General features: G+C 62.2%; 60 protein-coding genes and 1 pseudogene (1 of these 61 running past the window's edge). 22 read left to right on the top strand and 39 right to left on the bottom strand.

The features are described 5' to 3' along the window. The 9 genes from acuI to sppA all read right to left on the bottom strand — a co-directional run. Nucleotides 1–302, bottom strand: partial view of an acrylyl-CoA reductase (NADPH) gene (acuI, locus tag AC0L2A_RS17640; RefSeq protein ID WP_473609842.1) — the start only. It extends 688 nt beyond the left edge of the window; 302 of the gene's 990 nt are visible here — the first part of the coding sequence; its start codon is at nt 300–302; its stop codon lies beyond the left edge, outside the window. Nucleotides 303–355: 53 nt separating this feature from the next. Beyond that, nucleotides 356–868: a signal peptidase II gene (lspA, locus tag AC0L2A_RS17635; protein WP_473609841.1), complete on the bottom strand. Its 513-nt coding sequence runs from the start codon at nt 866–868 to the stop codon at nt 356–358. A gap of 2 nt (nt 869–870) precedes the next feature. Continuing rightward, nucleotides 871–1722: a TrmH family RNA methyltransferase gene (locus AC0L2A_RS17630; RefSeq protein WP_473609839.1), complete on the bottom strand. Its 852-nt coding sequence runs from the start codon at nt 1720–1722 to the stop codon at nt 871–873. After that, nucleotides 1723–2760: an RsmD family RNA methyltransferase gene (locus tag AC0L2A_RS17625; protein ID WP_473609838.1), complete on the bottom strand. Its 1038-nt coding sequence runs from the start codon at nt 2758–2760 to the stop codon at nt 1723–1725. An 89-nt stretch (nt 2761–2849) separates the two neighbouring features. Beyond that, entirely contained in the window at nt 2850–3335 is a 486-nt protein-coding gene (locus AC0L2A_RS17620; RefSeq protein ID WP_473510754.1) for a DUF1772 domain-containing protein, read from the bottom strand. Between the two features lie 144 nt (nt 3336–3479). Then, nucleotides 3480–4454, bottom strand: coding sequence for a bifunctional Delta(1)-pyrroline-2-carboxylate/Delta(1)-piperideine-2-carboxylate reductase (gene lhpI / locus AC0L2A_RS17615; protein ID WP_473609837.1), 975 nt, complete (start codon nt 4452–4454; stop codon nt 3480–3482). A gap of 134 nt (nt 4455–4588) precedes the next feature. Beyond that, entirely contained in the window at nt 4589–4921 is a 333-nt protein-coding gene (locus AC0L2A_RS17610; RefSeq protein ID WP_091595569.1) for a LapA family protein, read from the bottom strand. An 81-nt stretch (nt 4922–5002) separates the two neighbouring features. Then, entirely contained in the window at nt 5003–5287 is a 285-nt protein-coding gene (locus AC0L2A_RS17605) for an integration host factor subunit beta (RefSeq protein ID WP_473609835.1), read from the bottom strand. Nucleotides 5288–5356: 69 nt separating this feature from the next. Further along, a complete protein-coding gene (gene sppA, locus AC0L2A_RS17600) occupies nt 5357–6310 on the bottom strand; it encodes a signal peptide peptidase SppA (RefSeq protein ID WP_473609834.1) in 954 nt (317 codons plus the stop codon). A 321-nt stretch (nt 6311–6631) separates the two neighbouring features. Here sppA and lptC point away from each other — a divergent pair, with 321 nt between their 5' ends. From lptC to ptsN, 6 genes are all read left to right on the top strand, one after another. Then, nucleotides 6632–7345, top strand: coding sequence for an LPS export ABC transporter periplasmic protein LptC (gene lptC / locus AC0L2A_RS17595; protein WP_091595571.1), 714 nt, complete (start codon nt 6632–6634; stop codon nt 7343–7345). Beyond that, the gene (locus tag AC0L2A_RS17590; RefSeq protein ID WP_473609833.1) at nt 7332–7946 is read left to right on the top strand and encodes an LptA/OstA family protein; all 615 of its coding nucleotides are present in this window, start codon (nt 7332–7334) and stop codon (nt 7944–7946) included. Before lptC ends, AC0L2A_RS17590 begins: the two co-directional genes overlap by 14 nt. Next, entirely contained in the window at nt 7946–8764 is an 819-nt protein-coding gene (gene lptB / locus AC0L2A_RS17585) for an LPS export ABC transporter ATP-binding protein (RefSeq protein ID WP_027153062.1), read from the top strand. The genes AC0L2A_RS17590 and lptB overlap by 1 nt, the downstream gene beginning before the upstream one ends. 189 nt (nt 8765–8953) lie before the next feature. Continuing rightward, nucleotides 8954–10480 carry an RNA polymerase factor sigma-54 gene (gene rpoN, locus AC0L2A_RS17580; protein ID WP_473609831.1) on the top strand — a complete coding sequence of 509 codons (1527 nt, stop codon included), beginning with the start codon at nt 8954–8956 and terminating at the stop codon, nt 10478–10480. Nucleotides 10481–10749: 269 nt separating this feature from the next. Beyond that, nucleotides 10750–11334 carry a ribosome hibernation-promoting factor, HPF/YfiA family gene (hpf, locus tag AC0L2A_RS17575; RefSeq protein WP_023797447.1) on the top strand — a complete coding sequence of 195 codons (585 nt, stop codon included), beginning with the start codon at nt 10750–10752 and terminating at the stop codon, nt 11332–11334. A 129-nt stretch (nt 11335–11463) separates the two neighbouring features. Further along, nucleotides 11464–11928 carry a PTS IIA-like nitrogen regulatory protein PtsN gene (ptsN, locus tag AC0L2A_RS17570; RefSeq protein ID WP_023797448.1) on the top strand — a complete coding sequence of 155 codons (465 nt, stop codon included), beginning with the start codon at nt 11464–11466 and terminating at the stop codon, nt 11926–11928. A 90-nt stretch (nt 11929–12018) separates the two neighbouring features. On the opposite strand, the gene AC0L2A_RS17565 is transcribed toward ptsN, so the two are convergent. Further along, nucleotides 12019–12276, bottom strand: coding sequence for a BQ00720 family protein (locus tag AC0L2A_RS17565; RefSeq protein ID WP_023797449.1), 258 nt, complete (start codon nt 12274–12276; stop codon nt 12019–12021). Between the two features lie 63 nt (nt 12277–12339). Continuing rightward, nucleotides 12340–12765, bottom strand: coding sequence for an Hsp20 family protein (locus AC0L2A_RS17560; RefSeq protein ID WP_023797450.1), 426 nt, complete (start codon nt 12763–12765; stop codon nt 12340–12342). Between the two features lie 142 nt (nt 12766–12907). Between AC0L2A_RS17560 and AC0L2A_RS17555 the strand changes: the two genes are divergently transcribed. Further along, entirely contained in the window at nt 12908–13849 is a 942-nt protein-coding gene (locus AC0L2A_RS17555; protein WP_473609830.1) for a nucleoside hydrolase, read from the top strand. A gap of 240 nt (nt 13850–14089) precedes the next feature. Here the strand turns inward: AC0L2A_RS17555 and AC0L2A_RS17550 are convergent, their stop codons facing one another. The 5 genes from AC0L2A_RS17550 to AC0L2A_RS17530 all read right to left on the bottom strand — a co-directional run bounded on the left by AC0L2A_RS17550 (nt 14090) and on the right by AC0L2A_RS17530 (nt 18923). Further along, nucleotides 14090–14704, bottom strand: coding sequence for a LysE family translocator (locus AC0L2A_RS17550; protein ID WP_023797453.1), 615 nt, complete (start codon nt 14702–14704; stop codon nt 14090–14092). Nucleotides 14705–14816: 112 nt separating this feature from the next. After that, nucleotides 14817–16265 (bottom strand): amidase, encoded by a 1449-nt coding sequence (locus tag AC0L2A_RS17545; RefSeq protein WP_473609829.1) that lies wholly within the window; start codon nt 16263–16265, stop codon nt 14817–14819. 5 nt (nt 16266–16270) lie between these two features. Continuing rightward, entirely contained in the window at nt 16271–17182 is a 912-nt protein-coding gene (locus AC0L2A_RS17540; RefSeq protein ID WP_091595584.1) for a ribokinase, read from the bottom strand. Nucleotides 17183–17328: 146 nt separating this feature from the next. Then, nucleotides 17329–18207, bottom strand: coding sequence for a methylated-DNA--[protein]-cysteine S-methyltransferase (locus tag AC0L2A_RS17535; protein WP_091595685.1), 879 nt, complete (start codon nt 18205–18207; stop codon nt 17329–17331). A gap of 221 nt (nt 18208–18428) precedes the next feature. Further along, a complete protein-coding gene (locus tag AC0L2A_RS17530; RefSeq protein ID WP_091595586.1) occupies nt 18429–18923 on the bottom strand; it encodes a DUF2244 domain-containing protein in 495 nt (164 codons plus the stop codon). 22 nt (nt 18924–18945) lie between these two features. Here AC0L2A_RS17530 and nth point away from each other — a divergent pair, with 22 nt between their 5' ends. Then, nucleotides 18946–19749: an endonuclease III gene (nth, locus tag AC0L2A_RS17525; protein ID WP_473609827.1), complete on the top strand. Its 804-nt coding sequence runs from the start codon at nt 18946–18948 to the stop codon at nt 19747–19749. Here the strand turns inward: nth and AC0L2A_RS17520 are convergent. Continuing rightward, a complete protein-coding gene (locus tag AC0L2A_RS17520) occupies nt 19743–20198 on the bottom strand; it encodes a DUF2214 family protein (RefSeq protein ID WP_091595590.1) in 456 nt (151 codons plus the stop codon). The genes nth and AC0L2A_RS17520 overlap by 7 nt on opposite strands. A gap of 140 nt (nt 20199–20338) precedes the next feature. On the opposite strand from AC0L2A_RS17520, the gene AC0L2A_RS17515 reads away from it, so the two are divergent. After that, nucleotides 20339–20569 (top strand): YdeI/OmpD-associated family protein, encoded by a 231-nt coding sequence (locus AC0L2A_RS17515; protein ID WP_091595592.1) that lies wholly within the window; start codon nt 20339–20341, stop codon nt 20567–20569. Between the two features lie 201 nt (nt 20570–20770). Next, nucleotides 20771–21310 carry a GNAT family N-acetyltransferase gene (locus tag AC0L2A_RS17510; protein WP_091595594.1) on the top strand — a complete coding sequence of 180 codons (540 nt, stop codon included), beginning with the start codon at nt 20771–20773 and terminating at the stop codon, nt 21308–21310. 45 nt (nt 21311–21355) lie between these two features. Here the strand turns inward: AC0L2A_RS17510 and AC0L2A_RS17505 are convergent, their stop codons facing one another. Further along, the gene (locus AC0L2A_RS17505; RefSeq protein WP_091595687.1) at nt 21356–22141 is read right to left on the bottom strand and encodes an IclR family transcriptional regulator; all 786 of its coding nucleotides are present in this window, start codon (nt 22139–22141) and stop codon (nt 21356–21358) included. Between the two features lie 192 nt (nt 22142–22333). On the opposite strand from AC0L2A_RS17505, the gene AC0L2A_RS17500 reads away from it, so the two are divergent. From AC0L2A_RS17500 to AC0L2A_RS17480, 5 genes are all read left to right on the top strand, one after another. Beyond that, nucleotides 22334–23311, top strand: coding sequence for a Bug family tripartite tricarboxylate transporter substrate binding protein (locus AC0L2A_RS17500; RefSeq protein ID WP_091595596.1), 978 nt, complete (start codon nt 22334–22336; stop codon nt 23309–23311). A gap of 129 nt (nt 23312–23440) precedes the next feature. Continuing rightward, entirely contained in the window at nt 23441–23977 is a 537-nt protein-coding gene (locus AC0L2A_RS17495) for a tripartite tricarboxylate transporter TctB family protein (RefSeq protein WP_077379464.1), read from the top strand. 4 nt (nt 23978–23981) lie between these two features. Then, the gene (locus AC0L2A_RS17490; RefSeq protein WP_091595598.1) at nt 23982–25505 is read left to right on the top strand and encodes a tripartite tricarboxylate transporter permease; all 1524 of its coding nucleotides are present in this window, start codon (nt 23982–23984) and stop codon (nt 25503–25505) included. A 15-nt stretch (nt 25506–25520) separates the two neighbouring features. Then, nucleotides 25521–26705 carry a CaiB/BaiF CoA transferase family protein gene (locus AC0L2A_RS17485; RefSeq protein ID WP_091595600.1) on the top strand — a complete coding sequence of 395 codons (1185 nt, stop codon included), beginning with the start codon at nt 25521–25523 and terminating at the stop codon, nt 26703–26705. Between the two features lie 13 nt (nt 26706–26718). Further along, on the top strand, nt 26719–27570 hold the full coding sequence (locus AC0L2A_RS17480; protein ID WP_023797466.1) for a citryl-CoA lyase: 852 nt from the start codon (nt 26719–26721) through the stop codon (nt 27568–27570). On the opposite strand, the gene AC0L2A_RS17475 is transcribed toward AC0L2A_RS17480, so the two are convergent. The 5 genes from AC0L2A_RS17475 to AC0L2A_RS17455 form a co-directional block, all read right to left on the bottom strand. Continuing rightward, the gene (locus tag AC0L2A_RS17475; RefSeq protein WP_091595602.1) at nt 27546–28055 is read right to left on the bottom strand and encodes an NUDIX hydrolase; all 510 of its coding nucleotides are present in this window, start codon (nt 28053–28055) and stop codon (nt 27546–27548) included. The two genes, AC0L2A_RS17480 and AC0L2A_RS17475, sit on opposite strands and share 25 nt — an antisense overlap. Nucleotides 28056–28184: 129 nt before the next feature. Continuing rightward, on the bottom strand, nt 28185–28481 hold the full coding sequence (locus AC0L2A_RS17470; RefSeq protein WP_167366475.1) for a hypothetical protein: 297 nt from the start codon (nt 28479–28481) through the stop codon (nt 28185–28187). Nucleotides 28482–28823: 342 nt separating this feature from the next. Further along, nucleotides 28824–30083 (bottom strand): HlyD family type I secretion periplasmic adaptor subunit, encoded by a 1260-nt coding sequence (locus AC0L2A_RS17465; protein WP_473609889.1) that lies wholly within the window; start codon nt 30081–30083, stop codon nt 28824–28826. A 191-nt stretch (nt 30084–30274) separates the two neighbouring features. After that, the gene (locus AC0L2A_RS17460; RefSeq protein ID WP_236473442.1) at nt 30275–32035 is read right to left on the bottom strand and encodes a type I secretion system permease/ATPase; all 1761 of its coding nucleotides are present in this window, start codon (nt 32033–32035) and stop codon (nt 30275–30277) included. A gap of 78 nt (nt 32036–32113) precedes the next feature. After that, nucleotides 32114–33352: a CAP domain-containing protein gene (locus tag AC0L2A_RS17455; protein WP_091595606.1), complete on the bottom strand. Its 1239-nt coding sequence runs from the start codon at nt 33350–33352 to the stop codon at nt 32114–32116. 230 nt (nt 33353–33582) lie between these two features. Between AC0L2A_RS17455 and AC0L2A_RS17450 the strand changes: the two are divergent. Continuing rightward, a pseudogene (locus tag AC0L2A_RS17450) lies at nt 33583–33891 on the top strand (IS5/IS1182 family transposase); the annotation flags it as partial. 56 nt (nt 33892–33947) lie between these two features. Here the strand turns inward: AC0L2A_RS17450 and AC0L2A_RS17445 are convergent. The 14 genes from AC0L2A_RS17445 to AC0L2A_RS17380 all read right to left on the bottom strand — a co-directional run bounded on the left by AC0L2A_RS17445 (nt 33948) and on the right by AC0L2A_RS17380 (nt 46249). Further along, nucleotides 33948–34640, bottom strand: a complete 693-nt coding sequence (locus tag AC0L2A_RS17445; RefSeq protein ID WP_091595608.1) for a response regulator transcription factor — start codon at nt 34638–34640, stop codon at nt 33948–33950. After that, complete coding sequence (locus tag AC0L2A_RS17440) at nt 34637–37351, bottom strand: sensor histidine kinase (protein ID WP_091595610.1); 2715 nt, start codon at nt 37349–37351, stop codon at nt 34637–34639. Before AC0L2A_RS17440 ends, AC0L2A_RS17445 begins: the two co-directional genes overlap by 4 nt. A 69-nt stretch (nt 37352–37420) precedes the next feature. Next, complete coding sequence (gene kdpC / locus AC0L2A_RS17435) at nt 37421–37990, bottom strand: potassium-transporting ATPase subunit KdpC (RefSeq protein ID WP_473609825.1); 570 nt, start codon at nt 37988–37990, stop codon at nt 37421–37423. Nucleotides 37991–38022: 32 nt separating this feature from the next. Next, nucleotides 38023–40116, bottom strand: a complete 2094-nt coding sequence (gene kdpB / locus AC0L2A_RS17430) for a potassium-transporting ATPase subunit KdpB (protein WP_473609823.1) — start codon at nt 40114–40116, stop codon at nt 38023–38025. Continuing rightward, nucleotides 40113–40337 carry a hypothetical protein gene (locus AC0L2A_RS17425; RefSeq protein ID WP_473609822.1) on the bottom strand — a complete coding sequence of 75 codons (225 nt, stop codon included), beginning with the start codon at nt 40335–40337 and terminating at the stop codon, nt 40113–40115. Before AC0L2A_RS17425 ends, kdpB begins: the two co-directional genes overlap by 4 nt. Nucleotides 40338–40361: 24 nt before the next feature. Beyond that, nucleotides 40362–42065: a potassium-transporting ATPase subunit KdpA gene (kdpA, locus tag AC0L2A_RS17420; protein ID WP_473609820.1), complete on the bottom strand. Its 1704-nt coding sequence runs from the start codon at nt 42063–42065 to the stop codon at nt 40362–40364. A gap of 33 nt (nt 42066–42098) precedes the next feature. Next, complete coding sequence (locus AC0L2A_RS17415) at nt 42099–42188, bottom strand: K(+)-transporting ATPase subunit F (protein ID WP_023797479.1); 90 nt, start codon at nt 42186–42188, stop codon at nt 42099–42101. A gap of 515 nt (nt 42189–42703) precedes the next feature. Continuing rightward, entirely contained in the window at nt 42704–42886 is a 183-nt protein-coding gene (locus AC0L2A_RS17410) for a hypothetical protein (RefSeq protein ID WP_036262205.1), read from the bottom strand. Then, nucleotides 42886–43074: a DUF3606 domain-containing protein gene (locus AC0L2A_RS17405; RefSeq protein WP_023797481.1), complete on the bottom strand. Its 189-nt coding sequence runs from the start codon at nt 43072–43074 to the stop codon at nt 42886–42888. The genes AC0L2A_RS17410 and AC0L2A_RS17405 overlap by 1 nt, the downstream gene beginning before the upstream one ends. Nucleotides 43075–43500: 426 nt before the next feature. Beyond that, complete coding sequence (locus AC0L2A_RS17400) at nt 43501–43761, bottom strand: DUF982 domain-containing protein (protein WP_473609819.1); 261 nt, start codon at nt 43759–43761, stop codon at nt 43501–43503. A 167-nt stretch (nt 43762–43928) separates the two neighbouring features. Further along, the gene (locus tag AC0L2A_RS17395; RefSeq protein WP_027153036.1) at nt 43929–44159 is read right to left on the bottom strand and encodes a hypothetical protein; all 231 of its coding nucleotides are present in this window, start codon (nt 44157–44159) and stop codon (nt 43929–43931) included. A 132-nt stretch (nt 44160–44291) separates the two neighbouring features. After that, complete coding sequence (locus AC0L2A_RS17390; protein ID WP_287329956.1) at nt 44292–45053, bottom strand: NYN domain-containing protein; 762 nt, start codon at nt 45051–45053, stop codon at nt 44292–44294. A 112-nt stretch (nt 45054–45165) separates the two neighbouring features. Further along, nucleotides 45166–45438, bottom strand: coding sequence for an Atu4866 domain-containing protein (locus tag AC0L2A_RS17385; RefSeq protein WP_473609887.1), 273 nt, complete (start codon nt 45436–45438; stop codon nt 45166–45168). Between the two features lie 85 nt (nt 45439–45523). Then, nucleotides 45524–46249: an SDR family oxidoreductase gene (locus tag AC0L2A_RS17380; protein WP_473609818.1), complete on the bottom strand. Its 726-nt coding sequence runs from the start codon at nt 46247–46249 to the stop codon at nt 45524–45526. Nucleotides 46250–46369: 120 nt separating this feature from the next. On the opposite strand from AC0L2A_RS17380, the gene AC0L2A_RS17375 reads away from it, so the two are divergent. After that, complete coding sequence (locus tag AC0L2A_RS17375; RefSeq protein WP_473517566.1) at nt 46370–47260, top strand: LysR family transcriptional regulator; 891 nt, start codon at nt 46370–46372, stop codon at nt 47258–47260. A 226-nt stretch (nt 47261–47486) separates the two neighbouring features. After that, nucleotides 47487–47894, top strand: a complete 408-nt coding sequence (locus AC0L2A_RS17370) for a hypothetical protein (protein WP_091595630.1) — start codon at nt 47487–47489, stop codon at nt 47892–47894. A 60-nt stretch (nt 47895–47954) separates the two neighbouring features. On the opposite strand, the gene AC0L2A_RS17365 is transcribed toward AC0L2A_RS17370, so the two are convergent. Next, nucleotides 47955–48143, bottom strand: coding sequence for a DUF3606 domain-containing protein (locus AC0L2A_RS17365; protein WP_091595632.1), 189 nt, complete (start codon nt 48141–48143; stop codon nt 47955–47957). A gap of 122 nt (nt 48144–48265) precedes the next feature. On the opposite strand from AC0L2A_RS17365, the gene AC0L2A_RS17360 reads away from it, so the two are divergent. The 4 genes from AC0L2A_RS17360 (at nt 48266) to AC0L2A_RS17345 (ending at nt 52818) form a co-directional block, all read left to right on the top strand. After that, nucleotides 48266–49111, top strand: coding sequence for an ATP-dependent DNA ligase (locus AC0L2A_RS17360; protein ID WP_473517567.1), 846 nt, complete (start codon nt 48266–48268; stop codon nt 49109–49111). A gap of 360 nt (nt 49112–49471) precedes the next feature. Then, complete coding sequence (locus AC0L2A_RS17355) at nt 49472–50188, top strand: hypothetical protein (protein ID WP_473609817.1); 717 nt, start codon at nt 49472–49474, stop codon at nt 50186–50188. A gap of 532 nt (nt 50189–50720) precedes the next feature. After that, complete coding sequence (locus AC0L2A_RS17350) at nt 50721–51077, top strand: hypothetical protein (protein ID WP_473609815.1); 357 nt, start codon at nt 50721–50723, stop codon at nt 51075–51077. A gap of 1264 nt (nt 51078–52341) precedes the next feature. Beyond that, complete coding sequence (locus AC0L2A_RS17345; protein ID WP_473609891.1) at nt 52342–52818, top strand: DUF1127 domain-containing protein; 477 nt, start codon at nt 52342–52344, stop codon at nt 52816–52818. Between the two features lie 417 nt (nt 52819–53235). On the opposite strand, the gene AC0L2A_RS17340 is transcribed toward AC0L2A_RS17345, so the two are convergent. Further along, nucleotides 53236–53808: a hypothetical protein gene (locus AC0L2A_RS17340; RefSeq protein ID WP_473609814.1), complete on the bottom strand. Its 573-nt coding sequence runs from the start codon at nt 53806–53808 to the stop codon at nt 53236–53238. Nucleotides 53809–54464 lie beyond the last annotated feature (656 nt).

The following is a 54464-nucleotide window of genomic DNA, read 5'->3' as shown; positions in this document are numbered from 1 at the left end:
CCAAAATGCGTCTCGCCGACGCCCCAGCCGTTCAATATGACCTTGTCCCCCGTGCGCCAGTCGGCATGGGAGGACGAGATGACGGTGCCGGCGAAATCGATGCCCGGTACCAGCGGCCAGCGGCGGATCACCGGCGCCTTGCCGGATATGGCGAGGCCGTCCTTGTAGTTCACCGTCGTCGCCTCGACGGCGACGGTGACATCGCCTTCCATCAGGTCGGCTTCAGTAAGGTCGGTGATCGCGACCGACTGCTTCTTCTCGGCGTCGCGCGAAACGAGGATGGCTTTGAAGGTTTCGGGCATGTCTTCTCCTCGGGCTTCTTGAATGGGACACTGTATGGCGGCAGAAGGCCAGGTCAATCGCTTGAGGGCTTGGCCTCACGCCGCCAACCAATGAGTTCGTCGAGGACGACCACCACCGCGCCGACCGCGATGAAGGCGTCGGCGAGGTTGAAGATGGCGAAGGACCATACCGGGGTGTGAAACAGGATGTAGTCGATCACGTGACCATAGGTAACGCGGTCGAACAGATTGCCGAGCGCGCCGCCGACGATTAGCGCAAAGCCGATGCGGGTAAGCACGTGGCTGGGCGGAGTGCGGGCCGCAAGATAGAGCACGAAAGCGACGACGAAAGCGGCGATGACCACCAGGCCGGTGTCACCGAAGGACGAAAACATCGAGAAGGCGATGCCGGTGTTGTAGGTGCGATACAATGCCAGGAACGGGACAAGATCGACCTTTTCCTGAAAAGGGAGGCCGGTCTCGACCAGATATTTCACCCACTGGTCGAGCGTCACCGCGGCGGCGACCAGCACGACGTAGGGCAACCAGGATTTTGCCGTTGGGGATTTCACCGTTCGGGATGTCACGGTCAGGCGCCCTCCGGGGCAAGTTTCAGCGCGCCGCGCCGGATCTCGAACAGCATGATGCCGGTGGCCACCGCGAGATTGAGCGAATCGGCCCGACCAGACTGTGGAATCCGCAGCAATCTGTCGCAGCTTTCGGCCAGGCTTTCGGGCAGGCCCTGCTGTTCGTTGCCCATCACCAGCAGCACCGGGCCTTTGGAAAAGTCGACCGAACGGTAATCGACCGCACCTTTCAAATGTGTGCCGGCAACCAGGCCAGGAAAGCTTTTTCGCCAGGCAAGGAAGGCTTCCGGCGTCGCTTTGGCCACCGGCACGGCGAAGATCGAGCCCATCGTGGCGCGCACGGTCTCGACGGAAAAAGGATCGGTGGTCTCGCCGACCAGGATGATGCCCTTGGCGCCAACGGCATCGACGGTGCGGATGACGGTACCGAGATTCCCGGGGTCGCGCACGCGGTCCAGCGCCACCCAGACATCGCCGTCTTGAGCGCGGATGCCCTTCAGCGGCAGGAACTTTTGCGAAAAGACGCCGACCACCATTTGCGGGTTGTCGCGGCGCGTGATGGCGACGAGCACTTTTTCCGAAACTTCGAGCACGGTGCCGCCGGCGGCAACCGTGCGCGCCGCGACCTTTTCGACCGCCGCGTTGCCGCGTCCGGCCTTGGCGAAGACCAGCGTCCGGATCGACCAGCCGAGGTCGAGCGCGTCGATGACCAGCTTCAGCCCCTCGGCCATGAATGCGTTCTGCTGGTCGCGGTATTTCTTCAGCGAGAGCGCCTTGATGTCCTTGATCAACGGATTGGCAAGGCTGGTGACTTCCTTCACCTGACCTGGCGCGCCGGCGTGCCGCTCGCTCATTCAGGCCACCCAGCGCGAAAACAGCGAGGTGGACAGCGCCCGGCCGGCGGATTTCTCGCGGATAATCAGTTCGCCGGATTCGACCGTGCCGCCCATGCCGGCAAAAGTGTCGCGCATCAAGGCATGGATGGCGAAGAAGGAAGCGCGGATCGAATAGGCGGTCAGCACGACAGCGAGCGGCTTCGGCGTCAGGACCGAGCGGCAGAGGTCGGTCAGAGCCGGCAGATCCTCGAACAATTGCCAGACCTCGCCCTTGGGGCCACGGCCATAGGCGGGCGGATCGAACAGGACGATGTCGTAACGGCTGCCTCGGCGCTCCTCGCGCTCGGCGAATTTTAGGGCGTCGTCGACGATCCAACGGATCGGCTTTTGCGACAGGCCCGCCATCTCCTGGTTCTCCCTGGCCCAGCCGATCGCCTTCTTGGAAGCATCGACATGGGTGACCTCGGCGCCGGCGCGCGCCGCCACCAGCGAGGCAAGGCCGGTATAGCCGAACAGATTCAGCACTTTGACCGGCCGCTTCGCCGCCGCGATCAGCCCGGCCATGTGATCCCAGTGCGAGGCCTGCTCGGGGAACACGCCGACATGGCGAAACGAGGTGAAGCGGCCGAGATAATCGATGCCGTCATGCTTCATTGGCCAGGTTTCGCCGAGCGGCGTCCTGGGGAAACGCCAGCGGCCGATGCCTTCCTCGTCGGTGTCGCCGGTGAAAATGGCGTCGGCGCGGTCCCAGTCTTTGGCCGGCAACGCTTTTTGCCAGATCGCCTGGCCTTCAGGCCGAACGATGCGATAGGGGCCGTACTGCTCGAGCTTCTGTCCGGTACCGCTGTCGAGCAACGCGTAGTCGGCGTTGGGCGCGACTTCGAGGATCAGCGGCAGGTGTTCGGCGGGCAGGGCGCCGTCGCGGCGGGAAAGGACGCGCGGCGCGGCTATCGGCTCGGTGCGGTTGCCCGATGCGCCGGTTGCGCGCGGTTCCGCCCCGCCCTTTGCGAGCTGATGCGAGCGGCTGTCGCGGCGTTTGTCGCGAAAAGGTTTCAAGAAGAGCATCTCCTGGGCGACGTGGCCCGCTTCTGCCACAGCACATTCACCGGCGCAACAAACGCAGTCGCCGGACATTTCCGATCCGGTCAGCCGCGCTTGATGAAGAGCAGGGCAGCAACCAGCGATACGAAACCGACGGCCTTGAAGCCGGCGACGATCATATGGCCTGTTTCCCAGCGCAGCCGGATCGCTTCGAAATTCTCCGGAATCGGGCCAGGCACCCAAGTGGCCAGAATATCGTTCGCCGGCTTGACGAGAGCAAACCACATCGCAAGAGACACCGCATAGATCACGGCAGCGGCCAACGCATACCAGAACGCTGGACGGTCATTGCGCAGCATCCAAGCGAGCAGTCCCGGACAGCCGATCGCGGCCAGGTCCAGTGGCGCGCCAATGACGGCAAACAGCTGGAACTGGGCGTTGAAGACAGTCGTCTCGCGCCAGAGAGAAGGCGACCATTTCGTCAGCCGAGGAGCTGATTCCAGGACATGGGCGAAGGATGGTCCAAGGCTGAGCGCCGCGACAACGGCGGCCAAGATGGACCAGAACAACAGGAACCCGCGTATCTCCATAACGCCCGAACAACGGGGTGACGCCGGAGACGTTCCCCGTCGGAAGGGAGTAAGGGAGTAGGGGAGTAGGGGATAAAGCAGCAAGTGAATAGGGAAAGTATGGCTTGCACGAAGCCGATCCAATGGTACGACCCCCCTACTCCCCTACTCCCCTAACTTCCCCATCGCCTTGTACACCGCAATGCCGGCGGCGAGGTCTTCGAGGGCTGCGCCGACCGATTTGAACAGCGTGATCTCACCGGGGCTCTGCCGGCCCTTCTTCTGGTCGCGTGCCAATTCATGCAGATCGGCGACGATGGCTTGCGCCTCCAGCACGCCCGAGGCCAGCGGCTGGACGATGTCGCCCGCTTCCTTGGTGGCGCCGGCCCGGGTGTCGACGTAGACGCGGGCGCGCGCAATCGCATCGTCGTCGCTTTCGCGCATGGCCGGCGTGAAGCCGCCGACCAGATCGACATGGGTCCCCGGCTTCAACAGCGCGCCCTTGATCAGCGGCGTGGTCGTGATCGTCGCCGACGAAACGATGTCGGCCTGGCCGAGTTCGGCGTCGAGATCGCTCGCGGCGGTGGCCGCAAAGCCCTCGGCGCGCAATTCCGCCGCAACCTTTTCGGCATTGGCCGGCGTGCGGTTCCAGATGCGGATGACGGTGATCGGCCGCACCGCGCAATGCGCCCTGGCGAGGAACGGCGACAGCGCGCCGGCGCCGACCACCAGCAACCGCGAAGCGTCCTCGCGGGCCAGATAGGAGGCTGCCAGCGCCGAGGCGCAGGCCGTGCGCCACTGCGTCAGCCGCTGGCCGTCGATCATGGCTTCAGGCTCGCCGGTCGCACCGTCGAGCAGGAGGTAAAGCCCCATCACAGCGGGTTTGCCCACGACATTGTTGTCGGGCGACACGGTGACGATCTTGACGCCGATATGGCCGCCTGCCGACGAGCCGGCGGCATTGAAGTCGGTCCAGGCCGGCATCAGGAGCAGGGTCGAGGCCGCGCCGTCGGGCCGTTCGACCGTATGGTGGTGCCTGACCGGCTGTACCGCGCCATCGCGAAAAGCCGCGCGCAGCGTTTCGACCAGGCCGGGAAAGGTCAGCGCCTGATCGACCTCGGCCGCCGAAATGCTCAACATAAGAAACTCCGTCGAGAGAAATACGCCTGACGCATGACCGCGAAATCAGAAGCGATTTTCTGCAAAGATCATGCGCAATCAAAAATGGTACAGCGTCCTTTGCGCGCCCAAAAAGGACGCGCGGCGGTTCCGGCTCAGCCCGTCGGCTTCGGCAAGGAGGGGCCTTGTTGCGCGGCCGGTGCCCGGCTGACCGCCTGGCGCAAGTTCTCGGCCTCGACGCCGCGCTGGCGCGCCAGCTTGCGATAGCGGCCCTGCTTGATCCAGGTCGCCAGGCTGCCGACGATCATGCCGATGGCGAGGGCCACGAACAGGAAGATGAAAAGCGGCAGCGTCATCGTCAGCGCCGGATTGCCGGGGTTGAATGGGTCCAGGGTGAAGGCAACCGGATCGCGGTTGGCCACCGCCAGCGCAATCAGAATGACGGCCAGCGGCACGAAGACCACGATGAGCATGAAACGATTGAACATAGAATTTCCTGTCGAAGGCGCGCTCTACCAAAGGCCGGGCCTCCTGAAAAGGCCGGCATGGCGCATGAGCCCGCGCGGCGCTTATCTGCCGCTGTTCAGCCTTTCACGCAATTCCTTGCCGGTCTTGAAGAACGGCACCCATTTCTCCTCGACCTCGACGGATTCGCCGGTACGCGGATTGCGGCCGGTGCGGGCGGGGCGGTTTTTCACCGAGAAAGCGCCGAAACCGCGCAGCTCGACCCGGTTGCCTTCGGCGAGCGCGTCGGTGATCTCGTCGAAAATCGCGCCGACAATGTTTTCGACGTCACGCAGGAAAAGGTGCGGGTTGCGTGTGGCGATGATCTGCACAAGTTCGGATTTGATCATGAGAAGGCTCCCCGTGAAAACACTGCGGTCAAATTATGAGGATGATTTTATTTGCTTTTTTCACTCGTCTCAAGGGTGCCAGACGGAAACCAGACCGTCAAGAAACAAGCGATCGGCACCAAGTTCGTGAATGATGTCGCCGCCATAGTCGGGCAGGCCGAGCGCACTGCCGATGGTTCGTGCCATCGCCTTCGAGAACAGGAAGCCGCCGCTTTCCGCGTCCTTCCACTCCACCACCTTGAGCTTGGCGTCGATGCCCTTGGTTGCGAGCCAGTCGATCGCTTCGGTCTCGCCGCCGACCGCGTCGACCAATTTGTTGGCAACGGCCTGCCGGCCGGTGAAGATCGATCCGTCGGCCAGCGCCAGCGCCTCCGGTTTGGTCATCTTGCGGCGTTCGGCGACGATGCCGACGAACCAGTCGTAGCTGTCGAGGATGAGCTTGCGGACCATGGTGCGCTCGTCGTCATTGGTCGGCTTGAAAGGCGATGGCGAAGCTTTCAACGGCGAGGATTTCACTTCCTCGAGCTTGACGCCGAGTTTGTTCATAAGGCCGCTGACGTCCGGATACTGGATCAGCACGCCTATCGAGCCGACAATCGACGATTTGCGCGCGACGATATGATCGGTCGCGGTAGCGATCATATAGCCCGCCGATGCGGCCAGCGTGCCGACCTGGGCCACCACCGGCTTCTCGGCGGCCAGCTTGCGCACTGCCTCGTAGATCGATTCGCCGCCGACGGTGGTGCCGCCAGGTGAATCGATCGACAGGATCACAGCTTTCACCCTCGAGGATTGACGGATGACGTCCAGTTGCTTGATCAGGTCGTCGTCTTCGGTGATGGTGCCCTCGATCTTGACCTTGGCGATATGGTCGATCGCCGCGCCAGTGAAGTCATCGCCGTAAATCCAGGTCGAAAAGGCAATCAGCCCGGCTGCTGCGACAACAAGCGCTGCAACGCGCCAGAATGTCAGCTTGCGGCGCAAGCGGCGGCGGTCGATCAGGTCGTCGGCTCTCAGTACCATGGTCAGCCTCATAGTCGGTGGGAGCAGATGCTTTTAAAGCAACCGCCCGCGCCCGGCTACCGATTCCTGACGAGCTTGCGCCAAAGACAAGGTCTCGACGTTGGCGAGACGGCGTTTCGAGAGAACATAAAAGACCAATCCACAGCCCCTAACGCTGTCGGCCCGTATCTGGTATGACGTGCAAGTTGTGCCGGTTTCATTTTCGTTTGTGCAACAGCAATCGTCACACTTTTGCGGTTTTCCTCCGCTTGTGCTTGCTTGAGGGCGCCGGCATCCCACCTATAGGGGTGCTTGGCGGCAGGGGCTTAGAAGAAAGCAGTTATGTTAGCGCGACCGATCGAACCGACCAACACCGAGACGGAGTTGGCTTCCCCGGACGTAGGCCCGGCGCGAGTCGACGCCTTCGGCATCGCCCAGCGCCATTCGCGCCGCGTGCGTATCTTGAAGCTGGCGGTGCCGCTGGCCGCTGCCGCGATCGCGGTCGCCGTCCCGGTCTATTCCTATCTCATGGCACCTGGCTCAATCCAGGTCCAGGCCGACGCCAGCGCGTTCGCCAATGGCAAGCTGGTGATGGCCAACCCCAAGCTCAACGGGTTCACCAAGCAGAAACTGCCCTATTCCATGACGGCTTTGCGCGCCATACAGGACGTGAGCCAGCAAGGTATCATCAATCTGGAAGGCATCGACGCCAAGCTGCCGATATCAACCGACAATGTGGCGGCCATCAATGCCCCGCACGGTAGCTTCAATCGCGATGGCAACACGATGAGCCTGACCAGCGATGTCACCATAACCACCACAGATGGCCTGGCGGCAAAGTTCAAATCGGTCTTTCTCGACATGGGCAAAGGCACTATGAAGACGAACGATCCGGTCGACGTCAGCCGTGGCGGGTCGCGGATTACCGCGGATTCGATGTCTGTCCAGGACAACGGCAAGATCGTGGTTTTCGAGAACAGAGTGCGTGTCAACATCGATCCCGCCAGCTTGAAGGCGGCAGAGGCAATGAGCGGAGAATCCAATGCGGTTCAGTAGTTCGACACGGCTCGTGGCCGCGGCTTCGGCGTTGCCGGCCGTAGGGCTCGCCGCCCTGGGGCTGGCTTTGGCGGCGGCGCCGGCTCTGGCGCAGTCCAGGGCCACCAGCCAGCTGTCGGGCCTCAAACTGTCCGGCGACAAGCCCATCCAGATCGAAAGCGACAAGCTCGAGGTCCGTCAGGCGGACAGCGTCGCGGTGTTCACCGGCAATGTAAACGTCGTCCAGGGTCCGACCTTGCTCAAGGCCGGCAAGATGACCGTCTATTACGTCAAGGACCCGGACGCTGCCGCCAAGGGTGAGCAGGCCTCGGGTGCCGCGATGACCGGCTCGGCCGACATCGACCGTCTGGAGGTCGCCAACAAGGTCTATATCAAATCGGACGACCAGGTCGCCACGGGCGACAGCGGCACCTTCGACATGAAGACGGAAGTGCTGGTGCTTTCAGGCAGCAAAGTCGTGCTCTCGCAAGGCGACAATGTACTGGTCGGCTGCAAGCTGACCGTGCAGATGAAGAGCGGTCTGGCCCAGGTCGACCCCTGCGGCGGTGGACGCGTCATGATGTCGATCACGCCGCCGAAGTCGGGAGCGGCGAACCCCTGATGGTCGACGTAGCATCGCTGTTGGCGCGTCTTCCAGGACGCGCCGCCAGCAAACTTGCGGCACCGGCCGCGGTTAACCTCGATCAGGTAAAATTCAAGGGAACCCTGATCGCCAAAGGGCTGACCAAAAGCTACAAGGGCCGCAAAGTCGTCAGTGGCGTGACGATCGGCGTGCGCGCCGGTGAGGCGGTCGGGCTGCTCGGCCCCAACGGCGCCGGCAAGACCACCTGCTTCTACATGGTCACCGGCCTGGTGCCGGTCGACGAAGGCACGATCGAAATCGACGGCTTCGATGTCACCTCTATGCCGATGTACCGCCGCGCCCGCCTTGGCATCGGCTACCTTCCGCAGGAGGCGTCGATCTTTCGCGGCTTGAGCGTCGAGCAAAACATCCGTGCCGTGCTCGAAGTGGTCGAGAAGAGCCGCAAGGAGCGCGAACGCATTCTCGACGAACTGCTCGAGGAGTTTCACATCAGCCATCTGCGCAAGGCCCCGTCGCTGTCGCTTTCCGGCGGCGAGCGGCGGCGCCTTGAAATCGCGCGCGCCCTGGCGACCCGCCCCGCATACATGCTGCTCGACGAGCCTTTCGCCGGCATCGATCCGATCGCCGTCGCCGACATCCAGCAACTCGTGCGCCATCTGACGGCGCGCGGCATCGGCGTGCTCATCACCGATCACAATGTCCGCGAGACGCTCGGCCTGATCGACCGCGCCTACATCATCCATGCCGGCCAGGTGTTGACCCATGGCCGGGCCGACGAAGTGGTCGCAAACCCGGATGTGCGGCGGCTTTATCTCGGTGAGGGTTTTACACTCTAAGCGTGAAAATTTCTGTCCAGACGCGGTTTTTGACGCGAGACAGAGCTTTTTCTTCGATTTCTCGTCGGAATACGCACGGACAGGCGAGTTTTGATCGCCGTCGCCTTGACAAGCAAAAGCCGGGCCAGTTTCTATGCCGAACTCCTTCCGGCAGTCCGGATGCGTAGACAGGGCGTTTGAAACCGAACCATGGCGTTGGCGGCAAAACTACAGCTACGACAGTCCCAGTCGCTGGTGATGACGCCGCAACTCATGCAGTCGATACGGCTGCTGCAGTTCACCCACATCGAGCTGGAACGCTTCATCGACGACGAGATCGAGCGCAATCCTTTGCTCGAGCGCGCCGAGCCGCAAGACGATGCCGTCAGCGACCAGGCGCAGAAGATCGATGCCGCGCCGGAAACGGCCACCGCCGGCGACTGGTTCGAGAAGGACACGGCGTGGAGCGCCGAGGCGATCTCGGAAAAGCTCGATACTTCGCTGGAAAACCTGTTTCCCGACGACCCCGGCACCAGCGAGCGACTCGGTCCCGACCTGACGGCCCAGTGGAAATCGGCATCCGGCAACGGTTCCGCATCCGCTTCCGACGGTTTTGACGTCGGAGACATGGCGGCCGGAGCCATCACGCTGCGCGAGCATGTCGCCGAGCAGGTCGCGCTTGCCTTCGCCGACCCGGCAGCACGCCTGATCGCCAGCGAACTGGCCGATGGCCTCGACGAGGCCGGCTACATGCGCGCCGACATGGCTGAGATCGCCACCCGTCTCGGCACCGACAGAGCGGCGGTGGCAAATGCGCTCGCGGTCTGCCAGACATTCGAGCCCACCGGCCTCTTTGCCCGCGACCTTGCCGAATGCCTGTCGCTGCAGCTTGCCGTCCGCGACCGTCTCGACCCTGCGATGAAGGCTTTGATTGCCAATCTCGAACTCCTGGCCCGGCGCGATTTCCAGACCCTGAAACGGATTTGTGGGGTCGATGAGGAGGATCTGCTCGACATGCTGGCCGAGATACGTGCGCTCGATCCGCGCCCGGGGATGGCGTTTTCGGGCGGCGCCAGCGACGCGATCATCGCCGATGTCGAAGTGCGTGCGGCCAATGACGGGAGCTGGGTGATCGAACTCAACCCCGAAACGCTGCCGCGCGTGCTGGTCGACCATATCTATTTCGCCCGGGTTTCGCCGCATGCGAAAAATCAGACGGAAAAGGATTTCCTGGCGGAGTGCCTGCAAAACGCCAATTGGCTGACGCGCAGCCTCGATCAGCGGGCGAAGACTATCCTCAAGGTTGCCTCAGAAATCGTGCGCCAGCAGGACGCCTTCCTCGTCCATGGCGTGCGTCACCTGAGGCCGCTCAACCTGCGCACGGTGGCCGACGCCATCGGCATGCACGAATCGACCGTCAGCCGGGTCACCGCCAACAAATACATGCTGACGCCGCGCGGCGTGTTCGAACTGCGCTATTTCTTCACCGCCTCGATCGCTTCGTCGGGTGGCGGTGACGCGCATTCGTCTGAAGCGGTGCGCGACCGCATCAAGCAGTTGATCGACGAGGAGAAACCTGCCGACGTGCTTTCCGACGACGCGATTGTGGATATGTTGCGGGAAAGCGGCGTCGATATCGCCAGGCGCACGGTCGCCAAGTATCGGGAGGGCATGAATATTCCCTCGTCGGTGCAGCGGCGGCGTGAAAAACGCGCTTTGGCCAGCGCCGGACGTTGATCTCCGACTGAATTTTCGACAGCTTTCGCACTTCATTGACAAGCCGCAATGAAGTGGCTAGAAGCCCGCCCGCATGGGACGGGCTACTGCCCGCATGCGGATGGTCCGTCACGACGTTGGCCACGGGACGGTCAAGAAGGCGGCTTGTGATCAATCGGAAAAGTTCGGATTTAAAATCGGCGCAAGTGACGCCGCAAAGCTTGTGCGCTCAGACCACGGGTATAAACTCGGGACAGTTTGAAGCCTGAGCAAGGAAGGTCAGTATTCAGATGACGCTGCGCATATCAGGAAAACACATGGATATCGGCGATGCGTTCCGTACGCGCATCAACGACCGTGTCGGAGAGGTGATCGGGAAATATTTCGATCGGGGCTTTTCAGGGCAAATTGTCGTCGTCAAATCGGGGTCGCGCTACACGGCCGATTGCATGATCCGGCTGGATTCCGGCGCTTCGCTGCAGGCGACCGGTGAAGCGCAGGACCCGACGCTCGCTTTCGAGGCGGCGGCGGATCGCCTCGAGACCCGCCTTCGCCGCTACAAGCGTCGGCTGAAGTCGCATAATTCAGGCAACGCCAATGGCGAACCCACCGACGTCGCCTATACGGTGATGGCGCCGCTTGCCGACGATGACGAGGAAATGCCGGAGAATTTCGCGCCAGCCATCGTCGCCGAATCAACCATGACGCTGCGGACCATGTCGGTGGCGTCAGCCGTGATCGAACTCGACACCAAGGACAGCCCGGTCCTCGTCTTCCGCAACGCCGGAAACGAGCATCTCAATATCGTCTATCGTCGGCCGGACGGAAACATCGGCTGGATCGACCCGTCTACGACCAAGGTCGCGCAGGGCTAACGGCCAAGGCCGCACTGGGCTGACGGCCAAGGCCGCAGCGGGCTGACGGCCAAGGCCGCACTGGGATAAGGCACCAGCCGCACGCGAGAGTGAGGGCTGGCGACGGCAGGCGAACAAGGGATTTCAAGTATGGACCTGAGCGATCTTATCAACGTTCCGGCAATCTTGCCGGCGTTGAAGGCGAACTCCAAGAAGCAACTGCTGCAAATGCTGTCCGAAAGGGCGGCGGCGATTGCCGGCATTCCGGAACGGGAGGTGTTCGACACCATCCTGCAGCGTGAACGGCTGGGCTCGACCGGTGTCGGCAACGGCATTGCCATTCCGCATGGCAAGCTGGCCGGGGTGAAGCGGATCGCCGGGGTTTTCGCCCGGCTGGAGACGCCGGTCGATTTCGAGGCGCTGGACGACCAGCCGGTCGATCTGGTGTTCCTGCTTTTGGCGCCCGAAGGCGCCGGCGCCGACCATCTCAAGGCGCTGTCGCGCATTGCGCGGGTGCTGCGCGACGCCGACACGGTGGCCAAGATCAGGGGCACCCGCGACGCCGCCGCGATCCATGCGCTTTTATCGGATACACAAGCCTCGCACGCGGCCTGAGTTTTTTCGATCAGTTCGGTTAAAGGGCCGCCCCGAGCGGCCCTGTCCGTTCTAACCAGATCGCTGCGCCGTCTTGTTAGTGGATGGCGCTTAGTGGATCGCGACGGGGGTCAGGTCGTTTTCCAGGGCGCCGGCCAGCGCCCGCTCGCGAGCGTCGGAAAGCAGGATCGGCTGGCCGTTGGCGGCAAACAGGGCCCACAGTTCCAGCCCGGGCGCGATTTCGCCGAGGCCCGGGAAACGGCCGCGCAGATCGTCGCTCGAGATTTTCCTGAGATAGGCGACCGAGCCTTCGCCGAGATGGGCGAACTCGCCGCTGGTCATGATAAGATTTTCGTCAGTTCTGGTCATTTAAGCCTCCGTGCTGCGAGGACCCCGTTCAAGGCCGCCTCGCATGAGAGCAATCGGTAAAAATCAGTCTTTCACCGATATGTTTATTTTCCGTACCAGCCGTTCGGACTCGGGCCGATCGAGATCGATCGACAAAAGACCGTTCTTCAGCTCCGCCGCGATCACCCGCATGCCGTCGGCCAGCACGAAACAGCGCTGGAACTGGCGCGCGGCAATGCCGCGGTGCAGAAATTCGCGCTCGGTGTCATCGTTCTGACGGCCGCGCACGACCAACTGGTTCTCCTCCGTGGTCACATCGAGATCGTTTTCGGCGAAACCGGCGACAGCGAGCGTGATACGCAGCCTTTCGGCCTTGCCGTCGGCACCGCTGAGGCGCTCGATGTTGTAGGGAGGGTAGCTGTCACCCGACTTCGCCAGACGCTCCAGGGTCTTTTCCATGGCGTCGAAACCCAGGAGAAGCGGGCTGGAAAAAGGCGTCATTCGGCTCATGTTACACTGTCCTCTCAAGAGCGACATAAACTGGAAAAACCCGTATGGCATTTTTCCCGATGGTCTTGATATGGTCCGCCCGGCGGTCGAGTTCAAGCCGTCAAAATCCCCGCCCAAAAAGACTCCCTAAAAAGGAATTGAAATGCCCCAATCCCGCAAGATCATCATCGACACGGATCCCGGCCAGGATGATGCCGTCGCCATATTGCTGGCGCTCGGCAGCGCCGAGCTGGAGATCGTCGGCATGACCGCCGTCGCCGGCAACGTGCCGCTGAGACTCACCGAAAAGAATGCACGCAAGATCTGCGAGCTGGCCGGCCGGCCTGACATCAAGGTCTATGCCGGCGCCATCCGGCCGCTGGCGCGCGAACTGGTAACCGCCGAGGAGGTGCACGGCGAGACCGGGCTCAACGGACCGCAATTGCCCGAACCAACCATGGAGCTGCAGGCCCAGTACGCAGTCGATTTCATCGTCGAGACGCTGATGAAGGAAGAGAGCGGCACGATCACCCTGTGCGCACTCGGCCCGCTCACCAACATAGCGCTGGCGCTGATCCGCGAGCCGAACATTGCGCCGCGCATCAAGGAAATCGTGCTGATGGGCGGCGGCTTCTTCGAAGGCGGCAACGTCACCCCGACCTCCGAATTCAACATCTATGTCGACCCGCATGCCGCCGATGTCGTATTCAAATCCGGCATTCCGATCGTCATGATGCCGCTCGACGTCACCCACAAGGCGCTGACCACGGCCAAGCGCACCCAAGCCTACCGCAAGCTCGGCACCAGGGTCGGCACGGCCACGGCGGAGATGCTGGAATTCTTCGAACGATTCGACGAAGCGAAATACGGCACCGACGGCGGTCCGCTGCATGACCCTTGCGTCATCGCCTATCTGTTGAAACCCGAGCTGTTCAGGGGCCGCAACTGCAACGTCGCTGTGGAAACCGCCTCGGAACTCACCATGGGCATGACCGTGATCGACTGGTGGGGCGTGACCAAACGGCCGAGCAACGCCATGGTGATGCGCGACATCGACCACGATGCGTTGTTCGCGCTGCTGCTGGAAAGGCTGGGCCGGCTTTAGGGCTGCTTCCCTCTCCCCTCGTGGGGCCTTGTGGCCCGAAGGGCGGGCGAGGCCCGTGACTCGCCCCGGGCGGGGGACCTGCGTGCAACGCCGAGACGGTTGAGGGTGTTGGCCGGAGCGCTGTTGGTGCCAAGCTGGAACACCCCTCATCCGGCCGCGGAGCCTGTCCTCGGGCTTGCCGGCAGCAAGACCCGTGGGCGGCCACCTTCTCCCACGAGGGGAGAAGGAAAAGAGTGCCGCTCACTTCGCTTTTGAAAATGCCAGCCACAGGCCGCCGCCGACCAGAAAACTGCCGCTTATCCGCGACAGCAGCTTGACGCGGCCGGCCGAAAGCAGGCGTCCGGCGCGGCCGGCGGCCAGCGCGTAGGTCGAATCCGATACGGCGGCAAAGATCATGGCGGTGAGACCCATAACGCCGATCTGCAACCCATGGTTGCCGTCAGGAGCGATGAACTGCGGAAAGAAGGCGCCGAAGAACACCAGCGTCTTGGGATTGCTGATCGCCACCAGCAGGCCCTGCAGGAAGAAGCCGCCGCGCGGTGTCTTCGCCGATCCGTCGGCGTTCAGCTTGCCCTTGGAGCGGAACATCTGCACACCCATCCAGATCAGATAGGCGGCACCGATCAGCCTGACCCATTCGAACCAATGGCCCATTCCCGCGATCAGCGAGGTCAATCCGATGCCGACAATGGCGATCATGATCGCCAGTCCGGCCTGTGTGCCGGCGACGTTGGCGAGGCCGGCGCGAGAGCCATGGCGGATGCTGTTGGCGATGATCAGCGTGACCGTCGGTCCGGGTACCAGGATGATGACAAGGCAGGCGACGAGATAGGTGGCATAGAGTTCCAGCGACATGGTTTCCTCAACAGTATGCGGCTTGCGACACGGCTGACCGCGATCAATGCATGACAGTAACGCGGCTGCAAGCCGGAAGGAGATGTCGCCGGCAACCTTGACCTGGATTATTTTAGGCTCCAGCCAGCCACGGCAGCGTCGTCTCGTAGGCTGCCGCCGCTCTCAGCACGGCCATGTCGCCGCGCGGCCGCCCGATCAATTGCATGCCCATCGGCCTGCCGCTGCCATCGAAGCCGGCCGGTACACTGACCGCCGGGCAGCCGCCCAGCGTGGCGAGCGCTGACACCTGCATCCAGCGGTGATAGCTGTCCATGGCACGCCCGGCCACCTCCCTGGGCCAAGGAGTACCGACATCGAAGGGAAAAACCTGGGCGGTTGGCAGCGCGATCAGGTCGAAGCGGTCGAAGTGTGACAGCAACGTTTGATGCCACGACGAGCGCCTCACCGTGGCGGCGTGGATCTGCGGTGCCGTGAGTTGCAGCGCCTGTTCCACCTCCCACACGGCCTCCGGCTTCAGAAGAGCGCGTTTCAAGGGATCGTCGTAATGCGCCTTGAGCGCACAACCGCTGCTCGCCTGGCGCAGCGTCACGAAGGCCTGCCACAGCGCTTCGAAATCGAAATCCGGCACCAGGGCTTCGGTCTGAAAGGATGCCGCGGCGAACCGGCCGAGAGCGGCCTCGCAAAGACTAAGGATGCCGGGTTCGACCGGCAGATGACCACCGAGATCGCCGAGCCAGGCGATGCGGCCGCCGGCCGTCGGCGTTTGCAGCCCCTGCAGGAAGCAGCCCTGTTTGTGATGCGAGAGCGGCGCGCGCGGGTCGTAGCCAGCCTGCTCGTCGAGCAGCAACGCCATGTCGCGCACGCTGCGGCCCATCGGTCCTTCGACGCCCATCTGGGCGTGGAAGACGTCAAGCTCGGGGCCGGCCGGGACAAGTCCCTGCGACGGACGGAAGCCATAGACGTTGTTGTAGGCGGCCGGGTTGCGCAGCGAGCCGCCAAAGTCGCTGCCGTCGGCGACAGGCACCATGTCGAGCGCCAGTGCGACCGCCGCGCCGCCGCTCGAGCCGCCGGCGGTCAAGGCCGGGTCGAAAGCATTGAGTGTCGGGCCGAACACCGTGTTGTAGGTATTGGAGCCCAGGCCGAATTCGGGAACGTTGGTCTTGCCGATGATGATGGCGCCGGCCTTGCGGATGCGCTCGACGAAGAAATCGTCTTCCTGCGGCACGAAATCGGCGAAGATCGGCGAGCCGAAGCTGGTCCTGAGGCCCTTGGTCTGCGCGAGATCCTTGATGGCGATCGGCAGACCGAACAGCGGTCCGGCATGCCCTGCATGCGCCAGATGGGCGTCCGCCCCGTCCGCCTCGCGCAGGATGTCGGCGCGGTCGCGCAACGAGACGATGGCGTTGACCAGCGGGTTTACGGCGTCGATCCGGTCGAGGAATGCCGTCGCCACCTCGCGTACCGACGACCGGCGGCGCCGGATCGCGTCGGCGAGATCCATGGCGGACAGGCGGCAGATATCGCCGGCAGGCGGCACGGCATGTTTTGTGGCCGGACGCATGGCTCTCACCTGGCCTCCGGGTCTTGGAGCGCCGCCTCGACTTCCTTCGCCAGCGGGATTGCCGGCTGGGCACCGGGCTTCAGGCAAGCGAGCGAACCAGCGGCTGCAGCACGGGCGAGCGCCTGGTCGAGCGGCAGGCCCGATGACAGCCCGGCGGCGAAATAGCCGCAGAACGTGTCGCCGGCGCCGACCGTATCGACCGGAGTGACGTTCAACGCCGGAACCATCAGGAGATCGGCTGGCGTGGCGGCCAGAACGCCGTCACCGCCGAGCGTGACGACGATTGTGCGACCGGTCGTCCCCGCGAAATCGCGCATCCGCGCCGGGCGATCGCGGCCGCTCAGCGACAGCGCCTCGCCATAGAGGTCGAATTCGGTTTCGTTTGCGACGACATAGTCGGCCTTGCCGAGGAAGGCGGCCGCCTCTGCGCGGAACGGTGCCGTGTTGAGCACGGTAACCGCGCCTGCCGCCCGTGCTGCGTCCAGTGCTGCATCGACAGTCTGCAGCGGGATTTCCTGCTGCAGGAGCACGACATCGCCCTTCTTCATGAAAGCCTTGGAGAGGTCGCCTGTGACGACCGAATCATTGGCGCCCGGCACCACGGCAATGACATTCTCGCCGTCGTCGGCGACCATGATCAAGGCCGTGCCGGTCGAGGCGAAGGTTTCACCGACACCGGACAGGTCGATCTTGCCGTCCCGCAACAGCGCCAACGCTTCGGTGGCGAAATTGTCCTTGCCGACCGCGCCGACCATGCGCACCTTGGCGCCGGCACGCGCGGCGGCCAGCGCCTGGTTGGCGCCCTTGCCGCCGGGTGCGGTGGCGAAACCGGAGCCACGGACCGTCTCGCCCGGTGCGGGCAAGCGGTCGACATTGGCGATAAGGTCGAGGTTGATCGAGCCGACAACGATGATCAAGTGGTGCCTCCCTGCTGACTGCGGGAAGCTACTCCGTAAGGCCGCCGCTTGCCAGACCGCGCGATCTAATCGCGTCAGGTTTGAACGCGCTTCTCAGCGCAACTCCAGGCGTCGGCGGTGCCGACATCGACAATTGGCGCGCGATTTCAGGATCCGACCTGTCCCGCTTCCCAGCCAAGGATGGCGCGTTTGCGCGTCAGGCCCCAGTGGTAGCCTGTGAGCGCGCCGGACTTGCCGAGAGCCCGGTGGCATGGCACCACGAAGGACATCGGATTGGCGCCAACCGCGGCACCCACCGCCCGGCTGGCGCTCGGTGCGCCGATGCCGGCAGCGATCGAGGAATAGGTGCAGGCCTTGCCCATCGGGATGCGCAGCAGGGCTTCCCAGACGCGGACCTGGAAGTCGGTGCCGATCAAGACGACGCGCAGCGGCTGGTCGGCGCGCCACAGCGCCGGATCGAAGATGCGCGCCGCATAGGGCGCCGTCGCGGCCATGTCCTCGACATAGTTTGCGTTCGGCCAGCGGCCGGACATGTCGGCAAAGGCTGCGCGCTCGTCGCCGGCATCGCTGAAGGCGAGGCCGGCAAGCCCACGATCTGTGACCATGATCAGGGCGATGCCGAAAGGCGAGATATGATAGCCGTAGCGGATCGTCAGCCCGGCGCCGCGCGTCTTGTAGTCGCCCGGCGACATCGCCTCGTGGGTGACGAAAAGGTCGTGCAACCGGCCGGGGCCTGACATGCCGACCTCGAAAGAAGCCTCGAGCAGCGGCATGCCGGAATCGAGCAGTTTGCGCGCATGGTCGAGCGTGACCGCCTGCAGAAACGCCTTGGGCGACAGGCCGGCCCAGCGAGTGAAGAGCTTCTGCAACCCGGTCGGCGTCTCGCCGACTTCCTCCGCCAATATTTCGAGCGACGGCTGGTCACGATAGTCAAGGCTGATCTTCTCGATCGCGCGCCGAACAACTTCGTAGTCACCGCCTTCGGGTGTGATGTCTTTCTTCAGAATAGCTGTCTGTGCGTTCATCGGGCCATCTCCTTGATCGTGAATATCGTCCTTCGCGGCTCCGATCACCACCCGAAACTTGCCTTCTCGTCATGTGCATCCAGATAGATTTGGCTTCGAGCAAGGAGCCGACGATGGCTGGCGAAAACGTGCATCCCACCAAGGAGAAGTAGACGCTGCCGATTGCCGTTTATGGCAAGGCACCGCAGAACCGGTTCGCGAACGAGGCGGTTCGCTCACATTCAGCGCGCTTTCGCGGTCGCCAGGGCGCGCGAAAAGGCTGACGCAAAGCTCTCGCGGTCATCGGGATTGAGGAAGCCGCCGATCGGCACATTCTGGCCTTGTGCTTCCACCGCCATCCTGGTGATGCCGATTTCGGCGTGGCGGGCGACCGAAAAACGCGCCCAGAACGGATTGAAGCGATGGGCTTCCGATTTGCCTGATGGCGCGGTCTTGCGGATGTCGAGGCTGGTGCGCGAGACCGACACCTCCTCACGGGCGCGGGCGGCACGATAATTGGCGCGAAAGGCGATGTAGACGGCGATGACGTCGAGACCCAGGAAGCCGAACACCGGCCAGGCGCCGCGCGACAGGAAAAACGCTCCGGTGACCAACGAGCCGAACAGCAGAGCGCCCATCAGGATGGCAAAGCCGGTTTTGCCCAGCGACCGATGCGGTATCAGCAACGCCTGGAAGAATGGCTCGTCGGCCTGAAATGAGGCGTTTGTGTCGCTCATGCCGGGATATTATAGGAAGGGGATGACGAGGCCCAAGTCCAAAAATTCCTCTACACCCAAAAATGAACTGCTCCCCGGCCGACGCGACGGTGCGAACGCCAAACCGCGTGCCCGGCCGGTGCGGTCCGATTCGCGCTACAGCCCGGCCGAAGTGCACGAGATTTTCCGACGCTTTTCCGTTCAGCGGCCCGAGCCGAAGGGCGAGCTCGAACACATCAACGCCTTCACGCTGCTGGTGGCGGTGGTGCTTTCGGCACAGGCGACCGATGTCGGGGTCAACAAGGCGACGCGGGCGCTTTTCAAGGTCGCCGACACGCCGCAAAAGATGTTGGCTCTCGGCGAAGCCAAGGTAGGCGACTATATCCGCACCGTTGGGCTCTGGCGCAACAAGGCCAAGAACGTCATCGCGCTGTCGCAGGCGCTGATCCGCTACTATGGCGGCGAAGTGCCCGACGACCGCGACCAACTGATCAAGCTGCCGGGCGTCGGGCGCAAGACCGCCAATGTCGTGCTCAACATGGCCTTCGGCCAGCACACCATGGCCGTCGACACGCATATCTTTCGCATAGGCAACCGGCTGCGGCTGGCGCCCGGCAAGACGCCGGAACAGGTCGAGCAGGGGCTGTTGAGGATCATTCCGGACGAATACATGCGCCATGCGCATCACTGGCTGATCCTGCATGGCCGCTATGTCTGCAAGGCGCGCAAACCGGATTGCCCGGTCTGTGTCATCGCTGACATCTGCAAGGCCGAGGAGAAGACGAATGATGTTCCGGCGCCGCTGGTCGAAATTGCGCCGCTCGAACCCGTAGGCGAAATTCAGTAGCCGTAGCCGCGCGCCATCGCCGCGGCGAAGACCGGGATCAGCAGGAAGATCAAGGCTTCGGCGCGGACATAAGTTCGAACGGATGCAAGTTGTGCCGCCGGCACTTGAAAGCCGGGGCTGGCCGAGGCCTGCCTGCTCCAGGACGCAAAGCGGACCGTCGGGATGATCGACAGCAGCCCGACTGTGACGAAGGCCGCCATCTTTGCCCAGAATACCCAGTTGTAGACGTAGAATTCCCAACCTTTCAGGCCGTAGATGACGCGTCCGATGCCGACAACGATGATCAGCATGGCGATGATGCCGTAATGGCGATCGATGCCGACAAGCCGCCGAATCGTCGCGGCGGGCAGATCGCCGCGGATCAGGACAAATTCGGCGCCGATGATGCCGGCCAGTGAAAACACCAGCAGATGATGAAAGATGGCAAGCAGAAGATCGGTGGTATCCATGCCCTTTTCCCTCCGTCGGACGGCACAGCGGACGCTGAATCAGTTCATGCGAAGGGTAGCATCGTTCGGCAAGATTCCCATGCCGGAGCTGGAGTTCGCGACTACGTTGACGCCAAATCCTGACAGCCTAAATTTTGACGATGACCAGACTGAAACGCGCCTTGAACCCGATGCCGGACTACATTCGAACCGCTTTGACAAAGCAGGGTTTGATGGCGGCCTATGATGACAGACCGGATTATCAGAAGAACGACTATCTCGGCTGGATCGCTCGTGCCAAACGCCCCGAGACAAGACACAAGCGGCTCGACCAGATGCTGGACGAATTGAAGCGTGGAGGCGTCTACATGAACATGCCCTGGCGCGGCTGAAACCGCGCTTTTCGGGTCACAGTTTCCCGCGGTCGAAGCGCCTCGACCTCGTTTCTCGCGCTGGAGGATGATCTGCGCTGTCCTGGCTCTTGTTGGACATTTGGGCGACATGCATGAGGCACCGGCAAAGAAACACTTTGAATTTGCGCATGATCGTTTCGGAGGAGGTTTTTCGGCGATCATGCGTGGCGGGGCAGAGTTATGGGAAATCCAGGAGCAGCCAGTGCACCGGTCATCGAGACGAAGCGAACCATCTTGCGGCCACACCAGCTCGATGATTTCGATACCTATGTCGCCATGTGGGCCGATCCGGACGTCACCCGCTTCATCGGCGGCAAGCCGCGCACGCGCGAGGAAAGCTGGATGCGCTTCCTGCGTCATGCCGGCCTGTGGTCGCTGCTGGGCTACGGCTTCTGGGCGATCGAGGACAAGGCATCCGGCCGCTTCATCGGCGAGGCCGGTTTCCACGATCTGAAGCGCGACATGGTGCCGTCGATCGAAGGCGTTCCGGAAGCCGGTTGGGCGCTGGCCCCGGGCGCACATGGCCAAGGGTTCGCCAGCGAAGTCGTCGGACGGGCTCTCGCCTGGGGCGACGAGGCATTCGGGCGTGCAAGGACTGTCTGCATCATCGATCCGGAAAACTCCGCTTCGCTGAGCGTCGCGGCCAAATGCGGCTACAGCGAAGTGTTGCGGACCACCTATCACGACAATGCGACGATCCTGCTGGAACGGCAGCCCTAGCGGTTGCGGCCTGGCATCCTGTGGTTCTGGTCGAATCGAGGCTTTCTAGGCCTGCCGCTTCAGCACCGGGCCTTCCGCTTCGGCCTTTAGGGCCGCCTGTTCGAGCATCGAGGCGTCTTCGCCGAAAGCGCGGGTGGCGCGCGCGGCCGCCTCGATCAGCGGATTTTTCATGCGCTGCAGAAAGGCCGCGTCGACGCGCGTGCTCGGGCCGGACAGCGTCAACGCACCGAGCAGGATGTGCCCCGGCCCGAACACTGGTGCCGAGACGCCCGCCGTCTCGGGGTCGCGATCGCCGACCGACAAACAATGGTAGGTTTTGCGGATCGTCTCGTATGGTTCGCCCTGCTGACCGGAAAACGCCGCAAGCACGCGGCCGCCTGTGCCGGCCAGCAGGGGCAGCACGTCGCCTTCCCGGATGGTGTAGCGGATGGGATGCTTGGACTCGACGCGGTAAAGACAAGTGCGCACGTCGCCCGAACGGACATAGAAAGCGACGCTTTCCCAGCTTCGCTCGGCCAGATCGCGCATGATCGGCAGCAGGATGTCGATCGCCACCACCGAACGCTGGTATAGGGCGCCCAGCCGAAAGGTGGCAGGGCCGACACGGTAGCGGCCGTCGTCGAGACGCTCCAGCAATTGCCCGCGCAGCAACGAGTTCGCCAGCCTCAGGATCGTGCTCTTGTAGAGGCCGGTGCGCGCCGCGATTTCGGCCAGGCTGAGCGAACGGTCGGCAGCAGCGAAAGCATCGAGGATGGCGATGGCTCGGTCGAGCGCGGCAACGCCGTTGGTCGACGCAGGCTTGGATTGTGTTACGGTTGTCCGCTTGACCACGTCGTTCCGTTCCCAGTTGGACAGAAGGGCCGATCGGAACAATTGTGCCGCATCCGGACAGTTCTGTCCAGCAGAATGCCATTCCGGTTGACAGAACGATGCAAAGACTGCATGAATTTTTGTCGAGCGGGTCTGAATTCAGGCTACGTTGCTGGCAGGCACCGGAGGAGGTGTCGTGATTGGAGGAACCCCATGCTGAACAGACGCAGATTTTTAACGAGCACCGCCGCTGCCGGCGCCGCCGGTTTCGCAGCGTTGCATCTCTCGCCCGCTTTCGCGCAGGACGCACCGCAGATCCAGATTTTTGTGCCGGCAGCGCCCGGCGGCGGCTGGGACCAGACGGCGCGCACGATGGACCAGGTGCTGCGCAGTGAGAAGCTGATCTCCGGTTCGCAGATCACCAATGTCGGCGGCGCCGGCGGCACAGTCGGCCTGCCGCAATTCATCAGCCAGTGGAACGGCAAGGGCAATTCGCTGATGGTTGCCGGCATGGTCATGGTTGGCGCCATCATCGCCAACAAATCGGCCAACAATCTCACCGAGGTCACGCCGATCGCCCGCCTCACCGGCGAATTCGAGGCGCTGGTGGTGCCTGCGGCCTCGCCGTTCAAGACAGCAGCGGATTTCGTCGCCGCCCTCAAGGCCGATCCGACCAAAGTGCCGGTGGCTGGCGGTTCGGCCGGCGGCTCGGACCACATATTGTTCGGCCTTATCGCCAAGACGGCCGGTGTTCCGGCAGCCAACCTCTCCTACGTGCCGTTCGCCGGCGGCGGCGAGGCATTGTCGGCGCTTCTCGGCAACCAGGTCGCGGCCGGCATCTCCGGCTACGGCGAGTTCTCCGAACAGGTCAAGGCAGGCGCGCTTCGGCTGCTTGCCATTTCCGCGGACAAGCGCCAGGAAGGCATCGACGCACCGACGATGAAGGAAGCCGGCATCGATGTCGAACTGTTCAACTGGCGCGGCGTCTTCGCACCGCCGGGCGTTTCCGACGCCGACAAGGCGGCGATGATCACGCTGGTCGAGACGATGGCCAAAAGCGAAGCCTGGGCCACCGAATGCAAAAACCGCAACTGGACGCAGATCCTGCTCACCGGCGACGACTACGCGAAATTTCTCACCGAAGACACGGCTCGGATCGCAGCCATCCTCAAGGACCTCGGCCTTGCCTGATGTCCCCGGAGAGGGGCGGTCTGCACTGCCCCTTTCCGATGTTCGCCAGCCGCATGGACATACGATCCGGCGCGAGTGAAACTGCGGTGAGGTCGGCCGTGGGAGACCGGCTATCCAGGGAGGACGATCATGAGCACCAGCGACCAGCAGGCGGCGCGGCCGCGCCTTGCCGTGCCCGAATTGCTGATCGGCATCGGGCTTCTTGCCTGCGCCGGCGCAGTGGCCTGGCAGACTCTGTCGATTCCGGTGTCGCCGCTCTACTCCAAGGTCGGCCCGACCGTCTTCCCCTACATCACCATGGTCGGCATGACGGTCCTTTCCCTGCTGCTGATCGTCGCCGCTCTGCGGGGCGGCTGGCAGCCGGAGGAAGAAAAGGAAACCCCGACCGACTGGAAGGCGATGGGCATCGTCGCCGTCGGACTGGTTGCGAATCTTGTTCTGATCCAGCCGCTTGGCTTCACCGCAGCCTCGGTGATCATGTTCGTTCTCATCTGCCACGGATTCGGCAGCAGACATCCGCTGCGTGACGTGCTGCTTGGCCTGATCCTGGCGCTTGCCGCCTATTTCGGCTTCGCCAGGGCGCTCGGCGTCAACATCGGCGCCGGCTTCATCGAGAACCAGCTGAACACGGGCCTCGATTCCATTATCCGTATGTTGAGAGGCTGAAGCCATGGAAACGCTTGGCCATCTCGCGCACGGATTTTCGGTCGCCTTTACGCCGGTCAATCTCATGTGGTGCCTGCTCGGCACGACACTGGGGACAGCGATCGGCGTGCTGCCAGGCCTGGGACCTGCGCTGACCATCGCCCTGCTTTTGCCGATCACCTACCAGGTGGCGCCGGAAGCGTCCTTCATCCTGTTTGCCGGCATCTATTACGGCGCCATGTATGGCGGTTCGACGACATCGATCCTGCTCAACACGCCGGGTGAAAGCGCGACCATCGTCACTGCGCTGGAAGGCAACAGGATGGCCCGTTCCGGCCGCGGCGGCGCGGCACTTGCCACTTCGGCGATCGGCTCCTTCGTCGCCGGCACACTCGGCACGCTGGGCGTCGCCTTCCTGGCCCCGGTCGTCGTCAAATTCGCGCTGTCCTTCGGCCCGGCCGAATATTTCTCGCTGATGGTGCTGGCCTTCATCACGGTTTCGGCGGTGCTCGGCTCGTCGTCGGTTCGTGGCCTGACCAGCCTGTTCATCGGCTTCGTCATCGGCATGATCGGCGTCGACCTGCAGACCGGGCAACCGCGCTTCACCTTCGGCATGAGCCAATTGCTCGATGGCGTCGACGTGATCGTCGTCGCCGTCGGCCTCTTTGCGGTCGGCGAGACGTTCTACATGGCATCGCGCCGCTATGCCGGCAAGGACGAGATCGTGCCGCTGAAGGGCTCGCTCTACATGACGGCGGCCGAATGGGCACGCTCGTGGAAGGCTTGGCTGCGCGGCGCCCTGCTCGGCTTCCCGATCGGCGCGTTGCCGGCCGGCGGCGCCGAAATCCCGACCTTTCTGTCCTATGCAATCGAGAAAAAGCTCTCCAAACACAAGGAGGAGTTCGGCACGGTCGGCGCCATCGAAGGCGTTGCCGGGCCGGAAGCCGCCAACAACGCATCGGCCGCCGGTGTGCTGGTGCCGATGCTGACGCTTGGGTTGCCGACCTCGGCGACGGCCGCGATCATGCTGTCGGCCTTCCAAAGCTATGGCATCAATCCCGGGCCGATGCTGTTCATGACGCAGGCCAATCTGGTCTGGGGGCTGATCGCCAGCCTGTTCATCGCCAACATCATTCTCGTCATCCTCAACCTGCCGCTGATCGGGTTATGGGTGCGGCTGCTGAAAATCCCGGCGCCGCAGCTCTATGCCGGCATCCTGGTGTTCGCCACGGTCGGCACCTACGGTATTTCTCAGTCGCCGACCGACCTCGTCATCCTCTATCTGCTCGGCGGGGCCGGGTTCCTGATGCGGCGCTTCGATTTCCCAACGGCGCCGGTCATCATCGGCATGATCCTGTGGCCGCTCGCCGAAACGCAGTTCCGCCGCGCGATGACCATCTCGAACGGCGACTGGTCGGTGTTCTACAAACATCCCCTGTCGCTGACACTGCTGACGCTGGCGTTCATCGGGCTGATCGGGCCGCATGTCTACGCTTACATCGAACGCCGCCGCATGCGTGGACCGGAACACGTGCCGGGCGATGCCTGACCTGTTTGTGACATCATGACCGATCTGCTGTCCGGCATCCGCGTCCTCGACCTGACCAATGTTCTGGCTGGCCCCTACTGTGCCTATCAGCTGGCGCTGCTCGGGGCCGATGTGATCAAGGTCGAGGCGCCGCAAGGCGGCGATCTGGCGCGCCAGCTCGGCGGCTCGCCGGAACTCAACAGCACCGGCATGGGCGCTTCATTCCTGGCGCAGAACGCCGGCAAACGATCGGTGGTGCTCGATCTCAAGAAAGAGGCCGATCGCGAACGCTTCCTCGATTTGGTCGCCTCCGCCGACGCGCTGGTCGAGAATTTCCGCCCCGGCGTGATGGATCGGCTGGGGCTCGGCTATGCCAGGCTGAAAGAGGTCCGCCCCAGTCTTGTCTATTGCGCGATTTCGGGCTTCGGCCAGACCGGGCCGATGCGCGACAATCCGGCCTACGACCAGATCATCCAGGGTCTTTCGGGCATCATGAGCATCACCGGCACTGCGCAGACCGCGCCGCTGCGTGTCGGATACCCCGTCGCCGACACGCTGGGTGGGCTGGTCGGGGCGTTCGCCATCACGGCGGCACTTGTGAAGCAGAAGACGACAGGCGAGGGCGCTTTCCTCGACGTGTCGATGCTCGAATGCACGCTTTCCGCGCTCGGCTGGCCGGTCTCCAACTATCTGACGGCAGGCGTCGAGCCGCAGCCGATGGGCAACGAGAACATGACGGCGGCACCTTCCGGCACGTTTCGCACCGGCGACGGTCTGCTCAACATCGCCGCCAACAAGCAGGAGCAGTTCGTCACGCTCTGCCGGCTGGTCGGGCTGCCGGAGCTGGCGTCGGACCCGCGCTTTGCCGAGCGCGAGACGCGCAAGCGCAACCGCATCGCCTTGAAGGCGCTGATCGAGGATGCCCTGGCGAACAGCTCGGCCGCGGCCTGGGAGGAGACGCTCAATCGCGCAGGCGTGCCGGCGGGCAGGGTGCTGACGATCCCGCAGGTGCTGGCCGAGCAGCAAGTGATCGAGCGCGACATGACCACCCGTTTCGATCGCATGCCGAACATCGACCGACCGCTGACCGTCGTGCGCGGCGGGTTCATGGTCGATGGCGAAGCACCGTTGCCGACCAAGCCGCCGCCGGCGCTGGGCGAGCACATGGACGAGGTGTTTGCCAGTCTGCCGCCGCGCGTCAAGAAAAGGGCGCAGGCATGAGCGACGCGAGAACATGAGCAACGTTGAGAAAAAAACCGGCCGCGAGCGCGGTGAGGAATGGTGGCAGACCGATATCATCGAAATGCGCCCTGGCGTGATCCGGCTGCGTGGCTATGAGATCCAGGACCTGATCGGCCGCGTCAGCTTTCCGGCGATGATCTGGCTGATGCTGCGCGGCGAACTGCCTGGCGAGGAGCAGGCGGCGCTGCTCGGTATCGCGCTGGGGGCGGCCGTCGACCACGGGCCGCAGGCGCCGTCGATCGCCATTGCCCGCATGGCGGCCACCTGCGGCGTCGGCATCAACAGCGCCATGGCTTCAGCCATCAATGTGCTTGGCGACGTGCATGGCGGCGCCGGCGAGCAGGCGCTTGCCTTCTACGGCGACATCGCCGCGGCACTGGACGCAGGCGTGACGCTTGCCGATGCCGTCGCGTCGCGGCTCGATCGCTTCTTCGCCGAGGAAAAATCCTACGTGCCGGGGCTCGGCCATCGCTTCCACCCGGTCGATCCGCGGGCGCCGCGTCTCATCGAGCTGACCCGCGATTTTGCCGCGCGCGGCGTCGTCAGCGGACGTTTCGCCGACATCGCCGAGGCTGTCGAGGCCGAGGTCGCGCGGCGCAAGGGCAAGAAGATCCCGCTCAACATCGACGGCGCCACCGCCGTCATCTATGGCGAGCTCGGCTTTCCGCCGCCGCTGACACGTGGCCTTTTCGTGCTGTCGCGCTCGGTCGGCATCTTGGCGCATGCGTGGGAACAGTCGCAACAGAGCGACCGCAACAAAGGACCACTGCCGCGCGAATGGTTGTGGGCCTATACCGGCACGCCGGTGCGGTCTTTCCCTCAGGGAGAGGACGACGCCAAATGAGACCTTGGTTCAAGTTCGCCAGCGGGCGCTGGCTGGGGAATTTTCAAGTTCTTCAGCAGCGTTGAAAGTTCGGGCTCGTCGATAAGCACGGCTGCGTCTGCCGGCGCCAGCCATGCCCGCTGCCGCCTTTTGGCTTCCTGCCAGTTGGCCAGTTCCTCCGTCACCGCCAGCAGGTAGACGGTGACGTCGATGCGGATGAAGCGGTTCGTCAGCCGCTTCCAGTAGGAATAGGTGCCGGCCGGCTGCTTCAGCGTCTTGCCGAGGACGCCGGCTTCCTCCCGCGCTTCGATGGTGGCTGCCTTGCGCCCACTCTTGCCCTTCATCGGCCAGCCCTTGGGCACGATAAATCGCCTTGTCGATATCGAGGTGACCAGCATCACCTCGACGCCGCCATGCCTGCCCAGCCGAAAGGGAATTGCCGCGACCTGGCGGATCCGCTCGCCCTTCCTCGCCTTGCGCACGACCTTCTTCTTGGTGGCTGCCATTGCCGGCGATCCAATCAGGGCAGTGCCCAAGCGCAAAGGCACGTTGCGAAATCAAAACCGCCTTTGATGCTACTTTAAGTAGAGCGGCGTTCAAGCATATCAGCTAAAATAAATGAAAACGCCGGGCCATCAGCGGCACACGCTGATGAAGCGGCTGCCCGATCGCCGCAACTGGCAAGTAGGCGCCATCTGCGGCACATCTGGCCGTTGCGGCACGACCACGCGATCCTGGGCACGGAACTGCTGTTGCTGCTGCTGAAATTGCTGCCGTCGCAGCCTGTTCTCCAGCATCTGCAATTCGCCTTGCAGGACCACGGTATTGCGATTGGCGGGAGCGACGTTCTGCGCGGAGACAGCCGCGCTCGACAGCATCGCTGTTGCTAGGGTTGCCGACATCAAGATCGTCGAAAGGCGAAGCGGCGACATCCATCCATTCCTTTACGAAACAGAACCTTGGGCCCGCACGAAACAGAACCTTGCGATTATATAGGGCGTTTGTCTGATGATGCCATGGATTAAAACCCCACGCCGGAGCGGAATTGGCTGACTAGCCAGTCAGGGCGCAAAGCCCGTCGACCGATGTGTGCTGGCAAAGGGCACCAATACGAGGCCGACGACAAGAAGCTGGAGAGCATCCTGCGGTTCCATGCCTTTCAGGCCTGGATTGGATAATTTGAACCGCAACATCGCACAGTTGAAAATCGCGGCACGGGCGGGCCGCGTTCCCCGGAGCCGTGGCCACGGCACGGCGATAGGCCAGCCGCGCGACTATTCGCGGAATGCGCGGCTGATCTGGTCGGTCAATGGCTTCATCAGAAACGAGATGACGGTGCGATCGGTCGTGCGCATGAACGCCTCCACCGGCATGCCTGGCTTGAGGCTTTCCGGATCCAACGAGCCAAGCTTGCCTTCGTCAAGCCTGATCCGCACGCTGTAGTAGGATAGTCCGTTCCGCTCGTCTTCGACGAGGTCGGGAGAAACCGTTGCTACATGTCCTTCGATTTCCGGCGTGACCTGCTGGCTGAACGCCGACAGCCGCAGATGGACAAGCTGGCCGGGCTGGACCTGATCGATGTCTTGAGGCGCGATGCGTGCGTCCACAGTCAATTCGTCAGCGGTCGGGACAATCATCATAATTGGCTCGCCGGTCGTGACGACACCGCCGACCGTATGGATCGCAAGCTGATGCACCCGTCCGTTCTGGGGTGAACGAATATCGGTCTGTCTAAGCAATTCCTCCGCGGCGATCTTTCGCTCTGCCAATTCTGTGGTTCGCGCCTCCGTTTCGCGTAATTCTTTCGCGACCTCGCTGCGCCAATCCTGCTGGATCTGGATGATGGCCATTTCTGTTTCGCTGATTCTGCCGTTCGCTTCGGCTATCGCAGCGACGAGTTGGCCGCGCCCTCCCTCGATCTGAGCCTCGCCCCGCTCCAGGTCCAGGAGTCGCGACCGCTGGACGAGTTTCTTTTCCCAAAGGCCCCTGACGCCCTTGATCTCGTCGCGGACCAACGCAATCTCGTGCTCCTTGGCCGCCCTTTGTGCCTCGAGGCCCGCTATCTCCTCCTTGAGCTGGCTCACCCGTTGCCTGCGTTGCTCGATTTGGGCACGGTAAGCTCCCCGGCGCAAAGCGAAAAGTTTCTGCTCCCCGCCCATCACACGCGCCACATGTCCAACAGAGGAGCGGCTGGTGAGATCCTCGGAAAAGGCGATCGCCTCGGCACCCTCACGCTCCGCTGTGAGGCGTGCCTCCCGCGCCGAGAGTTCGTCCAGGGTATTGGTTATGACGGCGAGATTGGCGCGTGTAAGCGTGTCGTCGAGACGGAGCAAAATATCGCCTGCTCTGACTTCATCGCCGTTGCGCACGTTGATCTCACCCACAACGCCGCCGCTTGGATGCTGAACCGCCTTGACGTTGGATTCCACTGCGATATGGCCGGTAGCGATGACGGCGCCTGACAATTCCGTCGTTGCGGCCCATGCACCAAGGCCGCCGACAAGCAGCGCCACGGTTGCGGCGCCAAGAAGCATATACCGGCGAAGGGATAAGTCGTTCTGCGTCGGCTGCGATCGCACATCGGTAGGGAGGTTAGCCCGAACGAACAGCAGCCCGCCGATTTTGCCCTTGACGCCGGCCAGATGGCTCGCTCCGGCACGAATATGCGGAATCATCCCCCTCACGCCGTTACGCGCGCCAAAGAACGATCGATCATGAAATAACGTCATCCTGATGCCTTTTCCTCCGGGGCAACTGCTTGAAGCGTTCCCACGGAAGCACTCCGCGTCGTGCCCCGGACGACCAGATCCCTCGCCCCAAATGCGTGCTGACGGCCGGAGTCGAGAACAAGTAAAAGGTCCACTGCCGCCAGGGCGCTTGGACGATGGGCGATTACGACAACCACGCCGTGCCGCTGTTTGACTGCAAGGATCGCCTGGGTCAAAGCCTGCTCGCCTCCAGCGTCCAGATTCGAGTTCGGTTCATCCAAAACAACGAGGAAAGGATCACCATAAAGCGCGCGGGCCAGTCCGATGCGCTGCCGCTGTCCTGCTGAAAGCGATGCGCCGCCCTCGCCGATCTCGGTCTGATATCCGCGAGGCAAGCGCAGGATCATTTCGTGCATGCCCGCGGTCTTGGCCGCCGCGATAATGGTTGCCGGATCCGGAGAAGGATCAAAGCGGGCAATGTTTTGAGCAATGGTGCCTGCGAAAAGTTCGACATCTTGCGGCAGGTAGCCGATATGTCGCCCCAGTGCCTCTGCCGGCCACTGTTCGATGGCGGCGCCGTCTAGGCGGATTTTGCCGCGCGCTGCCGGCCAGACGCCGACGAGCGCCCGCGCCAGCGACGATTTACCCGATGCACTCGGACCGATGACACCGAGCGCGGAGCCGGCACTCAGCGAAAACGCAACATCCTGTACGACAAAACGGCGTTCGCCTGGCGGAACGACGCTGACCTCTTCAACCGAGAGTTGTGTCCGCGGCGGCGGCAGCTGCAAGCGATCCTCTGTGGCAGGGAACTGCGTGAAAAGTTCGTTCAGCCGGTGCCAGCCTTGTCTGGCGGCAAGAAAGTTCTTCCAGTGCGCAATTGCGAGTTCGACCGGCGCCAGCGCTCGCGCGGTGAGAATAGAGCTTGCGATGATGATGCCAGGCGTGGCTTCCTGGCCGATCACCAAATACGCTCCGATCGCGAGAACGACTGATTGCAGCAGCATCCTAAAGCCGCGGGAAAGCGCGCCGAATGAACCCGTGACATCGCTGGCGCGCATCTGCGCCTGCCTGTATTTGCCGTTTGCTTCCGCCCAGCGCGAGGCCATAGTGGATCTCATGCCCATCGCTTCGAGCACCTCGGCATTGCGGATGCTTGCCAGTGCGATATTGCTGCGCGCTCCGGCATATCCAGACATTTCGGTTGCTGGACGGCGGACCGTTTTCTCCGTGAGCACGGTCAATGCCAAAAGCAGGATCGCCCCAATCAGCGCAGCCAGGCCGAGCCAAGGATGGAAGGCAAAACAGAGCGCGAGATAAAGCGGCATCCACGGCAGGTCGAAAAGAGTGGCGGGACCACCGCTGGCCAGGAAACCGCCGATTTGATCGAGATCGCGCACCGGCTGCATGCCCTCGCCCGAACGGCCTCTGGCCAAGGGCAATTGCGACATCACGCGGTAGGTCCGCTCACTCAGGCGCTCGTCGAGTCCGCTGCCGATACGCGCCAGCACCCGGCCGCGGATCGCGTCGAGTGCACTTTGAAAAACATATAGAATCGAAATCAGCAGGACCAGAGCCACCAGCGTCGGCACGCTACGGCTGGGCAGGACCCTGTCGTAGACCTGCAGCATAAACACCGAGCCGGACAACATCAGCACGTTGATAAGGCCGCTGAAACCCGCCACCGCCAAAAAGGCGCGCCGGAAATGCGCCAGGCAGGCAGCCAATTCGGACTTCGCCCTCGGCGGGCGGAGCTTCTCTGAACCAGATTGTGACATTGATGTCCCCTCGATCAACCGCATGCGTCAGCAGGCGATGCGGGCCCATAACTGCAGGCCCGCATCGTCCGGCATTGGCTACGCGGCCTGATCGGCGATCACGCTGTTGTTATGCGCAGACAGTTGCTCGATGAGTTTCGCAGCCAGCGCGTCGGCATCGCCCGCTTGCGTATGTGCATACTCTGCCCAATCAAAAGCCGGTCTCGGATTGCCCGCATTTGCTAGCGCGGTCGATACAGCGTCCCGGACCTGCTCGATAGCGTCGTCGAGTTGGCCCCGAGCGTTCCCGAGTTGTGGAAACACGATGTTATCGCCCTCAAGCGCCACCTGTGCGCCACTCTCCTTAGCCGTGCCAGGCGTTGCTTCGGCTTCCTCATGTTCGGCCAGGGTCTGCTCAGACCGGAAGTTTGCGCCCTGTTTGCCGAAGAAGTTTGCAAGCCACTGGGAGCCAGAAACCGGCTGGCCAGAGTCCGGCTGGCCAGAAACCGGCTGCCCAGAAGCCGGCGGCGTTGTCGGGGCCGGTTCAGCTGGCGCGGTTGGCGTCGGGGCCTGCTGCGGCGCCGGATCGGAAGCCGCAGGTTCATCCTGAACGGCAGCGACGGATCCCTGCTTCGGATCGACGAGATCGAGTTTGACGTTCTTGCTCCCGACAGAGACGGTGCGCGTCGAAGCTTCGATGCCCGCCCCCGAGAAGGTTACTGTGTAGGTGCCCGGCTTGAGGGCGAGGTCGTAGCCGCCGGCGCCCGTGGTCTTCGCCGTAAACGTCGTGCCCGTCGAACTCTTTGCCGTGATGGTGAGACCGGATAGACCTTCACCGGGATCGTAGAACCTGTCCCCGTCCTTGTCGTCGATCGCCACACCGGTCAGGAACAGGTCTGATCCGGTCTTGCCGAAATTCTCCGTCACGAAACCGCTGGAGCGCCCCCGGTAATCGCCAACCTCGAATCCAAGCCCTACCTCGCGGAAGTTGCCGTTGAGGATGTTGGCACGATGACCCGGGGAGTTCATCAGGTTGTTGTGCAGGAGTAGAATCTCGTCATTATAGCCTGTCGGTGACCTGGTCGTAGCCCACGCGATGTTCTCCCCTGTCGCCCAGGAGCCGGCGAGGGTGTAGCCAGCCGCCTTCATGCGCTGGGTGGGCGAGGAGCCTCCCGACCCCGTGTGAGAAAAGGTGTCGGTTGCAAGCATCCATCTGCTGTGCCCCTCAGCCGACTCGCTGAGATCATTGTCAAAGGCCAGCGGCTGCACGCCGGCCTTAGCCCTCTCCGCGTTGATAAGTTCAAGTAGATATTGTTCTTGTGCGCTATGTTGCGGCATTAGGTCGTCGCTCCACTGTTTCGTTTTTGGACGGTCCCGCCAAGTTGTAGAATTTCCCCAATCACGCTTGGTAAAAGCCGACTGTGGCTAACCTGCGGCAAGCAGCTGTTAACCATGATTTTGTTAAAGAGAATTTGTGGGGATGCGATAACACAAAATTTCATATTGTAATGCAACCAGCAAGTGTGACATTCAATTATGCGCGTTCTCGCGATGCGCGACGTGCGCGCCAGGCCGTGACGAGTTGCGAGAGTGGCGGCCGCGGCTATGCCGCCGGCAAGAGGTCGGGCTCTCGTCCTTTACCCCGCATGCCGCCGGCATCCAGATCGGGACGGCGCCCGGTCCGGTTCCGAACGCCTCGCGTCGACCTCTCCCATCAACCGATGGTTAATCGCCGATCCTAGACATCAGGGACCCGTGTGGCCGAAGCCATCTCGATCGCTGTCAAGATCGTTAAAGGAAAAGCTGATCAAGTCGGCTTCGCCGTGCAAGCGGGACGCTTGGTTGTGGAGCGCTGGATCAGCCGCAACAGGCGGCTGATGGTAGGACGCCAGCCCCGCAGCGGGGTTAGACGGGCTCGCCCGCGGCCCTCGCTTCAGTCGACTTCGCGCAGGCGATATCCGACGCCGGTTTCGGTGGTGATGTAGCGCGGCTGGTCGGGCGTTTTCTCGATCTTTTGCCTGAGCTGCCGCACATAGACCCTGAGATACTGCACGTCGGTCGAATCGCCCCAGACCTGCTTCAAAAGAAACTGGTGGGTGAGAACCTTGCCGGCGTGCTGCACGAGGATGCGCAGGATGTCGTACTCCTTCGGCGAGAGCTTTATCTCCCTGTCCTCGATCATGACGATGCGCTTCACCAGATCGACCGTGAGATCGCCGGTGTTAAAGACCGGCTTCTCACCTTGCTGCTGGAACTTGTGGCGGAGCGCCACCCGGATGCGCGCGACAAGCTCGTTCATGCCGAACGGCTTGGTGATATAGTCGTCGGCGCCGAGATCAAGTGCCGAGACGATGCCGGCCTCGTCGGTGCGGCTGGAAAGGATGACGACCGGAACATCCAGGCCGTCGTCCCGCCATTTGCGCAGCAATTCGTGGCCGCCCATGCCGGGCAGGCCGAGATCGAGCAGGATCAGGTCGGGCTTTTCCGTCTCCACGAGTTCGATCGCCGTCCTGGCGTTCGGCGCCTCGCTGATCGCATAGCCCTGGCTGCCAAGGCCAACGCGGAGCAGCTTGCGGATCGGCGGTTCGTCATCGACGACCAATATGCTGACGTCCAGATTCGTCATGGCAGGTCATCCATGTCGGGGTCTACATGTTGGTCTGCCGCTACCGGCATTCTGATGGTAAAAACCGCACCCGGGCGGTCGGTCCTGTTGGCCGCCGAAATCGTCCCGCCCATCGCCTCGATGAAGCCACGGCAGATCGAGAGCCCAAGCCCGGTGCCGGCACGGACCTGATCGCCCTTGCGCACCCGGTGGAACGTGTCGAAAATGCGCTCCAGATCCGCCGGCGGAATGCCTGGCCCCTCGTCCATGATCTGCAGGATGACGGAACCATTGTCGGCCCAGCCCTGCAGGCGGATCGTCGAACCAGGCGGCGCAAATTTAGCGGCATTGTCGAGGAGATTGAACAGCGCTTGCTCGAACAGGACAGGGTCGACCCTCAGCATCGGCAGATCCGTGGGAATGTCGACTTCGGTCTTGTGTTCGCCAATGATTTTTCTGGCTCGATGCAAGGCGGTGCCAACAATGTCGCCGACATAGTGGAACGCGTAGTTCGGCTCCATCGCACCGGATTCGATCTTGGTCATGTCAAGCAGATTGGCGATGAAGCGGTTCAGCCGTTCCGATTCGTCGAGCACGGTCGACAGCAGGTCCGCCCGGTCCGTTTCGGGAAGCGCCGGTGCAAATTCCCGCAATGTGCCGGCGGCGCCCATGATGGCGGCAAGCGGCGTCTTCAGGTCATGGGAAATCGAGGTCAGCAGCGCCGACCGCAGGCGGTCCGCCTCGGCCTCGAGCTTGGCCCGGTCGACGTCGGCAACAAGCTGGATGCGTTCGATGGCGACTGCCGCCTGGTCGGCGAGCGCGTCGAGCAGGCGCTGCTGCTCGGGCGTCAACAGCGGACCTTGCTTGTCGTTGTCGAGGCCGACGACGCCGACAGCGGTGCGCCCGGTCCGCAACGGCAGATACAGGCGTCTTGCTCCGGGAAGCGTGTCGGCGCCGCGGCCCGCGGGACGATCGTGCTCCCAGGCCCAACGGGCGGCCGCGATGTCGGCCTCGGCCAGCGTGTCGTCGGGTGGGTATCCGGCCTTGACGGTGATCGTGCCGTTTTCCGGCAGCAGCAGCACCACGCGCAACTTCAGCATCGAAGCTATCTGGAAGGCAGTCGCCCAGAGCACGTCGTCAAGCGTGCCGGCGCCGGCGAGCTTCTTCGAGAAGAGATAGATATCTTCCGTGGCGCGTGCCCGCGAGCGGGCAGCGACCGCCTGTCGCTGCACGCGCACTGTCAGATTGCTGGCAATGACCGCAACAACCAGGAAGGCAGCCAGCGCCACGATGCTCTCCGGATCCTGAATCGTCAGCGTGTAACGTGGTTCCAGGAAGAAATAGTTGAAGGCAATGGCGCTGATGACGCAGGCATACAAAGCCGGCCAGAGACCCCCGGTCACCGCCGATGTCAGAACCCCGATGAGAAAGATGATCGCCAGATTGCGGACGTCGAGAAACTGGTGGAGAAGGACGGCGAAGGCGAGCGAGCCTACAACGTAGGCCGTGGCCTTGAGATAGGGCCAGATCTCGAATTGCCACTGCTCGTCCGCCGTCTTGACGGTCCTCGACGTCGCCTCGGCGTTGCGTTCGTTTCCCGAAATGACATGGACGCTGATGTCGCCGGCATGGCGGATGAGATCATAAGTGAGCGAGCCTTCGATCAATTCCCGCCAGCGCGATCGGGTCGGCCTGCCGATCACGATATGGGTGAAGTTGTTCGCGGTCGCATGGCGAACGATGTCCTGCGCGACGTTCTGACCTGGAATGGTCGTTACCTCGGCGCCGAGTTGCTCGGCAAGGCGCAGCAGCGTCGCCAGCCGATCCTTGGCCTCCTCGGACGTGGCGGCTGAACGAGGGGTATCGACGTGAAGCGCCGTCCAGGGGGCGCGGAGCCGGTCGGCCAATCTCCGCGCATAGCGGACGCGGGCCGCCCCGCCCGGACGCGCGTCGACGCAGACGAGAACCCTTTCCCCCGCCGCCCAGGGTCCGGGTATGGCGTGGGCCTGCATGTGGGTCAGCAACTGCTCGTCGACGCGCTGGGCGGTACGGCGCAGCGCAAGTTCCCTGAGCGCCGTCAGATTGCCCGGCGAGAAATAATTCTCGATCGCGCGCCGGGCGGTGCTGGGGATGTAGACCTTGCCTTCCTCGAGTCGCTTGATCAGGTCGTCGGGCGTGAGATCGATGATCTCGATGTCGTCGGCCTGATCGATGATGGAGTCTGGAACCGTCTCGCGCACCCTGACGCGCGTGATCTGCGCCACGACATCGTTCAGGCTTTCGACATGCTGGATGTTGAGCGTGGTGTAGACGTCGATGCCGTGCGTCAGGATTTCCTGAACGTCGAGATAGCGCTTGGGATGGCGGCTGCCCGGCGCGTTGGTATGGGCAAGCTCGTCGACGAGGACCAGCGCCGGCCGCCGGGCAAGGATGGCATCGAGGTCCATTTCCTCGAGGGCGCGCCCCTTGTAGTCGACCCGACGACGCGGAATCACCTCATAGCCGTCGACCAGCACCTGGGTTTCCTTGCGGCCGTGCGTCTCGACGACGCCGATCACCACGTCCACCCCGTCGGCCAATCTTGCACGGCCCGACATCAGCATTTCATAGGTCTTGCCGACACCGGGTGCTGCACCCAGAAAAATCCGCAGACGACCGCGCCCCTCCCGCTCCGCACGGTCAAGCAGGGCGTCGGGTGAGGGTCTGGTTTCGTTGCTTCTGTCGTCCGGCATCACAATCGATCATGAATGGCGCCGGGGATGGTGTCGATCCCCAGCCCACCACTCATTGCTTCCAACCATTCATTGCCTGGTGGCCTCGTCCAGCGCCAGGTTGAGCGCCAGCACATTGACCACAGGCTCTCCCATCAAACCGAGTTCGCGGTCCTCGACGTGGCTGTCGACAAGGGATTTGACCCTGGCTTCATCGACGCCCCTGGCCCTGGCCACCCTGGCGACCTGGAAATAGGCGGCCTCGGGGCTGATATGCGGATCGAGGCCGCTGCCTGAAGTCGTGACCAGATCGATCGGCACCGGCTGGTTCGGATTTTCCCCTTTCAGCCTGTCGGCATCGCTCTTGACGCGGTCGATCAGCTTGGCGTTGGTCGGCCCGAGATTCGAGCCGCTCGAAGCGGCGGCGTCGTAGCCGTCGCCGGCAGCCGACGGCCGGCCATGAAAATAGCGCTCGCTGGCAAAAGCCTGGCCGATCAGCTCGGAGCCGACGAGCTTGCCGTCCCTCTCGATCAGGCTGCCATTGGCCTGGCGCGGGAACAAGGCCTGGGCGATGCCGGTCATGCCGATCGGATAGATCAGGCCGGTCAGGATGGTGAAGAAAACGATCATGGTGATCGCGGGTCTGATTTGCTTGAACATGGACTTGATTCCTTATGCGAGGCCCAACTTTTTTATGCGAGGCCCAGCGCGGTGATGGCCAAGTCGATCGCCTTGATGCCGACGAAGGGGACGATGATGCCGCCGAGGCCGTAGACAAGAAGGTTGCGGCTGAGCAGCGCGCCCGCCCCGATCGCGCGATATCTGACGCCTCTCAGCGACAGCGGGATCAGCGCGACGATGATCAGTGCGTTGAAGATGATAGCCGAGAGAATGGCGCTCTGCGGCGTTGCCAGATGCATGATGTTGAGCGCCTGCAGCGGGCCTGATGTCTGCCCCGGCGCAATGTAGAAGACGGCGAATATGGCCGGGATGATGGCAAAATACTTGGCCACGTCGTTGGCGATGGAGAAGGTCGTCAGCGAGCCGCGCGTCATCAGCAGCGCCTTGCCGATTTCCACGATCTCGATCAGCTTGGTCGGATCGCTGTCGAGGTCGACCATATTGCCGGCTTCGCGCGCGGCGACCGTTCCGGTGTTCATCGCGACGCCGACATCGGCCTGCGCAAGGGCAGGCGCATCATTGGTGCCGTCGCCGCACATGGCGACGAGCTTGCCCTTGGCCTGTTCGTCGCGGATGAGCTTCAGCTTGTCCTCGGGCGTCGCCTGGGCCAGGAAATCGTCGACGCCGGCCTCCGCCGCGATCGCCGCCGCCGTCATCGGGTTGTCCCCGGTGATCATCACCGTGCGGATCCCCATCTTGCGCAGTTCGGCGAAGCGCTCCCTGATGCCGCCCTTGACGATGTCCTTGAGATGGACGACGCCGAGCAGGCGTCCGTCGCGCTCGACCGCAAGCGGCGTGCCGCCGGATTTGGCGACGTCGTCGGCGATCGCCTGGAGGTCGCGGACGGTGTCGCTGCCGGGGCGCGTGCCATGCGTAGCGACCGTCGACTGATTGACGAACGCGAGCACCGAATCGACCGCGCCCTTGCGAACCGAAGAGCCATCGATGTCGACGCCGCTCATGCGGGTTTGTGCGGTGAAGGGCACGAAAGCGGCATGCAGTGCTGCCATGTCGCGGGCACGGATGGCGTATTTCTCCTTCGCCAGCACGACGATCGAGCGGCCTTCCGGCGTTTCGTCGGCAAGCGAGGCCAACTGCGCCGCGTCGGCCAACTCCTGCTCGGTGACGCCCTTGACCGGGCGGAATGCCGTCGCCTGGCGATTGCCGAGCGTGATCGTGCCGGTCTTGTCGAGCAGCAGCGTGTCGACGTCACCCGCCGCCTCGACCGCGCGGCCCGACATCGCCAGCACGTTGAACCGCACCAGGCGATCCATGCCGGCGATGCCGATGGCCGAAAGCAGCGCGCCGATCGTCGTCGGGATCAAGGTGACGAACAGGGCGACGAGGACGGTCACCGAAATGGTGCCGCCCGAATAGGCGGCGAAACTCGGGATCGTTGCCGTCGCCAGCACGAAGATCAGCGTCATGCCGACGAGCAGGATGTTGAGCGCGATCTCGTTGGGCGTCTTCTGGCGCGCAGCGCCTTCGACCAGCGAGATCATGCGGTCGAGGAAGGTGTGGCCGGAGGCCGCGGTGATGCGCACGCGGATCCAGTCGGACAGAACCTGCGTGCCGCCGGTCACCGCCGAACGGTCGCCGCCGGATTCTCGGATCACCGGAGCCGATTCGCCGGTGATCGCCGCCTCGTTGACCGAAGCGACGCCTTCGATCACCTCGCCGTCCGACGGAATGATGTCGCCGGCCTCGACGAGCACCACGTCGCCGACCTTCAGGCTGGTGCCTGGCACCAGCTTGAACCTGGTGCGGTCGTCGCCGCTCAACAGCTTGGCCTGGGTCTCGGTGCGAGCCTTGCGCAGCGAATCGGCTTGGGCCTTGCCTCGGCCTTCGGCGACCGCTTCGGCGAAGTTGGCGAAAAGCACGGTGAACCACAGCCAGATGATGATCTGCAGCGAGAAGCCGAGATCGCCGCCGCCGGTGACGAGATCCTTGACGAACAGGACTGAGGTGAGCGCCGAGACGACGGCGACGACGAACATCACCGGATTGCGCATCAAGGTGCGCGGGTTGAGTTTCCTGAAGGCGCCGTCGACGGCGGGCAGCAGGATACGGGCATCCATGATGACAGCGGATTTGGACTGGCTCATTTGGTGGCTCCAGTATCGAAGTTGTTGACCGGTCGATCATCTGCCGAAAGCAGATGCGGCAGCCCGGAGGCCAGCAGCCAGACCACGATCATGACTGCCGCAATGCCGAAGAACGTGGACAAGGTCGGAAAAGGCGGCGGGGTCGGGAAAGGAGGCGGGGTTGCCCCTTTCCGATCGTCTCGATGCCGAATCTTGCGACGTATGGATTTGAGCCAGGACATGACATTGATCCAAGGTGGGACGGTTCAGAAAGTCTGCCCGTGGATGCCGGCCAGGTGCTCCACGATCGGTCCGACTGCCAGCGCCGGGAAGAAGGTGAGGCCGCCGACGATTAGAATGACGCCGACCAGCAGCCCGACGAACAGCGGCCCGTCGGTCGGAAAGGTGCCGGCGGAGGCGGGCACCGTCTTCTTGGCGACCAGCGAGCCGGCGATCGCCAGAGCCGGGATGATGACCAGGAAGCGGCCCATCAGCATGCCGATGGCAAGCGTGACGTTGTACCAGGGCCTGTTGCCGGTCAGGCCGCCAAAGGCCGAGCCGTTGTTGGCGGCAGCCGAGGTGTAGGCATAGAGAACTTCGGAGAAGCCGTGCGGGCCGGCATTGGCCATCGAAGCGACGCTGGTCGGCAGCACCACCGCGATGGCGGTGAAGATCAGCATCGCCAGCGGCAGGCAGAGAATGGCGACCATCGCCATCTTGACCTCCTTGGCCTCGATCTTCTTGCCGAGGTATTCGGGCGTGCGTCCGACCATCAGTCCGGCGACGAAGACGGCGATCACGATATACATCAGGATGCCGTAGAGACCGGCGCCGACACCGCCGATAATGACCTCGCCGAGCTGCATGTTGATGATCGGGATCATGCCGCCAAGCGCTGTGAAACTGTCATGCATGGCGTTGACGGCGCCGCAGGACGCGGCGGTGGTGATCACCGCAAACAGCGCCGACAAAGCGATGCCGAATCGCGTTTCCTTGCCTTCCATGTTGCCGCCGTCGATGCCCAGCGCATGCACCAGCGGATTGCCTGATGCTTCCGCCCAGTAGCAGACGGCAACGCCGGCGATGAACAGGACGCCCATTGCAGTCAAGATCGCCCAACCCTGGCGCTGGTCGCCGTTCATGCGGCCGAAGACGTTGGTTAGCGCCGCACCGATGGCGAAGATCGAAACCATCTGGATCAGATTCGAGATCGCGTCCGGGTTTTCGAAGGGATGCGCGGCATTGGCGTTGAAGAAGCCGCCACCATTGGTGCCGAGCATCTTGATGGCGATCTGCGAGGCAACCGGCCCGACCGCGATCGTCTGCCGCGCGCCCTCCAGGGTTGTGGCGTCGAGATAAGCGCTGAGCGTCTGCGGAATGCCGAGATAGACATAGACCAGCGTCAGCACGATGCAGAGCGGCAACAGCAGGTAAAGGGTGCACCGGGTCATATCGACCCAGAAATTGCCGATCGATTTGCCGGAGGCCTTGGTGAAGCCGCGGATCAGCGCGATTGCGATGGCGATGCCGGTCGCTGCGGACAGGAAGTTCTGCACGGTGAGGCCGGCCATCTGCACGAGATAGGACATCGTGCTTTCACCGCCGTAGTTCTGCCAGTTGGTGTTGGTCATGAAGCTGGCGGCGGTGTTGAAGGCGAGCCCGGGTTCGACGGAGCTCATGCCGGCCGGATTGTAAGGCAGGCTGCCTTGCAGCCGTTGCAGGGCGTAGAGCACCAGGAAGCCGGCGAGGTTGAAGAACAGCACGGCCGCCGCATAGGTGGTCCAGTGCTGTTCCTCACGCTCGCTGGTCCCCGAGATGCGATAAAGGCTGTGCTCGACAGGACCCAAAATCGGCGAGAGGAATGTGCGGTCGCCGCTGAAAACGCGATACATGTAGCCGCCGAGCGGCTTCACCAGCAAAACGACGATCCCGCAATAGACGAGGATCTGCATCCACCCGTTGAAAGTCATCGAAATAGCCTTCCGTGCCTGCGCCAGTTGCCGTTAGAAACGTTCTGGGCGAATGAGGGCGTATGTCAGGTAGACGAGAAGGAACAGGGTCACAGCGCCACCGAGGATATAGTCGACAAGCATGTTGCGGTCCTTCCGCCTAAAGACTGTCGCAGGCTTTGACGAAGGCGAAGAACAGGGCGAAAAACAAAAACCCTATCCCGAGAACGATGATGTCCATCGGAGCTGTTCCTTATTTTCGTTTTTGCACTGGCTTGCCTGCAGCCGGGCAGCGTTGAAGTCATATGAAGACACTCTGTCGCGATGATAATGGCGACCGAGATGTGTCCTTCCCGACGGAATATGGATCCAAACCCCATAAAGGTTCGAGACGTGGCGAAGAGGAAAGAAATAAGAATCCTATAAAGGATTTGCCGTCGCGGCTCTCAGCGCGGCGCTCAAAGACAAGCCGTGCGGCGGGGCGAAGCCGCCGAAAATCAGCGATTTCGCGTATAGATCACGGCATAGTCGTCCGCATACGCCCGCTTCCAGCCGAGTTCATCGAAGAATGGGATGGGCTGTCGTCCAGCGTGCGAATGGCTGGCGGGTGCGAAGCTGATGCGGGAACGAGGGCGGACTCGCTCCGCCAAATCGGCTGCTCAACCTTCGGCCTTGAAGTTCTTGGCTTCCTTCTCGACCTTGGCGCTGTCCTTGCCGTGCTTGCGCATCAGATCCTTCGCCTGGTTGGGCGAAACGTCAGTTGTCTCGGCCAGGCGCAGGGCCTCCTTGTCGTCCGGTTCGCGTTTCTTCCGATCGGCCATTGCGGTCCGTTTGTCAGCCATCACAATGCCTTTATGCTCTTGGCGATTTCGTTCAGCACCTTGCGGTCGGTGCCGTGGCGCTTGATCAGCGTGCGAGCCTGGTCGGGAGTGATGCCGGCTTCCTCGGCGAGATGCCTCACCTCATAGTCTTCGTCGCCGGCTACTTGTGAGCGATCGCGGTTGTCGGTCTTGGTCTTGTCGTCTGGCATGGCAGTTCTCTCCTCACTTAGAGGCTGTTTGGAAAGTCTACTCCGGCGGCCATCTGATGGCGTTTTCTGCGCTTCCGGTGCTCACGGACCCGAACGTCCGCTGCGCTCCGGTTCTCGAAACCACCACCATATGACTCGCCGGAGCGACTTTCGAAACAGTCTCTTGGACCTGGAGCATAACGGCGGAGATTTCGTGAGGTTCCTTAATGCATGTCGCCCAAAAGTGCGCAGCGGTTTTGGGACAACGACATGCATAAACAGCAGCAATGCATGTCGCCCAAAAGTGCGCAGCGGTTTTGGGACAACGACATGCATAAACAGGAGCAATGCATGTCGCCCAAAGCTACGCAGCCGTCTTGGGCAACGACATCCCTAAAATCAAGAACCAAAAGCACGTGGCATCGAGCTCTTCAGACGTGGCGCGCCTTAATGCCGGCCTTCGCGCACAAACACATGGGCTTCCTTGGCTGCCGCCGTGACTGCCCGCCGCGCAGTCCCAACCGCCCGCCGCTGCTCCATCGCATCCATCATGGCTTTCAAGGCCGCGCGATATTTCGGCCCGCGCTTTTCGTTTGGCCATTTGTCGACCAGAAGCGAGGCCGCCTGGACCGTCCTCGTCACAGAAAGCCGGCGTCCGGTGCGTTCGCTCTCGATCGTCACCGGAACGTCGAATTGTTCATCACGCATTGCCGCCACTCCTCGACTCCAAGGACAGCAACGGCGCAGCGGAGTTATTCGTTCCGACAGCGAATGGCGCGATCCATCCCGATCACAATTCATGGTTACGGAGTGGCTTATGTCGCCAGTCTCATTTTAGACAGTGCGCAAGCCAATTGCGGGCCGGGCGATGTGCATCAGCGGCACCGATGGTCGAACACGATCCCCATGGTCCTGCCAATTGCGGTCATGACGATAAGCTCGACCAGTTGGTCGTCGCTGTCCGTACAAGCTGGGCCTGCCCGGCGGATGGTATCTATTGCGGCTCTGGTCGATATGGTGTCGCCGGCGCGGAATTTTGAAAGCGCAGATGAAACGAGTTCATGGGCCGGCAAATCAACGACAGGCGCTCTCGAAACGATGTCCATTGGCCTCCTCCGCCATGAACTCTCTGCCACGAGAATAATACGCCGAATGGTGGTTTTCGCCAGCGAAATTGTGGTCCGACCAGAGGCCAATCGGACACCAATCGGACTGGGACAGCTAGCTTTTTGCAGGGCTCAGCGCGATGCTGCCGACTTCGATTTCTCTCTGCCTTTCGCAGCTGGCTTGACCCTTATGCGCATCGCTCCACCCTCGGGATGATCGATCTCAAAGGCATTGGTCTTGCGCACGAGATCGCTCAGCTTTCGAAAGCCGAAGGTCCTGGGATCGAAGTCGGATGCCAGATTGGCGAGCTGATTGCCGACAATGCCGAGCGGCACCCAGCCGTCCTCGGTTCCCATCTGTGAAATGACCCTGGTGATGATCGGCGTCGCGGCGCTGGGCGGCTGCAAGGACTTCGTTGGCGCCGCATCGTTCGCGTTGGCTGGCGCAGTCGGCAGCAGGTTCTCGGTGTATACGAACCGGCGGCAAGCCTGCCGGAAACTCTCCGGCGTCTTCTGCTCGCCAAACCCATAAACGTCGATCCCGTGCTCCCTGATGCGAGCGGCTAGGCGGGTGAAATCGCTGTCCGACGACACCAGGCAGAAGCCTTCGAACCGCCCGCTGTGGAGAAGGTCCATGGCGTCGATGACGAGCGTGATGTCGGATGCGTTCTTGCCGGTGGTGTAGGCGAATTGCTGCTGCGGGATGATCGCATGCTTCGACAGCACGTCGGCCCATGCCTTTGAGCGGGTGCTGGAGAAATCGCCGTAGATGCGACGGACGCTTGCCTCGCCGATCTTCGCGATTTCCTCGAACAAACCGTCGGCAATCTTGGCCGAGGTATTGTCCGCGTCGATCAGCACTGCAAGCCGTGGAGAACGTGGTTCGGTCGGCAAGGTGAGCCCCTGTTTTTGGCTGCGCACCAGAGACATATGGTGCAGCGGCGCCATGCGAAACCTTTTTATCGAGATGCGACTGATGTCGTCATCGAGATTCGACTGACGTCATCTACTTCTCCCGATACAAGATCATGCCGGCGTGGTGCAGCACGCCGTCGATGAACGTTCCGTCAGCGGTAAAGCCGGTGTCGTCCCAGTACTCGATGTGATTTCCCCGGATCTCATAGCGCCCCTGGTATGCGCTGTCACGGTTCCCGCGCGCTTCGTCATAGCGACCATTTGGAAGCAAGTTGTGGCGGATATGGCCATCCGCCGTGACCCACATCCCGACATAGGAGTGGCTTGCCGAAGCTGGGGTAACGGAATTCTGCGCGATATTCATTTGGGCAAAACCTTTCTGTGCGGATAAGCCGGCCGCGCCGGCAACAAGCACGGCAGCGGCAAGTATGGAAATCTGTTTCATAGGACTACTTGCTGGCTGTCGGCCGGATGACGATCTCGTTCACGTCGACATCGTCCGGCTGTTCGATGGCAAAGCGCACGGCACGGCCGATCGCGTCGGGCTGCAGCGCAATGGCGCGATAGGTCTTCATCGCTTCCACTGCGATCGGATCGGTGATCGTGTCGGCGAGCTCGCTCTCGACCACGCCGGGATGAATGCAGGTGACGCGGATGTCGTCGTGCTCCTGCCGCAAGCCATCGGAGATGGCGCGGACCGCGTATTTGCTTGCGCAATAGACAGCGGCTGTCGGCGATACCGAAAGCGCGCCGATGGAGGCGATGTTGACGACATGGCCGGAGCCTCGGGCCGTCATCTGCGGCAGCACCGCAGCGATGCCGTAGAGCACGCCCTTGATGTTGACGTCGACCATTCGGTCCCATTCATCGACCTTCATCGAGATCATCAGCGACAACGGCATGACGCCGGCATTGTTGACGATCACATCGACGCGTCCCCAGGCCTGGCGCGCCGCATCGGCAAAGGCGGCGACATCGTCGCGGTCGGTCACGTCCAGGCGGCGTGTCATTGCCGCCCCGCCCTTTGCCCTGATCTCTTCTGCGAGCGCGTCCAGCCGACCGGTGCGGCGCGCACCCAGCATGACCTTTGCTCCTGCGGCACCGAGCTCCCGGCCGATGGCGGCGCCAATGCCGCTCGAAGCCCCGGTGATGAGCACGACTTTGTTGAGGGACATGTTCGGTCTCCGTCTGGTTGATCCTTGAACCGCCATGCAGCGGTTGCCACGAAGATGGATCTGTTTCACTGTAGCGATAAGACGACCATTCGTTTACAGCGTCGAAAGCACAGCTAACCAATGCAGCCGGATCTCAATGCGCTTGCCGTCTTCGCCCTCGTCGCCGAGGAGCGGAGCTTTCGCGCGGCTGCGGACCGAATGGGCGTCACCCGCTCGGCGGTGAGCCAGACGATGAAGCGGCTGGAAGAGACGCTCGGTATCGCGCTGGTCCAGCGCACGACGCGAAGCGTCAGCCTGACCGAGGCTGGCGAACGCCTCTACGCCGAGATAGCGCCCGCCATTGCCGACATGCGCGCCGCAATGGAGAGCACCGGGGACCTGCGCGGGCGTCCGCGCGGGCAGCTGCGGCTCGCCGTCTCGTCGATCGCCGAGCGCTTTCTTTCAGGGCCGTTCCTGGCGGCCTTTGCCGAAGCCAATCCCGAGGTTCAGGTCGACATCACGGTGACGGACGAGGAATTCGATATCGTCGCCGAGGGATACGATGCCGGCGTCAGGCTCGGCGAGGTGATCGAGCAGGACATGATCGCGGTGCCTGTCGCCGGTGACGAGCGGCAGCTGGCCGCCTGCGCGCCGGCCTATCGTGATCGGTTTGGCGAGCCGTCGCATCCGCAGGAACTCGCGGGCCATCGCTGCATTGGCTGGCGCCGCGCCCCGAAGGTCGCGCCCTATCGCTGGGAATTCGCCGAGGACGGCAAGGAGTTCAGCGTCGCGGTTGCGCCGGAGATCACGACCAACGACATGGCGTTGATGATAAAGCTGGCCATTGCCGGCGCCGGCATCACTTTCGGCATGGAGGAAAGCTTTCGCCCGTGGATCGCTCGGGGCGAACTGGTGCCGGTTCTCGTCGACTATTGCCCGCGCTTTGCCGGCTTCTACCTTTATTATCCGAGCCGTCGCAACGTCGCGCCGAAGCTGCGCGCGCTTGTCGAACACCTGCGGCGTCCTGACTAGCGTTTTCCACGCGACGATTGAACCGAAATCGCTTTCCGGCCGCCCGCTTCGGGACGGGAGTCCAGATCGTCAAACTCCGCTGTGCGCACCCGGTATCTCGACGTTGCATTTATATTAGTGTGAGCGCATGTTTTCATCAGCCGGCGCAAGCCGGTTAGGCCCGGTGGCCAGCCGGTCACCCCCAACAGGCTGCCGGGCCGCCTGCAACGGCTTGGGAGGACATGACATGCCGAAAATCTCGGAACTCTTTTTCAAGACAGCGATCGTCTTTCTTATTCTGGGAATTGCAGCCGGCCTGCAAATGGCAATTTCAGGCAATCACGGCGCCTACCCGGCTCACGCACACATCAATCTCCTGGGATGGGTAACAAGTGCAATATTCGGTGGGTACTACGCCCTGAACCCGACAAAAGCCGCCCGCACTATCGCAATGGTCCATTATGGCGTCTATAATTTTGGCCTGGTGGTGATGTTGCCGGCCCTCTACTTGATGCTGCATGGAAATCCGGCGCTTGAGCCGATCGTCGCCACCGGCTCGATGATCGTCGCTGCCAGCGTGCTCATCTTTGCCTTCGTGGTTTTCTCCGCCGAAACGGCGCGCTCAGTCTCGGGAATGCCTGCGGTTCCACGCTAAACGATGTCAGGATATTGCTGAGCCAACAAAAGGCTCGCGGCACCTCTGAGAGTTTGGTCATCATTGTGCCGGCAATGCCTTCGCGGCAGCGGTCAGAGTTGCCCGATCGTTGCCGTGCTTGCGGATCAGCTCGCGCACCTGCTCCGGCGTGATGTTGTTCTGCAGAGCGAAAAAGTTCACCTCATAATCATCGTCCGCCGATATCTTGTTGCGGTCGCGAAAGTCGCGTTTGTTTTTGTCGTCTGCCATATCGCACGTCCTTTTAGAACTTTATCATATTCACTATGGCTAATATACGCCGATGACCTAGACTGGGTTCCATGCGCAGGCGGGCAGATGCCGGCACCGGCCGGCTAGAGTTCATTCCCCCGATGGAACCCAGGCTGGCGGCCATGCCGCCCGAGGGTGACGACTGGATTCACGAGATCAAGCTGGACGGCTGCCGCGCCCAGGTCATTATCAACAGCCCCGAGGATATTCGCGTCTATACCGAGACCGGCAAGGACCGGACGCGTCAGTACCTGGGCATTTTGGAAGCCGCGGCGGAGCTTGAGGTGAAAAACGCCATCATCGACGGCGAGGCGGTCGTCACCGACACGGCCGGCATGCCCGACTTCAACGCGCTCCAGAACGCCCTCCACGAAAACCCCTATGGGATGTACCTGTGCGCATTCGACATTCTGCACCTCAACGGCCATGACCTGCGCGACATCGGCTGCAAGGCGCGGCGCGAAATTCTCAGCGGTATCATCAAGCCGCACAGCCGGATTCGGTTCAGCGAGGCCCTGCCTGGTGACGCGCAGTCGCACTTCCACCTCGTCGAGGAGGTCGAGCTTGAGGGCATTGTCTCAAAGCGCGCCGACAGCAGATATTGCAGCGGCCTGACCTCGGACTGGCTGACGACCAAGAGCTTCACGGTCGATGAATTCGAACTGTTGGGCGTCGAGCGCCAGCCCGGCGAGGCAGCCTTCGCCCTTTTGGCACAGCCCGGCACCGGGAAATATGTCGGTTCTGCCCTGATCAGCCTCGGCCGCGACATGAAGGAGCGGCTGTTCAAGCGGGTTCGGGAGCACGCCGGGCCGCCGCCGGAGGCGATGAAGAAGCGGCCGGGGACACAATGGCTCAGGCCCGGGGTAAATCTGCGCATCAAGCATCTTCGCGGCGACCACAGCCAGATACGCAACGCGTCGCTGCTGGGTTTTAGTGACGAGGAGTAGTGCGCTTTGCCTGCGTCCTTTGGGTGACGGGCGCTTCGGCGCCGCAGCCAGAAGGACGTCGTGACCTGGTTCACGCGGCTGGCCAACGACTGGCTGCCCAAACCTTCATCCTTGGCCGCACCAGCGCTTCGCCGTCAATCAGCCGAAGCAGGAGCCGTATGCCCCTTGCCTTGATTGGGCTCGTCGGATCTGTGTGGGGCGCTCGGCAATGGGTGTGCCCACCGCTGTATTATGCGATTATGCGACGATTGAGCCCGCTGCGGACATGCCCGGCTGGGCGGCAACCAGGCCGCGAATTGGCCGCAATGTCCCGGTTCAACTGTCTGCCGTGGCTCATGCTATCGCTGAGGTGCGTGAAGTATGAAGTATCTGTTGTCTCTGGGCATTGTGCTCTTTTCGGTACCTTTATCGGCATCGGAGATCATCCTGGAGCAGGTCACATTGCGCCGAGGGATGGAAGGCGACACCAGGCAGTCGGGAGCCTTGGACGATCCGAAAACCTACAGCAAAAACAAGGTGTACCGTGAGGAAAAGGAGCCCGCAGCGCAAGCTGGCGTCGAGATAGACCAATTCCTGGATGATTACTATGCGAAAGGATTTCGGAAGGAATCTGGAGCCAACAGAGCAGTGCACTACCTGCTATTCCACAATTCAATCTCGGCACCGCAGTGCAAGAGGGAATATTTGATCCAGCGGGTAAGGCAAACCAAGATATATTATCAAAAGAACAGGAAGATTGTCGGTAAAGCAGTCAAGTATCTTGTGGAGGGTTTCAAGCTGAACAGCTACGGGCACACCAAACGCGCCGACCGTCATAGACAGCTTCATTTTCTGGGGGACGTCCAATCGAGAAAGACTGTCGTCGACATCGAGGTCGGTTGCGGCGAGGTGCCTAGCGTGGCCGATGGTTTGGCTTGGCCTTTCGAGCAGAAAATCCTGTTTAAAGAGCTGCAGGATTATTCCAGCAAACCCGGCCTGTACGACAAGGTCAGCTTCGAGTTCTCGCGGTCCTACAGCTTTACCTCGGAATTCGACCGGAATGGACACAAGATAACGTTGCCGGATTTTCTTAGGTAAGCTTCCTCGAAGCGACCTTGCTGCCTTCCCGGCTGAAGCAGCTGATCTGAGCCGTGCCCGGCTTTCCTTTCAGCCGCCGCCGGCACTCGAAGGTTTTCTACCGTGACGTGCACCTTTTTGTCTTCTTCTGTTCCCGCAACCCGTTGCCCGCTGCCTCACGGTGGCGGGGCCTTTTGATGGGCACACCGGAACCAGAGCTTGGCGATCCGGTTAACTGGACATGCCAAACAAGATCAAAGACCCGCCACCGAAGCCTGCCCCGAAGAAGACACCTGTCCGTCGTCCCGACAAGGAAGCATCGCCGGAGCCTGAACATGTGGACCCGCCGCCACGAGACGTGCGCGAGGCTCCGGCACCAAATCCAAACGGCGATAGGACGGGCCCAACCGGCCAGCAGTAGGCGAGGCAAGCAACTGCGGGAACGGATACATTTTTGTCAGCAGACAACGCTGCCCCATTCCATAGCGCCTCTCCGAACTGTTGCTTCGGTGCTATGGTGTTCCTGCATGATCAGACTGCAAGGATATCAGGCATGCCCGAAATCACCCGCCGTACACTTCTTGCGTTCACCGCCGTAGCCTCGGTCGTTGAACCGACGTTTGCTGAAGGGGAAGGTGCCTCGCGCGAATTGCAGGCGCTGATTGGAGCCCATGAGGCGGCCTATGTCGCGCTCCACAGGGTTGTTCATCGAACGGACAGCGGCAGCCACGACCGCAAGAGGGCAGACCGGATGGAAGAGGAAGCATTGCTGGCCATCTGCTCCTATCCTGCGATCAGTCGAGGCGACCGCCGAGCCAAGGCCGAGTACCTGTTAGCCACTGAGGCACGGGGCGAACTTGACCTGGAAGAGCACATGCAGGCCATCCTGCACTCGATGATGCGTGGCTGATACCATTGTCACCGGCAGCCACCGCAATTCGATGGCTCCAGCGCGTTCAATGGAAAGCGGATGGTTCTGCGGCTCTCCTGGACTGCTCGGCCCGACGATGTGGGTGCCGTACACGTGGGAGAGCATCACATCGAGCCCTTGAGACCGGTTCGAGGCGCAGCCGCCGGTATCTACCTACGCGGCGCGTCGTTGAGCGAGGTGGAAACCCGAACGGGCTCGACGAGGCTCGACGGCGGTCACGATGCTGTGGTGGTGATCGCAGTACACGCGGTCAGGCGAAGTTGGCCCAGCACAAAAGCGGTGACCGCCGGGCACTGACCGATCTTCGCGAACCGGGAAGCGGCATTGACAACTGCCCAGCTTGATGAGGGGGACGTCACTTGTTGGCAGTCTGGTATTTTCAGGCATGATGTCTTTCTGGTTCCTAAAGGTTGGCCGTACGTCATCGCCATGATCCAATAGTCTGGTTTCCACCGTGGAGGGCAGCGACTGCGTCGGGCGAGTTCATCTCGCTTGGCTGGCTATGGAACACCATGTGGTGTCGGGAACTGCTTCAAGCAATTGCTTGCGGCTAGAAGCCACACCGCCGCTGATGGGTGTCTCAGCGTCAAACCGTGAAGGCGAGAGCCCTGTTCCATCAAAGTTTAACGACTGGGAAAGCGCACTGGAAAGCAAGTGCGGTAACTGTTGATTCAACCGTTGCTGGTAATTCTAGAGGAGTGTGGAAGCGGCTCCGACAGTGAGGCGGGGGAGCTGGATTGCCGGAGCCGCCTGCGCAATCCCGGGTTGGGGTTTGACCGCGCCGTCCTATTCTGGGACAGCGCGGTCAACGATTCGTTAAAATTGGAACTAATTAAGCGCATGCTAATTGAAATCGCGGTTTTGCGAGTCAATGCATGACCAGTGTCGCCGTGGGAAATGATTAGCTCGTTGTGTCGATAGCTGCGCTCGTGCCACCGTTTGGTCAGCGCGGCGAGGTCGGCATCGCAAAGTCTTGAGATGAAGGCCGGAGAGCCTGTCACAACAGCCTCTTGCTCAATAGCCTCTTGTTCAATCAGGTGTACTTCATCTTACTCCCTATCCAAGGAAATTGGATGGCCGCAGGCCCCGCTTTCCGGAAAGCAAAACTGGGAGCGGATTTTTCCAATGTTTTCCCCGGTGTGGGAATTCCCACAGCCGAGCCTGGTTCGACTGGCATATCCTTGTTTGCAACATCCAGGCCCGCCGGCTCGTGTTCAAGCCGGCGAAGGGAAAGGGAACGGTCATGAAATTCTTGGCTCCCGTCACAAAACTTGCTGCGGCGTTTCGCAAATTCGCCGCGCCGCGCTACCGGCCGGAGCTTTATTATATGCGTGGCCCGGGGCCAGCCACCGCCCGCCATGCGGGCACGCACGCCGAGCGAAAGGCTCTGTTATCGGCAACGGACCAGTTGAGCCGTTTACCCGATGGCGTCCTTGGCGACATCGGCATCTCTCGTGACGAAATCATGTGCGCTTTGCGAAGCCGCGCCACCCGCCCTGCGGAGGCCTTTGCCCACGCCCGCTCTCCCCGAAGAGAGAATGACGCCATTCCGGGCGAGAGTCCAGAAGCTGCGGTAGTGGGTCATTTTGAAATTGCGGAGCAGGGCCATCATTGGCGGAATGAACTCAAGCCGGCCGAGTCCGGCACGCACTGGTTTACGCACGGGGCCACAATCACAGAGCCAGGCTGTCACCCCTTACGCCCCGCAATGGGTCAATAAGTCTGGCACCGTACTTGCCTGGTAAGATATGGGGTGGGGTGGAGGCCCGTCGCTTCGCAAATGTAGCGGCGGGTCTTCTGCATACGGGTCGCGCCTCGCCTACGCGCTGCCGTCCGTCTCGCTTTCCTCGTCGATCGCCCGGACCGGCAGATAGGCGTTGGTTTCCAGCCATTCGCGCAACACGATCTGGATGAGTTAGTAGGGAAATGTGGCGGAGAGAGCGACCGCCATCGCCAGATTTTATAATAATAATTTCAACTACTTAGCTGTTTTTTCAGAGCAGGAGCCGGATCCGAAACCAGAGCAAAAGTTGGCTCGCAATCTCGCGTTTCGCTGAGGTGTGACGCCGCTTGAATAGGGTTAAATGTCGCCGCCCCTTGTCGAATAGCCGTTGCCCTCGGCGCGACTAACAGAGAGTCAATCGGCCATGGCGAGGTGATAGCCTTCTACAATGTCGCGCATGTCGGGATCGGTCTCGACAAGCTTGCGCCATTCGGCAGCAAACGTTGGCGAGGCCTTCCACGCGTCCAATTCCCATTCACAAGATGTAATCGCTTCCACGGGATTGCCGCCGCGCTCTGTGAAATAGCCTTTGACGCAATCGCGATAGCTCGCCATTGCGTCGCCAGCCGGCTTTGATCGAGCCGGCTGATCAATTGCTGCGTTGACGCGGTCTGCGAGACCGTTCATCCCTATCAGCATGATGACAGGCAAGGCGCAAAGGCCGGCCAAGAAACCAACGACAAGACCGGCGAAAAAACTTAAGCATTGTCGGACTCCTGATAAATCGGCTTGGCGGCGATCCACAGAGGCCGCTGGCGCGACACGTTTGGTGTTAGCAGCCGTGCAAGTTACTGTCCCGCCACGACTTGCCCCGGAACGCCAAGCTCTTGCGCCGTCGGCCGCCTTTTTGCTGTCCGTTGGTGCGGTGGTTGCGATGATGCCAGCGACGTTGAAGACTTCTTTGCGCCGGGGGCATCCTGTCGCCAACCCTGCAACGTCATGCAGTTTTTGATGAATCGCTGTTCGGCAATGGCATTATCTAACGCATTGCCAAGCGCCGCGCCGGCAACATAACTCGGCGACCCGATTGCGATGTATCCTTGATGGACGCTGGGTGCGAGCATATTGCACTTGGCTTGCGCATATTCCAGCGGCGGTCCCGCCATGTACTGCGTGTAGGTAGCAGTCTGACACCCTGCGATGGCGAATACTGACCCAACAGCCAGTAAATTAATAGCTCTCATATTCCAGCACCCCAATTATTACTGCCCTTTGCAGAAGCCGGGATATGAGATTGACCTTACCGCCGGTTTAAGATCACGAGGGCCAGTCGAGATTGCCTGAAAAGGTGCTTAAAAAAGCTATACTGAACGTTGGCAGTGTGCCCTTTTCCGTCTTCATTTGCATCGGCCGCGCAGATGCCGACATCGGTGGCGCCCCAATGCAAATCGCACAGCACGGCGACAGCAACGCCGACCTGTACTAACCAGACTTCCCCGGGAAGGGCACCTCTAAGCCCCGAGCTCAAAGCCCTGCCCGGGCCTTCCTTCAAACAGCAATCCGCAGGCTAGAGCACGTCCCGTGATCGATGAATCGATTGTGATGTGACGACGAGCTTCTCCGGTGATTCAACATCCACCTTG

It is taken from the genome of Mesorhizobium sp. WSM4844 (assembly GCF_055811775.1).
The sequence above is the reverse complement of the archived record's forward strand: the minus strand, read 5'-3'. Positions and strand labels throughout refer to the sequence as shown.

What these genes read in the sequence shown, in the direction of transcription:
- AC0L2A_RS17445 (WP_091595608.1), bottom strand. Translation starts at nt 34,640, where the DNA reads ATGACGAATCTGGACGTCAGCATATTGGTCGTCGATGACGAACCGCCG.
- AC0L2A_RS17370 (WP_091595630.1), top strand. Translation starts at nt 47,487, where the DNA reads ATGCCGAAAATCTCGGAACTCTTTTTCAAGACAGCGATCGTCTTTCTT.
- AC0L2A_RS17620 (WP_473510754.1), bottom strand. Translation starts at nt 3,335, where the DNA reads ATGGAGATACGCGGGTTCCTGTTGTTCTGGTCCATCTTGGCCGCCGTT.
- AC0L2A_RS17410 (WP_036262205.1), bottom strand. Translation starts at nt 42,886, where the DNA reads ATGGCTGACAAACGGACCGCAATGGCCGATCGGAAGAAACGCGAACCG.
- nth (WP_473609827.1), top strand. Translation starts at nt 18,946, where the DNA reads ATGACGAGGCCCAAGTCCAAAAATTCCTCTACACCCAAAAATGAACTG.
- AC0L2A_RS17470 (WP_167366475.1), bottom strand. Translation starts at nt 28,481, where the DNA reads ATGTCGCCGCTTCGCCTTTCGACGATCTTGATGTCGGCAACCCTAGCA.
- AC0L2A_RS17440 (WP_091595610.1), bottom strand. Translation starts at nt 37,351, where the DNA reads ATGCCGGACGACAGAAGCAACGAAACCAGACCCTCACCCGACGCCCTG.
- lptB (WP_027153062.1), top strand. Translation starts at nt 7,946, where the DNA reads ATGGTCGACGTAGCATCGCTGTTGGCGCGTCTTCCAGGACGCGCCGCC.
- AC0L2A_RS17425 (WP_473609822.1), bottom strand. Translation starts at nt 40,337, where the DNA reads ATGTCCTGGCTCAAATCCATACGTCGCAAGATTCGGCATCGAGACGAT.
- AC0L2A_RS17395 (WP_027153036.1), bottom strand. Translation starts at nt 44,159, where the DNA reads ATGGACATCGTTTCGAGAGCGCCTGTCGTTGATTTGCCGGCCCATGAA.
- AC0L2A_RS17415 (WP_023797479.1), bottom strand. Translation starts at nt 42,188, where the DNA reads ATGCTTGTCGACTATATCCTCGGTGGCGCTGTGACCCTGTTCCTTCTC.
- AC0L2A_RS17560 (WP_023797450.1), bottom strand. Translation starts at nt 12,765, where the DNA reads ATGAGCCGAATGACGCCTTTTTCCAGCCCGCTTCTCCTGGGTTTCGAC.
- AC0L2A_RS17495 (WP_077379464.1), top strand. Translation starts at nt 23,441, where the DNA reads ATGAGCACCAGCGACCAGCAGGCGGCGCGGCCGCGCCTTGCCGTGCCC.
- AC0L2A_RS17630 (WP_473609839.1), bottom strand. Translation starts at nt 1,722, where the DNA reads ATGAGCGAGCGGCACGCCGGCGCGCCAGGTCAGGTGAAGGAAGTCACC.
- AC0L2A_RS17380 (WP_473609818.1), bottom strand. Translation starts at nt 46,249, where the DNA reads ATGTCCCTCAACAAAGTCGTGCTCATCACCGGGGCTTCGAGCGGCATT.
- rpoN (WP_473609831.1), top strand. Translation starts at nt 8,954, where the DNA reads ATGGCGTTGGCGGCAAAACTACAGCTACGACAGTCCCAGTCGCTGGTG.
- sppA (WP_473609834.1), bottom strand. Translation starts at nt 6,310, where the DNA reads ATGGTACTGAGAGCCGACGACCTGATCGACCGCCGCCGCTTGCGCCGC.
- AC0L2A_RS17535 (WP_091595685.1), bottom strand. Translation starts at nt 18,207, where the DNA reads ATGAACGCACAGACAGCTATTCTGAAGAAAGACATCACACCCGAAGGC.
- AC0L2A_RS17460 (WP_236473442.1), bottom strand. Translation starts at nt 32,035, where the DNA reads ATGTCACAATCTGGTTCAGAGAAGCTCCGCCCGCCGAGGGCGAAGTCC.
- kdpA (WP_473609820.1), bottom strand. Translation starts at nt 42,065, where the DNA reads ATGACTTTCAACGGGTGGATGCAGATCCTCGTCTATTGCGGGATCGTC.
- AC0L2A_RS17365 (WP_091595632.1), bottom strand. Translation starts at nt 48,143, where the DNA reads ATGGCAGACGACAAAAACAAACGCGACTTTCGCGACCGCAACAAGATA.
- lptC (WP_091595571.1), top strand. Translation starts at nt 6,632, where the DNA reads ATGTTAGCGCGACCGATCGAACCGACCAACACCGAGACGGAGTTGGCT.
- AC0L2A_RS17400 (WP_473609819.1), bottom strand. Translation starts at nt 43,761, where the DNA reads ATGCGTGATGAACAATTCGACGTTCCGGTGACGATCGAGAGCGAACGC.
- lhpI (WP_473609837.1), bottom strand. Translation starts at nt 4,454, where the DNA reads ATGTTGAGCATTTCGGCGGCCGAGGTCGATCAGGCGCTGACCTTTCCC.
- AC0L2A_RS17485 (WP_091595600.1), top strand. Translation starts at nt 25,521, where the DNA reads ATGACCGATCTGCTGTCCGGCATCCGCGTCCTCGACCTGACCAATGTT.
- AC0L2A_RS17385 (WP_473609887.1), bottom strand. Translation starts at nt 45,438, where the DNA reads ATGAATATCGCGCAGAATTCCGTTACCCCAGCTTCGGCAAGCCACTCC.
- AC0L2A_RS17565 (WP_023797449.1), bottom strand. Translation starts at nt 12,276, where the DNA reads ATGACCAGAACTGACGAAAATCTTATCATGACCAGCGGCGAGTTCGCC.
- AC0L2A_RS17350 (WP_473609815.1), top strand. Translation starts at nt 50,721, where the DNA reads ATGCCCGAAATCACCCGCCGTACACTTCTTGCGTTCACCGCCGTAGCC.
- AC0L2A_RS17555 (WP_473609830.1), top strand. Translation starts at nt 12,908, where the DNA reads ATGCCCCAATCCCGCAAGATCATCATCGACACGGATCCCGGCCAGGAT.
- AC0L2A_RS17590 (WP_473609833.1), top strand. Translation starts at nt 7,332, where the DNA reads ATGCGGTTCAGTAGTTCGACACGGCTCGTGGCCGCGGCTTCGGCGTTG.
- AC0L2A_RS17515 (WP_091595592.1), top strand. Translation starts at nt 20,339, where the DNA reads ATGACCAGACTGAAACGCGCCTTGAACCCGATGCCGGACTACATTCGA.
- AC0L2A_RS17480 (WP_023797466.1), top strand. Translation starts at nt 26,719, where the DNA reads ATGAGCAACGTTGAGAAAAAAACCGGCCGCGAGCGCGGTGAGGAATGG.
- AC0L2A_RS17465 (WP_473609889.1), bottom strand. Translation starts at nt 30,083, where the DNA reads ATGCTTCTTGGCGCCGCAACCGTGGCGCTGCTTGTCGGCGGCCTTGGT.
- hpf (WP_023797447.1), top strand. Translation starts at nt 10,750, where the DNA reads ATGACGCTGCGCATATCAGGAAAACACATGGATATCGGCGATGCGTTC.
- AC0L2A_RS17475 (WP_091595602.1), bottom strand. Translation starts at nt 28,055, where the DNA reads ATGGCAGCCACCAAGAAGAAGGTCGTGCGCAAGGCGAGGAAGGGCGAG.
- kdpB (WP_473609823.1), bottom strand. Translation starts at nt 40,116, where the DNA reads ATGAGCCAGTCCAAATCCGCTGTCATCATGGATGCCCGTATCCTGCTG.
- AC0L2A_RS17355 (WP_473609817.1), top strand. Translation starts at nt 49,472, where the DNA reads ATGAAGTATCTGTTGTCTCTGGGCATTGTGCTCTTTTCGGTACCTTTA.
- kdpC (WP_473609825.1), bottom strand. Translation starts at nt 37,990, where the DNA reads ATGTTCAAGCAAATCAGACCCGCGATCACCATGATCGTTTTCTTCACC.
- AC0L2A_RS17375 (WP_473517566.1), top strand. Translation starts at nt 46,370, where the DNA reads ATGCAGCCGGATCTCAATGCGCTTGCCGTCTTCGCCCTCGTCGCCGAG.
- AC0L2A_RS17550 (WP_023797453.1), bottom strand. Translation starts at nt 14,704, where the DNA reads ATGTCGCTGGAACTCTATGCCACCTATCTCGTCGCCTGCCTTGTCATC.
- AC0L2A_RS17405 (WP_023797481.1), bottom strand. Translation starts at nt 43,074, where the DNA reads ATGCCAGACGACAAGACCAAGACCGACAACCGCGATCGCTCACAAGTA.
- AC0L2A_RS17545 (WP_473609829.1), bottom strand. Translation starts at nt 16,265, where the DNA reads ATGCGTCCGGCCACAAAACATGCCGTGCCGCCTGCCGGCGATATCTGC.
- AC0L2A_RS17490 (WP_091595598.1), top strand. Translation starts at nt 23,982, where the DNA reads ATGGAAACGCTTGGCCATCTCGCGCACGGATTTTCGGTCGCCTTTACG.
- AC0L2A_RS17510 (WP_091595594.1), top strand. Translation starts at nt 20,771, where the DNA reads ATGGGAAATCCAGGAGCAGCCAGTGCACCGGTCATCGAGACGAAGCGA.
- AC0L2A_RS17360 (WP_473517567.1), top strand. Translation starts at nt 48,266, where the DNA reads ATGGAACCCAGGCTGGCGGCCATGCCGCCCGAGGGTGACGACTGGATT.
- AC0L2A_RS17605 (WP_473609835.1), bottom strand. Translation starts at nt 5,287, where the DNA reads ATGATCAAATCCGAACTTGTGCAGATCATCGCCACACGCAACCCGCAC.
- AC0L2A_RS17345 (WP_473609891.1), top strand. Translation starts at nt 52,342, where the DNA reads ATGAAATTCTTGGCTCCCGTCACAAAACTTGCTGCGGCGTTTCGCAAA.
- AC0L2A_RS17610 (WP_091595569.1), bottom strand. Translation starts at nt 4,921, where the DNA reads ATGTTCAATCGTTTCATGCTCATCGTGGTCTTCGTGCCGCTGGCCGTC.
- AC0L2A_RS17530 (WP_091595586.1), bottom strand. Translation starts at nt 18,923, where the DNA reads ATGAGCGACACAAACGCCTCATTTCAGGCCGACGAGCCATTCTTCCAG.
- AC0L2A_RS17500 (WP_091595596.1), top strand. Translation starts at nt 22,334, where the DNA reads ATGCTGAACAGACGCAGATTTTTAACGAGCACCGCCGCTGCCGGCGCC.
- AC0L2A_RS17455 (WP_091595606.1), bottom strand. Translation starts at nt 33,352, where the DNA reads ATGCCGCAACATAGCGCACAAGAACAATATCTACTTGAACTTATCAAC.
- AC0L2A_RS17520 (WP_091595590.1), bottom strand. Translation starts at nt 20,198, where the DNA reads ATGGATACCACCGATCTTCTGCTTGCCATCTTTCATCATCTGCTGGTG.
- ptsN (WP_023797448.1), top strand. Translation starts at nt 11,464, where the DNA reads ATGGACCTGAGCGATCTTATCAACGTTCCGGCAATCTTGCCGGCGTTG.